Annotated in this window: 41 protein-coding genes and 1 tRNA gene (1 of these 42 cut by a window edge); 9 read left to right on the top strand and 33 right to left on the bottom strand. The window is 70.3% G+C overall.

The features are described 5' to 3' along the window. The first annotated feature begins 51 nt into the window (after positions 1–51). The 5 genes from nhaA to CGQ25_RS04860 all read left to right on the top strand — a co-directional run bounded on the left by nhaA (position 52) and on the right by CGQ25_RS04860 (position 10,946). Positions 52–1,389 carry a Na+/H+ antiporter NhaA gene (nhaA, locus tag CGQ25_RS04880; RefSeq protein ID WP_208712066.1) on the top strand — a complete coding sequence of 446 codons (1,338 nt, stop codon included), beginning with the start codon at positions 52–54 and terminating at the stop codon, positions 1,387–1,389. Between the two features lie 223 nt (positions 1,390–1,612). Beyond that, on the top strand, positions 1,613–4,276 hold the full coding sequence (locus CGQ25_RS04875; protein ID WP_208712065.1) for a WecB/TagA/CpsF family glycosyltransferase: 2,664 nt from the start codon (positions 1,613–1,615) through the stop codon (positions 4,274–4,276). Next, positions 4,273–4,701 carry a VanZ family protein gene (locus CGQ25_RS04870; protein WP_208712064.1) on the top strand — a complete coding sequence of 143 codons (429 nt, stop codon included), beginning with the start codon at positions 4,273–4,275 and terminating at the stop codon, positions 4,699–4,701. The genes CGQ25_RS04875 and CGQ25_RS04870 overlap by 4 nt, the downstream gene beginning before the upstream one ends. 12 nt (positions 4,702–4,713) lie before the next feature. Further along, positions 4,714–9,441 (top strand): DUF4082 domain-containing protein, encoded by a 4,728-nt coding sequence (locus CGQ25_RS04865; RefSeq protein WP_255405576.1) that lies wholly within the window; start codon positions 4,714–4,716, stop codon positions 9,439–9,441. Positions 9,442–9,695: 254 nt separating this feature from the next. Beyond that, entirely contained in the window at positions 9,696–10,946 is a 1,251-nt protein-coding gene (locus CGQ25_RS04860) for a glycosyl hydrolase (RefSeq protein WP_222703703.1), read from the top strand. A 15-nt stretch (positions 10,947–10,961) separates the two neighbouring features. On the opposite strand, the gene CGQ25_RS04855 is transcribed toward CGQ25_RS04860, so the two are convergent. The 23 genes from CGQ25_RS04855 to CGQ25_RS04745 all read right to left on the bottom strand — a co-directional run bounded on the left by CGQ25_RS04855 (position 10,962) and on the right by CGQ25_RS04745 (position 44,573). After that, positions 10,962–11,822: a glycosyltransferase gene (locus CGQ25_RS04855; RefSeq protein WP_208712062.1), complete on the bottom strand. Its 861-nt coding sequence runs from the start codon at positions 11,820–11,822 to the stop codon at positions 10,962–10,964. Continuing rightward, on the bottom strand, positions 11,819–13,171 hold the full coding sequence (locus tag CGQ25_RS04850) for an O-antigen ligase (protein ID WP_208712061.1): 1,353 nt from the start codon (positions 13,169–13,171) through the stop codon (positions 11,819–11,821). The genes CGQ25_RS04855 and CGQ25_RS04850 overlap by 4 nt, the downstream gene beginning before the upstream one ends. A gap of 666 nt (positions 13,172–13,837) precedes the next feature. Next, positions 13,838–14,653: a hypothetical protein gene (locus CGQ25_RS04845; protein WP_208712060.1), complete on the bottom strand. Its 816-nt coding sequence runs from the start codon at positions 14,651–14,653 to the stop codon at positions 13,838–13,840. Continuing rightward, a complete protein-coding gene (locus CGQ25_RS04840) occupies positions 14,650–15,549 on the bottom strand; it encodes a glycosyltransferase (protein ID WP_208712059.1) in 900 nt (299 codons plus the stop codon). The genes CGQ25_RS04845 and CGQ25_RS04840 overlap by 4 nt, the downstream gene beginning before the upstream one ends. Further along, a complete protein-coding gene (locus CGQ25_RS04835; RefSeq protein ID WP_208712058.1) occupies positions 15,542–16,504 on the bottom strand; it encodes a glycosyltransferase family 1 protein in 963 nt (320 codons plus the stop codon). Before CGQ25_RS04835 ends, CGQ25_RS04840 begins: the two co-directional genes overlap by 8 nt. Before the next feature lie 286 nt (positions 16,505–16,790). After that, positions 16,791–17,879, bottom strand: coding sequence for a glycosyltransferase family A protein (locus tag CGQ25_RS04830; RefSeq protein WP_208712057.1), 1,089 nt, complete (start codon positions 17,877–17,879; stop codon positions 16,791–16,793). Then, on the bottom strand, positions 17,879–19,342 hold the full coding sequence (locus CGQ25_RS04825) for an oligosaccharide flippase family protein (protein ID WP_208712056.1): 1,464 nt from the start codon (positions 19,340–19,342) through the stop codon (positions 17,879–17,881). The genes CGQ25_RS04830 and CGQ25_RS04825 overlap by 1 nt, the downstream gene beginning before the upstream one ends. Continuing rightward, positions 19,339–20,391, bottom strand: a complete 1,053-nt coding sequence (locus CGQ25_RS04820; RefSeq protein ID WP_208712055.1) for a glycosyltransferase — start codon at positions 20,389–20,391, stop codon at positions 19,339–19,341. Before CGQ25_RS04820 ends, CGQ25_RS04825 begins: the two co-directional genes overlap by 4 nt. After that, positions 20,385–21,533 carry a DegT/DnrJ/EryC1/StrS aminotransferase family protein gene (locus CGQ25_RS04815; protein ID WP_208712054.1) on the bottom strand — a complete coding sequence of 383 codons (1,149 nt, stop codon included), beginning with the start codon at positions 21,531–21,533 and terminating at the stop codon, positions 20,385–20,387. Before CGQ25_RS04815 ends, CGQ25_RS04820 begins: the two co-directional genes overlap by 7 nt. Then, positions 21,530–22,204: an acetyltransferase gene (locus tag CGQ25_RS04810; RefSeq protein WP_208712053.1), complete on the bottom strand. Its 675-nt coding sequence runs from the start codon at positions 22,202–22,204 to the stop codon at positions 21,530–21,532. Before CGQ25_RS04810 ends, CGQ25_RS04815 begins: the two co-directional genes overlap by 4 nt. Then, positions 22,201–23,397, bottom strand: coding sequence for a DegT/DnrJ/EryC1/StrS aminotransferase family protein (locus CGQ25_RS04805; RefSeq protein ID WP_208712891.1), 1,197 nt, complete (start codon positions 23,395–23,397; stop codon positions 22,201–22,203). Before CGQ25_RS04805 ends, CGQ25_RS04810 begins: the two co-directional genes overlap by 4 nt. Before the next feature lie 80 nt (positions 23,398–23,477). Then, positions 23,478–24,473 carry an NAD-dependent epimerase/dehydratase family protein gene (locus CGQ25_RS04800; protein WP_208712052.1) on the bottom strand — a complete coding sequence of 332 codons (996 nt, stop codon included), beginning with the start codon at positions 24,471–24,473 and terminating at the stop codon, positions 23,478–23,480. Then, the gene (locus CGQ25_RS04795) at positions 24,470–25,675 is read right to left on the bottom strand and encodes a Gfo/Idh/MocA family protein (protein ID WP_208712051.1); all 1,206 of its coding nucleotides are present in this window, start codon (positions 25,673–25,675) and stop codon (positions 24,470–24,472) included. Before CGQ25_RS04795 ends, CGQ25_RS04800 begins: the two co-directional genes overlap by 4 nt. A 65-nt stretch (positions 25,676–25,740) precedes the next feature. After that, complete coding sequence (locus CGQ25_RS04790; protein WP_255405575.1) at positions 25,741–27,288, bottom strand: sugar transferase; 1,548 nt, start codon at positions 27,286–27,288, stop codon at positions 25,741–25,743. A gap of 293 nt (positions 27,289–27,581) precedes the next feature. Continuing rightward, the gene (locus tag CGQ25_RS04785; protein ID WP_208712050.1) at positions 27,582–30,320 is read right to left on the bottom strand and encodes a LuxR family transcriptional regulator; all 2,739 of its coding nucleotides are present in this window, start codon (positions 30,318–30,320) and stop codon (positions 27,582–27,584) included. Positions 30,321–30,399: 79 nt separating this feature from the next. Then, complete coding sequence (locus CGQ25_RS04780; protein WP_208712049.1) at positions 30,400–33,156, bottom strand: LuxR C-terminal-related transcriptional regulator; 2,757 nt, start codon at positions 33,154–33,156, stop codon at positions 30,400–30,402. Positions 33,157–33,282: 126 nt separating this feature from the next. Beyond that, positions 33,283–33,726 carry a Fe-S cluster assembly sulfur transfer protein SufU gene (sufU, locus tag CGQ25_RS04775; RefSeq protein ID WP_208712048.1) on the bottom strand — a complete coding sequence of 148 codons (444 nt, stop codon included), beginning with the start codon at positions 33,724–33,726 and terminating at the stop codon, positions 33,283–33,285. Beyond that, complete coding sequence (locus tag CGQ25_RS04770; protein ID WP_208712047.1) at positions 33,723–35,069, bottom strand: cysteine desulfurase; 1,347 nt, start codon at positions 35,067–35,069, stop codon at positions 33,723–33,725. Before CGQ25_RS04770 ends, sufU begins: the two co-directional genes overlap by 4 nt. A 301-nt stretch (positions 35,070–35,370) precedes the next feature. Beyond that, positions 35,371–38,013: a LuxR C-terminal-related transcriptional regulator gene (locus CGQ25_RS18630; protein ID WP_208712046.1), complete on the bottom strand. Its 2,643-nt coding sequence runs from the start codon at positions 38,011–38,013 to the stop codon at positions 35,371–35,373. Between the two features lie 22 nt (positions 38,014–38,035). Further along, a complete protein-coding gene (locus CGQ25_RS04760) occupies positions 38,036–40,759 on the bottom strand; it encodes a LuxR C-terminal-related transcriptional regulator (RefSeq protein ID WP_208712045.1) in 2,724 nt (907 codons plus the stop codon). Between the two features lie 112 nt (positions 40,760–40,871). Further along, complete coding sequence (gene pth / locus CGQ25_RS04755) at positions 40,872–41,459, bottom strand: aminoacyl-tRNA hydrolase (RefSeq protein ID WP_208712044.1); 588 nt, start codon at positions 41,457–41,459, stop codon at positions 40,872–40,874. A 118-nt stretch (positions 41,460–41,577) separates the two neighbouring features. Further along, positions 41,578–42,192: a 50S ribosomal protein L25/general stress protein Ctc gene (locus tag CGQ25_RS04750; RefSeq protein WP_208712043.1), complete on the bottom strand. Its 615-nt coding sequence runs from the start codon at positions 42,190–42,192 to the stop codon at positions 41,578–41,580. 815 nt (positions 42,193–43,007) lie between these two features. Beyond that, the gene (locus tag CGQ25_RS04745; protein WP_222703701.1) at positions 43,008–44,573 is read right to left on the bottom strand and encodes a hypothetical protein; all 1,566 of its coding nucleotides are present in this window, start codon (positions 44,571–44,573) and stop codon (positions 43,008–43,010) included. Positions 44,574–45,017: 444 nt separating this feature from the next. Between CGQ25_RS04745 and CGQ25_RS18270 the strand changes: the two genes are divergently transcribed. Both CGQ25_RS18270 and CGQ25_RS18265 read left to right on the top strand, forming a co-directional pair. Continuing rightward, positions 45,018–45,524 (top strand): transposase, encoded by a 507-nt coding sequence (locus tag CGQ25_RS18270; RefSeq protein ID WP_222703700.1) that lies wholly within the window; start codon positions 45,018–45,020, stop codon positions 45,522–45,524. A gap of 178 nt (positions 45,525–45,702) precedes the next feature. Next, on the top strand, positions 45,703–45,888 hold the full coding sequence (locus CGQ25_RS18265; protein ID WP_222703699.1) for a transposase: 186 nt from the start codon (positions 45,703–45,705) through the stop codon (positions 45,886–45,888). 229 nt (positions 45,889–46,117) lie between these two features. Here CGQ25_RS18265 and CGQ25_RS04730 read toward each other — a convergent pair whose 3' ends face one another. The 10 genes from CGQ25_RS04730 to CGQ25_RS04685 all read right to left on the bottom strand — a co-directional run bounded on the left by CGQ25_RS04730 (position 46,118) and on the right by CGQ25_RS04685 (position 56,166). Then, positions 46,118–47,098 (bottom strand): ribose-phosphate diphosphokinase, encoded by a 981-nt coding sequence (locus CGQ25_RS04730; protein ID WP_208712041.1) that lies wholly within the window; start codon positions 47,096–47,098, stop codon positions 46,118–46,120. After that, positions 47,099–48,691: a bifunctional UDP-N-acetylglucosamine diphosphorylase/glucosamine-1-phosphate N-acetyltransferase GlmU gene (glmU, locus tag CGQ25_RS04725; protein ID WP_208712040.1), complete on the bottom strand. Its 1,593-nt coding sequence runs from the start codon at positions 48,689–48,691 to the stop codon at positions 47,099–47,101. 98 nt (positions 48,692–48,789) lie between these two features. Next, positions 48,790–48,861 (bottom strand) — tRNA-Gln (locus tag CGQ25_RS04720). Between the two features lie 98 nt (positions 48,862–48,959). Beyond that, positions 48,960–49,595 carry a DedA family protein gene (locus CGQ25_RS04715; protein WP_208712039.1) on the bottom strand — a complete coding sequence of 212 codons (636 nt, stop codon included), beginning with the start codon at positions 49,593–49,595 and terminating at the stop codon, positions 48,960–48,962. A gap of 77 nt (positions 49,596–49,672) precedes the next feature. Then, positions 49,673–49,876, bottom strand: a complete 204-nt coding sequence (locus CGQ25_RS04710; protein ID WP_208712038.1) for a hypothetical protein — start codon at positions 49,874–49,876, stop codon at positions 49,673–49,675. A gap of 132 nt (positions 49,877–50,008) precedes the next feature. Next, positions 50,009–51,853, bottom strand: a complete 1,845-nt coding sequence (locus tag CGQ25_RS04705; protein WP_208712037.1) for an ABC-F family ATP-binding cassette domain-containing protein — start codon at positions 51,851–51,853, stop codon at positions 50,009–50,011. Positions 51,854–51,904: 51 nt separating this feature from the next. Then, positions 51,905–52,855, bottom strand: a complete 951-nt coding sequence (locus tag CGQ25_RS04700) for a 4-(cytidine 5'-diphospho)-2-C-methyl-D-erythritol kinase (RefSeq protein ID WP_208712036.1) — start codon at positions 52,853–52,855, stop codon at positions 51,905–51,907. Positions 52,856–52,865: 10 nt separating this feature from the next. Then, entirely contained in the window at positions 52,866–53,807 is a 942-nt protein-coding gene (gene rsmA / locus CGQ25_RS04695) for a 16S rRNA (adenine(1518)-N(6)/adenine(1519)-N(6))-dimethyltransferase RsmA (RefSeq protein WP_208712035.1), read from the bottom strand. 42 nt (positions 53,808–53,849) lie between these two features. Beyond that, positions 53,850–55,028 (bottom strand): resuscitation-promoting factor, encoded by a 1,179-nt coding sequence (locus CGQ25_RS04690; protein ID WP_208712034.1) that lies wholly within the window; start codon positions 55,026–55,028, stop codon positions 53,850–53,852. A gap of 172 nt (positions 55,029–55,200) precedes the next feature. Further along, positions 55,201–56,166: a TatD family hydrolase gene (locus CGQ25_RS04685; RefSeq protein WP_208712033.1), complete on the bottom strand. Its 966-nt coding sequence runs from the start codon at positions 56,164–56,166 to the stop codon at positions 55,201–55,203. A 154-nt stretch (positions 56,167–56,320) separates the two neighbouring features. On the opposite strand from CGQ25_RS04685, the gene CGQ25_RS04680 reads away from it, so the two are divergent. Together CGQ25_RS04680 and CGQ25_RS04675 are read left to right on the top strand one after the other, a co-directional pair. After that, positions 56,321–57,424 carry a MoxR family ATPase gene (locus CGQ25_RS04680; RefSeq protein ID WP_255405572.1) on the top strand — a complete coding sequence of 368 codons (1,104 nt, stop codon included), beginning with the start codon at positions 56,321–56,323 and terminating at the stop codon, positions 57,422–57,424. 12 nt (positions 57,425–57,436) lie between these two features. Next, a protein-coding gene (locus CGQ25_RS04675; protein ID WP_208712032.1) for a DUF58 domain-containing protein crosses the window boundary here: on the top strand, positions 57,437–57,671 show its 5' portion. It continues 1,142 nt past the right edge of the window; only the first 235 of its 1,377 coding nucleotides appear in the window; it begins with the start codon at positions 57,437–57,439; the stop codon falls past the right edge of the window.

The following is a 57,671-nucleotide window of genomic DNA, read 5'->3' as shown; positions in this document are numbered from 1 at the left end:
CGTTGTCCTCGAGGACCCTTCAGGACCTCTTCTTCGACGTTAGGGATTCCCATGGACCGCCGCAGCCAAACACCCGCGGGCCCGCCCGGCCCGGGCGCCCACCGCTGGACCCTCGCCCGCGGCAGCTACCTCGAGTACCAGCGCATCGCCGGGATCCTGAGGAAGGAAACGGTCGGCGGGGCGCTCCTGCTCCTCGCCACGGTGGCCGCCCTCGTCTGGGCCAACTCCCCGGCCGGCGACGCCTACTTCGCCCTGCGCGACTTCCGCGTGGGCTACGAGCCGTGGCACCTGGAGCTCAGCATCGGCCATTGGGCCTCGGATGGTCTGCTGGCGATCTTCTTCTTCGTCGCGGGGCTCGAGCTCAAGCGCGAGTTCGTGGCCGGGGACCTGCGCCGGCCCTCGACCGCCGCCGTCCCGATCGTCGCAGCCTGCGGCGGGGTGCTGGTCCCCGCGCTCATCTACGCGGGCATCATCCTCGGGACCGGTTCGGACGGCCTGAAGGGCTGGGCCATCCCCACCGCGACCGACATCGCCTTCGCGCTCGCTGTCCTCGCCGTGATCAGCACGCACCTGCCCGCGGCCCTGCGCACCTTCCTCCTGACGCTCGCGGTGGTGGACGACCTCATCGCGATCGCCATCATCGCCTTCTTCTACGGCACGGGCGTGCAGCCCGGACTGCTCGGCCTCGCCCTCATCCCGCTCGGGCTCTTCGCGTTCCTCGTCCAGAAGCGCATCCATGCGTGGTACCTGCTCCTGCCCCTGGCCGTCGCCACGTGGGGGCTCGTGCACGCTTCGGGCATCCACGCGACCGTGGCCGGAGTCCTCCTCGGCTTCACCGTCCCCGTCCTGCGCAGCGCCAAGAACGGCGGGCCGGAGGCCGGCCCCGGCCTCGCCGAGATCCTCGAGCACAGGGTGCGCCCGCTCTCCGCGGGGATCGCGGTACCGGTGTTCGCCTTCTTCTCCGCAGGCGTCACCCTCGGCGGCTGGGAGGGGATGGCTGCAGCTGCGACCGACCCGATCGCGGTGGGCATCGCCGTCGCGCTCGTCGTCGGCAAGTCCGTGGGCGTCTTCGGGTCGACTTGGCTGGTGACCAAGACCCGCCATGCGAGCCTGGACCCGGACCTGAAGTGGGTCGACGTGTTCGGCATCGCGCTGCTGGCCGGTGTCGGTTTCACCGTCTCGCTGCTCATCGCAGAGCTCAGCTTCGGGTCGAGCCCCCACGGCGAGCATGCCAAGACGGCGATCCTCGCCGGCTCCCTCACCGCCGCGCTGCTCGCCGCCGTCGTGCTCCGCATCCGGAACCGCCACTACCGCCGCGTCGAGCAGGCGGAGCTCGTCGACGCGGACCGCGACGGCATCCCGGACGTGTTCCAGCGGGACCCCCAGTAGCCGGGGCGCCCGGGTACTCACTCCCCACCCGCCTTCGCCTCCGCACTACTTGGCCGACTCCGCGGCACGTACTCGTCCACCACGCAGAGCCCCCGCCTGACCACTCGTTTCCACGCCTGTCAGGACGCGTTTCGACCCATCGTCCTTGTCCCGCATCCTCCCCCACGGCGACCGTGAACCAGGGGCGCAGACCCCTGCAGTGGTACCCGGCATGGGAGGACGAATGGCCCGGATCCACCCGACAGGCGCGAGGAGCCTCGACGTCACGCTCGGAGGCACCAAGGTCACGCTGCTGGACAGCAGCGAGGCCGTCGAGTCCATACTCGGCGGGTGCCTCGAGCGCGAGCTGCCGCTCGGCGTCGTGTCGGCGAACCTCGACCACGTCTACCACTTCGGTTCCGGCGGGCGCTGGGAGCGCACGCTCGATGCGGTGGAGGGCCTCGAGTGGCTCACCCTGCTCGACGGCGCGCCCCTCGCCTCGGCGGCCGAGCGCATCACGGGCCAGCAGTGGCCCCGGCTCGCGGGAAGCGACCTCATCGGTCCGCTCCTCGACCGTGCCGAGGCGGATGGGCTGAGGGTCGGCTTCCTCGGAGGCCTCCCGGAGGCGCACCAGCTCCTGCGCGGCCGGCTCGCCGAACAGCGGCCGGCGCTGCGCATCGCAGGGTTCTGGGGTCCCAGCCGCGGCGAGCTCGAGGATCCCCGGATGTCCCGGGCTGTGGCAAGCCGGATCGCGGACGCCGGCACGGACCTCCTCGTCGTCGGGCTCGGCAAGCCGCGCCAGGAGCTCTGGATCGCGGAACACGGCGCCGAGACGGGCGCGCGTGTCCTGCTCGCGTTCGGAGCCGTCGTCGACTTCCTCGCCGAACGCATACGGAGGGCCCCCGTGTGGGTCTCAGACCACGGACTCGAGTGGGCGTGGAGGCTCGCCCTCGAGCCGGCGCGGCTCTCCGAGCGGTACCTGGTGCAGGGGCCGGAGGCCTACCTGCGCCTGCGGCGGAACAGCGCCCCGGGCACGGTCGCGCTGACGGCGGCGGCCCGAGCGGCGGCCGCCCGCGATGCGTCGCGGGCGGCCCATCCCGCGGGGCGGGGGCTGGAGCCCGGGAGCCCCCGCCCCCGGCCCAACGGCGGCTTCATTCCGGTGGACGAGCCGGCCGACGTTGCGGCGCTCATCGTCGCCTACAGCAGCGCCGACGCCCTCGGCCCCCTCATCGACTCCCTGCGCGGGGCCGCGCGGAGCGTCCGGCTGCGGGTCGTCGTCGCGGACAACTCGCCGGATCCTTCGACGCTCGAGGCGCTCGCCGCACATCCCGACGTCGTCGCGTTCGGAACGGGCGGCAATCTCGGGTACGCGGGAGGGATCAACGCGGCGATGGCCGCCGCGGGCCAGGCCGAGGGATACCTCGTGCTCAACCCGGACACCATGGTGCTGCCCGGCGCCGTCGACGCGATGCTCGCGCGATTGCGGGCGGGGGCGGGCGCCGTCGTGCCCCTCATGCTCACGGACGACGGCGAGCGGTACCCCTCGCTGCGCCGCGAACCCACGGCTGCACGGGCGTGGGGCGACGCGCTCTTCGGCGCCCGCTTCCCGGGGCGGCCACAGTGGTGCGCGGAGACCGACTTCCACGACGAGAGCTACGCCCACGCGCACACCGTCGACTGGGCCACCGGCGCGGCGATCTTGGTCTCCGCCGACGCCGCAGCCGCCGCCGGGCCCTGGGACGAGCGGTACTTCATGTACTCCGAGGAGACGGACTACTGCCGGACGCTGCGCCAGCTGGGGTACGAAGTCTGGTTCGAACCTGCCGCGCGCGTGCGCCACGCCGGCGCCGGGTCCGGCTCCTCCGGGGAGCTCGCGGCCCTCATGGCCGTCAACAAGGTCCGGTACCTGCGCAAGCACGCGACTCCGGCGCGGGCCGCGCTCGGGGCGGGCGGCGTCGTCGTGCGCGAGGTGCTGAGGGCGGGCGACGCCGGCCACCGCCGGACGCTCGCGACCCTCCTGGCACCGTGGACCTGGGGGACGCTGCCGCACGCCACGCGGCCCGCGGAGGGCGCGACCGGCGACGGCGCCGCGCATCCCGAGGGCTGCGTGATCATCCCGGCCCACAACGAGGAAGCCGTCATCGGGCGGACGCTCGGGGGCCTGCGGCCAGCGCTGGAGAGCGGCGCGGTGGAGGTGATCGTCGCGTGCAACGGGTGCACCGACCGCACCGCCGCGATCGCCGCCGACGTTCCCGGCGTGCGCGTCCTCGACCTGGTCGCGCCCGGCAAGACCAATGCCCTCAACGCGGCCGACGCCGTGGCCACGCGCTGGCCGCGGGTGTACCTGGACGCCGACATCGAGATTCCGCCTGCGGCCCTCAGGAGCGTGCTCGCCGAGCTGGGCCGTGGGCGGTACCTGGCCGGCCGGCCCGACTTCCGGTACGACACCTCCGGCTGCGGGGCGCTCGTCGGCGCCTACTACCGGGCACGCGTGCGGGTCCCCCCGACCCGCGAGGCCCTGTGGGGAGCCGGCTGCTATGCCATGACCGAAGCCGGGCACGATCGCCTCGGGGCCTTCCCCGACGGCGCACCCGACGACTTCTACGTGGACACCCTGTTCAGTGCCGAGCAGAAGGTCCTCCTCGACTGCGAGCCCGTCGTCGTACGTCCCCCCAGGACGGCGGGCTCGCTCCTCTCCACCCTTCACCGGGTGTACCGCGCACCGGCCGAATCGGGCCAGCGGGCGACGCCGGCACGCACCCTGGGTGGCCTCGTCGCCTCGGTGCGGGGACCACTCTCTCTGGTCGACGCGGCCGTCTACGCGTCCTTCGCACTGATGGGCCGGCGGCAGTCTGCATCCGCTCGCGGCGTGTCCCGCTGGGAGCGGGACGAGAGCAGCCGGCGATGAGGCGGGGAACGGCGCTGTGGGGGCTGGGGATCTACGGGGCGCTGCTCGCCGTGCTGGTGTTCAGCCCGGTTGGCCCGAGCCTGCGTGGCGTCCATCTGCCAGCAGGGGTCAGCGCAGGGGCGGTCGAGGCCGCGGCCAATGTGGCGGTCTTCATGCCCCTGGGGTTCTTCGTCGCGAGTCTCCTGCCGCTGGGGCGGCGATGGCTCGCCGTTGGCGCGTGCAGCGCGCTTTCAGTTGGCATCGAGACCGTCCAGTTCGCGTTTCTGTCCAGTCGTTCCGGCAACGTCCGGGACGCCATCACCAACACGGCCGGCGCCGTGTTAGGCGTCCTGCTGTGCTCGATCTGGCTGCGGGTGCTTGAACACCGCATCGCGGCTCGTGCGGTAGCCCGCCCTCAACTGTCGAATAGCTCCACCAGGTCCTAACGAGGAGTCACCGTGGGCAAGCCAGGCAACCGTCAGCCTCATCCTCACAACAGGCAGTTCAAGCATCTGGTGCACAGCGGCATCGCCGGGTGGCTCCCGATACTGCTTGTCGCGGCGGCGCTTGTCGGCCTGAATCCGGTGGTCTCAGTCGCCCCAGCTCAGGCGGCGACGAACCCGTGCGCAGCTCCCGTCACGAGCGCTGTCGCCTGCGAGAACACGCAAACGGGCACGCCCCAGAGCGACTGGATGGTCTCGGGCGCTGGCGATTCGACCATCCAGGGCTACGCAACGCAGATGAGCGTCAACGTGGGCGAGACCGTGACGTTCAAGGTGAACACGACGGCCAAGGCTTACCACTTCGACATCCTCCGGCTGGGTTACTACCAAGGGAACGGCGCCCGCAAGATTGCAGCGAATTTGTCACCAAGCGCGGCGCTTCCGCAGGCCCAGCCAAGTTGCCAGACCTTTTCCGACACTGGTCTCATTGACTGCGGGAACTGGGCGGCCTCTGCGGCCTGGGGAGTTCCGACTACTGCAGTCTCCGGGGTGTATATCGCGCATCTTGTGCGCAACGACACGGGCGGAAGCAGCTGGATTCCTTTCGTTGTTCGCAACGACGCGGCGTCGACGACCATGGTGATGCAGACCGACGACGAAACGTGGCAGGCGTACAACAGCTACGGCGGCAACAGCCTGTACCAGTGCAATGTCGCGTGTCCCCCCGGGAACCCCCAAGCCTACAAGGCAGCGTTCAAGGTCTCATACAACAGGCCCTTCCACAGCGCTCTCGATGACAGTGGGCGAAGCTGGCTGACGTATGCGGAGATTCCCATGATCCGCTTCATGGAAGCGAACGGCTACGACCTGAGCTACATGGCCGGGATTGACGTGGCCACGCGTGGCGGCCTTCTGACCAACCACAAGGTGTTCCTGACCGCGGGCCACGATGAGTACTGGTCCTATGATCAGCGGGCCAATGTCGAGGCTGCCCGAGACAAGGGTGTGAATGTCGCCATGTTCACCGGAAACGAGATCTTCTGGAGAACGCGATGGGAAAGCAGCCAAGCCGGGCCCACGACTACGGGTCGAACCTTGGTGGCCTATAAGGACACCCACTTCAACGCCCCGACGGACCCGGTCACTTGGACCGGGACATATGCTGACCCGCGTTACGGAACGGCAGGAGGGGCGGGAAACCCCCAGAACTCGCTCAGCGGCCAGTTCTTCAATGTGAACTCGGGCACAACCGACATCACAGTTCCCGCCCAATTCGCGAAGCTTCGTCCCTGGCGCAATACGCGAGTGGCCAATCTCACGGGGACCCAGTCAGCCACCCTCGGAGCCGGCCTCGGCACACTCGGGTACGAATGGGATCTCGACGCCGACAATGGGTTCAGGCCCGCCGGCCTCTTCGATCTCTCGCTCACTACCAACAGCAATGCTGAAATCTTCACCGACTACGGATCGACGACTCTCGGTGGCCAAACGGCGACCCACAGCCTGACGATGTACAGGGCCAAGAGCGGAGCTCTGGTCTTCGGGGCCGGAACCGTACAGTGGTCCTGGGGCCTGGACGGTTTCACCACCGGCAAGAGCCCGGACCCGGCCATGCAGCAGGCAACAGTCAATCTCTTCGCTGACATGGGCGTCCAGCCAGTCACGCTCATCTCCGGACTGGTGGCGGCAACCGCTTCCAGCGATTCCGCGGCGCCAACGTCGGTGGTGACCTCCCCCGCCAATGGAACCGCGTTCACAGACGGGACTGCCGTGACGATCAAGGGCACCGCCTCCGATTCGGGCGGTGTAGTGGCGGGCGTCGAGATTTCCACGGACGGCGGTACCACATGGCATCCCGCGACAGGCACGACTAGTTGGACGTATTCGTGGATCGCCCATGGCAGCCCATCGACGACTATCAAGACCCGAGCGGTCGACGACAGCGGCAACCTTGAACAGCCGGGGGGAGGCATTTCACTCTCCGTTTCATGCCCCTGCTCGCTGTTCGGAACCAACACGAAGCCCGCGGCCGCAGACTCCGGAGACTCCAATTCGGTCGAGGTCGGTGCCCAGTTCTACTCCGATGTTGCCGGCACGGTCACGGGTGTGCGCTTCTACAAGGCCAGCACCAATACCGGAACCCACGTCGGCAACTTGTGGACAGCCTCCGGCACGAAGCTGGCCAGCGTGACCTTCAGCAGCGAGACTTCATCGGGGTGGCAGACGGCGACCTTCTCCTCTCCGGTCTCGATCACGGCAGGAACCAAGTACGTGATCTCGTACTTCGCGCCGAAGGGCCACTACACGCAGACGTCCGGCTACTTCTACAACAATCCATCGCCGCCGCCTGCTGGGTCGGGCTCGGTCGATGCTCCCCCGCTGCACTTCACCCGCAGTCTCCCTGGCACTCCGAACGGTTTCTACTTCTACAGCGGAGCGTCCACCTTCCCGAACAACATTTACGACGCCGAGTACTACTGGGTGGACCCCGTGTTCTCGCCGGCCTCCAATCCCGTTCCCGCAGTCACGGGCACGTCTCCAGTGTCGGGTGCAACAGGAGTCGCACCGAGTGTGGCGCCCACAGCCACCTTCAACCAGTCCGTCACGGCTTCCTCGGTGTCCTTCACGCTCAAGGACAGCGCCGGCTCGAACGTTGCGGGGTCAACGAGCCTGAGCAGCGCGGGCAATGTGGCAACCTTCACGCCGTCGTCCGCGCTGACGTACAGCACCACCTACACGGCCACGGTGAGCGGGGCAACGAACGCGTCGGGCCAGACGATGGCGAGCCCCTATTCCTGGACCTTCACGACGTCCGCACCTCCCCCTGCCCCGGCGGTCACCGCGACGAGCCCCGCACCGAATGCGACGGGCGTCGCGGTGTCGATCGCCCCCAGCGCAACCTTCAGTCAGCCGGTCGTCGCGTCCTCGATAGCATTCACCTTGAAGGATCCGGGCGGTTCCTCCGTCCCAGGCACCACATCCTTGGACAGCAGCGGCACAGTGGCAACGTTCACGCCGTCGTCCGCACTCGCATACAATTCCACCTACACGGCAACTGTCAGCGGCGCGACCAACTCGACTGGCCAGACGATGGCAGCTCCGTATACGTGGAGCTTCACCACTTTGGCGGCTCCCCCCGCTCCCGCGGTTTCCTCGACCAGCCCGCCGTCTGGGGCAACTGGGGTGTCGCCGACCGCGTCCGTGTCCGCGACCTTCAGCCAGGACGTGGCGCCATCGTCGGTCCAGTTCGTGCTCAAGGACACCACGGGATCAGCGGTTGCAGGCTCCGTTTCCTATTCGAGTTTGACGACGACGGTAACCTTCACGCCGACGGCGGTCCTGACCAACAGCATGCAATACACAGCAACGGTCAGCGGCGCAACGAACGCAACGGGCCAGACGATGTCTCCCTACAGCTGGAGCTTCACGACCGCGACGGCCTATACCTGCCCGTGCTCGGTATTCCCAGCGAGCGCCACGCCGGCAGTGGCCAGCGCGAACGACACGAGCGGCGTCGAACTCGGGATGAAGTTCCAGACAGATGCCGATGGACAGGTCACTGGAGTGCGCTTCTACAAGGGCTCAGTCAACAGCGGTACCCACGTCGGCAGCCTCTGGTCCTCGGGCGGCACGAAGCTCGCGACGGTGACGTTCGTGGGCGAATCGGCCACCGGATGGCAGCAGGCGTACTTCTCCTCACCCGTCTCGGTCACAGCGAACACAGTTTACGTAGTCTCCTACTACGCGCCCAACGGCGGTTATGCCTACACGGGCAATGGTTTCGCCAGCCAACAGGGTTCCTCGCCGATATTCGGACTGGCGAACGGGCCATCAGGCGGCAATGGTGTGTTCGCGTACGGCGCGGCCTCGAGCTTCCCAATCAGCACCTATAACGCTACGAACTACTGGGTTGACGCCGTCTTCAATCCCGGCGCGCCAGCTGCACCCAAGGTGCTCACCAGCTCGCCGGCCCAGGGCTCGACCGGTGTTCCCGTGACCGCCACCGTCTCGGCGGCGTTCGATCAGGCCATCGACACTTCCGCGGCGTCATTCACGCTGACGCCTAGCGGCGGGACCGCGGTGACAGGCAGCACGGGCTCTGTGGCTTCCACGGGGACGTATACCTTCAGCCCGAGCGCTCCTCTTGCGGGCAACACGACCTACACCGCGGCAGTATCGGGTGTGAAGAGCGGAACCGGGCAGGTCATGCCGTCCACCTTCAGCTGGACCTTCACAACTGGAGCGGCCGGATATACGTGCCCCTGCAGCCTCTTCAGCTCCTCAGCAGTGCCCGCAGTCCCTACCGTGAACGACGCGAATGCCGTCGAACTCGGCATGCAGTTCACCTCCGACGTGGCGGGTTCGGTCACCGCGATCAAGTTCTACAAGGGTTCCCAGAACACCGGTACCCACGTGGGACATCTATGGACGGCGAACGGAACACTGCTGGCCACGGTGACCTTCAGCGGTGAGAGCGCCAGCGGCTGGCAGACGGCCACGCTGTCGAACCCAGTGTCGATTGCCGCGAATACCACCTATGTCGTCTCGTACTACGCGCCTAACGGTTTCTACTCCGCCAGCGGCAGCTATTTCGCCACGGCTGCCGATGCCCCGCCACTTCACGGCCTGGCGAACACTTCGGGCCACCCCAATGGCGTGTACAAGTACGGCACGTCGGGTTTCCCCTCGAGCAGCTACAACGCGACAAATTATTGGGTGGACGTCGTTATGTCGGTCCCATGAGTCACTACGTTCGAACGCTCATCCGGACCTTGGTCGCCGGCGCTGTCCTCGCCATCGGGGGGTGCTCTGATCCGAGCGGCCCGTCCAGCGGCCAAACGGGCACCCAAGGCCCGTCCTCGGCGCCGGACCGTCAGCTGGGCGCTGCGCCGCTGCTAGATCCGGACACGGTCCCACCGATGCTGCCCGCACCGTCCGCCGCGGGTCCGCTCACCACCGGTGCTCTCGTCATCGATCCAGGATCGCGTGGGCAGACCATGACTGGGATCGGGGTGGACGCCAATGTCCACAGCTGGCACAACGGTGCGCTTAAGCCAGCAATCGACCGCTACGTGCATCTCGGCCCGATGACGTGGCGGGTCATCATCGAGAAGGCGGACTGGGAACCGTCCCAGTATGGAAGTCCGGATGTCATCGACGAGGCTTACTACAACCGGATCTACTCAGCGGGCAAGATGGAGGACCTCTGGGACACAATCGACTACATCGAGTCCTTTCCGGGACAGGCGGTGTCTCTGAGCATTATGGGCGGGGTGGCAGACTGGATGGGAGGAAACCATATCGAAACGGACAAGGAGGAATATTGGGTCCGGATGCTCGCTTCCCTACTTGACTACGGAAGTAGGGAGCGGCATGCCCGTGTGGAGCTCGTGAGCCCGTTCAACGAGCCTGATTGGAACGGAATCGAGGGGCCGAAGGTTGACCCCGTACAGATGACGAGGCTTCTCGACAAGCTCGGTAAGCGGCTCGATGACCTCGGTCTCGGCGATGTCAGGTTCGTAGTGCCGGACACGGCGAACGCCGAGGCCGCGAGATCCCAGTACATGCCCGCGCTGCTGGCGAACCCCTCAGTCGTGGCCAAGATCGCGCGGATCGGTATCCACTCATACTCAGGCGACTCGGCTGGGGTTCCGCAGTCAGTCCATGTGGGCCCGCTCGCGAACGCCGGGGTCTGGGCAACCGAGTTCAATGCGTGGTGTGATGCCTGCGACTCTGGCGCACCTCCTCCCGGCGCCTGGGATCAGGCGAGTGCCATGGCCCACGATCTGCTCGCGATGATCGACCAAGGCGTGACTGGCGCCCAGCTCTACGATGCCTGGGATGGGTACTACGAGCATCACAGCTCAGTGGGCTACTGGGGGGCTCTCGCTTACGACGCAGGGAGTGGCGCCTACACCCCGCGACGGTCGTTCGACGTTCTCGCACTGGCCGTGAAGAACATCCCGCCCGGAGCCGTTCGCCTCTCCACGAGCGGTGCGGCCTCTGTCGACGCGGATGCTTTCCTCGTACCATCCAGCGGCGAGATCACCGTGGTCGGAATCAACAGGTCGTCTTCGGTGCAGCGTTTCCGCGTGGCGGTCCAGGGAACGCCGTCAAAGGCCCCCACCACCCTGTCTGTAGTCGATCCAGCCGTGGCGGGCGTTGGCTTATCGACCGTGAGCGCACAGGGTGATCCGTTTGTCGTGTCGGTGCCTGCTGGTGCAATGTTCGCCCTCGGCCTCCCCTGAGACAGCCCCGCCCGTTTACGGCTCCCGAATTGGCCGGGCCACAAGAGCGCGCCCAAGGTTGACCACACGCCGCGGCTTGAGTGCAAGCCGCAGAGCGATTCTGGCTGTTCCGCTCATCACCTCTCTGGCGAACTCAAGAGGCCGGTCTCTGGCGCCGAGATCGCAGGCGAACCAAGGTTCCACCGCTCTGGCGCGCGTCCGCATTCCGACCAGCTCGGTGAGGACGTTCCCCCCGTGGATAACCTGAAGCCAGAGTGGATGATCTGACCCGACGTTGGTCACGGGAGCATACGCCTGAACTTCATAGTGGCGGCGCACGAACACGGTGGCGAGCCCGTCGGCTGACCGCGGTTCGCTCAGAGTCACGAACGGGTTCTGAGTGTAGGGCCTGCGGTAGACCCGGCCATCGGCAAGCTGGGCACCCTTCACGAGATTGATGAAGTATGGTTGGTGCACGGGCCGCCACGCCCGTTGGATCGATTCTATGAAGTCCCGCGCCACAGCGTCGTCGTTGTCGACCCGCGTCGTGAGGATGAATGGAGTCCTGAGCCGGGAGGCCACGACGCCGGCCGCAGCTTGTGCGTTGAATGCACCCTTGATGTCTACGATCTCGAAGAGCTCCCTGCCGAGCACCCCTAGTTCGGCGCGGAACCACTGTGGCGATTCGGAGTCGACGAGAACAAGCCATCTGAAGTCCTTGACGGTTTGCGCTCCGAAGGAGGCGGCCGTGTACTTCTCGAAGAGCGCGAGGCGGCTTCGGAGCCAGATGTCGCCGGGGTTGCCCGCATAGTATCGATTTCGGACGTTGAAGCGGGTGAGGACGAAGTGCTCGAACGTGGCACCGGCGTTGCTGCCCGCGGGTTCACTCGTGATCATTTCAGCGCTCCTTTGAACCGTGCTGTGGACAATGGGTTGTCGACGGACTGATTGCGCACTACCCGGCAGTAGGCCCCTGCCAGGCCGAGCATGAGAAACATGAACCCTGCGGAAAGGGGGAAGGTCAATGCGTCGAAGAACGTGAACGAGAGTGAGCCCGAGCAGAGCCCAGCGGCGAGCGCCGCGGCCAGCTGGTCCATCAGCGGGTCCCCGCCCCGAAGGCGCCGATGCGTGCCCCAGACGAGGACGGCAGCCAGCCCGAAGAACGCGAGGAATGACCCGAGCCCTACGAGCCCGAGCTCGACGACGGTGCCGAGGTACTGATTGTCAAGATAGACGTAGGTGGGAAGCAACGTCCCCAACCCGCGCCCAAAGACGGGCAGCCGGGACACCATACCGAAGGCGACGTCATAGCCGTTGACCCGAGAGGCCACGCTCGAATCCTGTCCAGCACCAGTGAACATCCCGACTATGGTCCCCGCCATGCCCGGCACGGCCGCCCACACTGCGACGAATCCGACAAGTGCCACACCTCCCGCGATGATTTTTTGGCGCCTCGTCCACGCGAACGAGAGCACCGCGAGTGCAACAGCGACAGCCAGCAATGCAGAGCGTGACACAGACAGGACAGACGCAGCTGTGATGGTTACTGCCGGCCACCATCGTGCGAGCGGGCGTCGTTCACGGTCCTCCATGGCGAGCGTGAGGGCAAGTGGCAGCGTGACGCACAAGACCATGCCGTACTCGAGAGGGTGGGCGGAGGTACCGGCTGCGCGGACGAAGCCGCCCCGCTGGTCGATCGCCCCCAGCCCATCGCCGGACATTCCTGGGATGGATAGCCAGGACAACAGGGGATTCTTCGTGAGGAACTGGAGCAGGCCGAGCAGTGCCATCACCCCGGCCGCCGCGACGACGCGCCGGATCGTAATGTGCAGATTCTTCCATGTGCGCAGCCCGTCATGCGCCACGAGGAACAGACCGGCCCAGCTGGCTGCCCGCAGCAAGCCGGTATCTGCCGGGCTCACCTCGCTTGCCGGCATGCCCCTGAACATCGCCAGTGCGTAGCTCATCAGGACAGCGAGGAAGACAATCGCCATCATCCACCGAAGGGGCTGGGTCCCCGTCCGGACAGGGAACGGCCGCTGGAGCTGGTGCGCGAGCCACCACGCGAGCATGGCGAGGGACATCAGAATCGTCGGGCGGCCGAGCGCCCCAATGACCGTGATTGTCAAGTAGCTCGGGATGAAACAGAGAACGAGGTACCCCGTGAGCACGCTCTTGGCATCCAGATACTGTCGGACGACACGCATCGCCTCGCGGCGCGGCTGCCTCACCTGCCGGGAGCTCATGTCGCCCCGCCCCGAGGGGTCACGCGCCGGCCGTGCGGCCGCGTCCGTCGGCGCGCCTTGTCGAGTGCAATGGCGCACAGCGCGGTCGCCATCGCCCCGGCGGCGCCCAACACAACGCCTCCGCGCGCGCGTGTGGCGGGTGTCGAGGACTGGGTCGTGACTTCGATCGGGCCAGTCCACGAAGTCATGATCCGGTCGGCTGGCAGGACTTCCTGCCTGGCCTGGAGCGTGGACGCGGTCTCGTCTACCCTGGCCATCACTGACCGGACGTATGCGACCGCCTCTTGCTGAGTACTTCCGATGCCCACGACCACGAGACGAGGCTCATCATAGGAGCGAGCCCACTGCCCGCCGGAGTTCGGCAAGTCAACGGTGTAGCCCGATCGTACCCCTGCGCCAGCCAACGTCCCGCCGAACGATGCGCTTGCCAGCGCCTCGCCGTCGTCGATCGGAAGAGCGCGCCGCACAATGGCTGCAAAGTTCACCAGGGGGCCAAGGCCGCCGTCTTCCGTCCGTTGTAGTGGAATCGTCCCCGGCCATAGGAATACGACCGACACGCGAGCCGAGTAGACGGGGCGCGGCGACCACGAATTGCAAGTCCAGGCAGCGGTAAGGATGAGCCCTACTACAACGACATACCATCGCCGGGCCATAACTCGGAGCGCTTCAGCGGTGGTCACCGGTAGCCGCCCTCCGACGGCGGAGTGGCACGGGTTCATCGCTGCTCGCGGTGGCCGCGTCGGGATCCGCGCTGGGGGATTCTCCGTCCTGACTGATGCTGCCGGCCAGCACGTGGATACGTCCGGTGCCCTCAGCCACGACCGGCGGTGTCATCTGGGACTCGGCGTCGGTGGTATCGACCTTTGCGGCGCCACCACGCCGCGCCCGTCGCCGCAGCATGGCGCCGTCGAAGGTCGCCGTCATAAGGAGAACCAACAGCAGCCCCGCGGCCCCGGCACCGGCGACAGCTTGGAGTCGCGGCTTGCCGTCGACGACGGGTTCTGTCGGCTCAGCCACCTGCATCGACGAGATCCTGGAGCCATCTGGCACCTTGAGCTCGTCCTGCATCGCGGCAAGCTGCTTCGGCGCCTCAACGAGGATCGCGGTCAGGAGACGGGTGGATTCCGAGGCGGTGTGCGCCTTGACGGTCACAACCATAATGGAGCTGCCCGCCGTCACATCCGGCAGGGCCGTATAACTCGACTTCGGGTATGGGCCTGTGAGTCTGTCGGTGACGTCCGCAGCTGTGATTCTACGGGTGAGGACATCCATGGCCTGCCCCAGCCCACCGAGGAACAGGTAGGGGTTGCCGTCGATGCCCACGGCCTTCGCCGAAGGCAGGAGCACGAGACTCCCGGTGGTCTTGTAGTCGACCGGAATCATGCCATACATGAGATAACTCAAGCCGCCCACCGCAAGGATGCCGGCGATGAACACGTACCACCGACGTACTATAGCCGCGCCAAGCGTTCTGAGCTTCATGTGCGGTCGCCCTTCTCACGCGGGCCCGACAGCGCTTCCGCGCGGTGAGCAGTCCGTCGTACAGTGTCCAGACCATCGCGGCCCGCTGCGGCGACGATTGCGCGTTTCGCCGCCGCTCGACCAGCCTCGCGGACGAAGCGCACCGGCACGCCCACCATGCGGTCCTTTGCCAGATCCGTGGTTGTCGGTTCCGGCATATCGTCGAGCAGGTGGGGGAAGAGGCCGGCGTAGCGCGACGGCGAGGTGAGGGTGCCATGGACTCGATTACTCACATTGCGTCCGTGCACCACCTGGAGCCACGCAGGCTGGTCGTACTTGAGGACAACGGGCATGTGATCACCGAGCGCGTTGTGCCAGTCTGCCCAGCACGTTTCGGGTGCCGACCACGGGGCCGAGACGCTGCAGAATGCGTTGGCCCTGTCCGTCCGGCGATACAGCTTCTCACCGCGCGCGATCAGACCGTGCGCGAGGTAGACGGCGGTTGCTCCCCCCGTCAAGGAGAGCGCACGGTGCCGAGCGATGAAGTCCGAGGAGAGGGCGTCGTCGTTGTCCAGATTGGTCGTGAGGAGCCTCTCACGACCACTCCCAGACACGCAGCGCAGGTCATGCTGCAGATCAGCAGCGCTCACTGAAGCGCGGAAGATCGGGGTCAGGTTCCCGCGGCCCTGCCACTTCTCAATAAGTTCACGAAGCCATGTCGGACTTTCGGGATCGAAGTAGACGATCCACGCGAAGTCGCGGTCGCTTTGGCCGGACACTGACGTCAAGCAGTATCTCTCGAAGAGCCCGATTCGGGACTCGAGCCACCCTTCGCGGGACCTGACTGAGGACTCGAATCCACGCGAGGGCAGGTTGAAGCGCGTCAGCAGAACATGGTCATGGACCGGCTCAGACATGAGTAGCCCTCTCCCGAATCCGCGGGACTTCGCACAGACGCTCTACAGCTCCCACGAACGCCCTCCCAGTGACCGCCCAATCCACATGGATGACGTCGGAGGCGACTGCGAACGCCCCGACCTGCCTCTGGAGGTCGAACCCCTCAACGAGCGCCTCGGCAAGTCCCGAAGGGGTCGGTGTCCCCCACACGGCATGCGCAGCATCGATCACGGCATGTGCCGGCTTCCAGTCGTTCATGACCGGCACAACACCTGCCGCGAGGAGCTCAAACGGCACAAGTGACACGTTCGTGTAGGAGAGGGCAAGACCTGCGGCGCAGCGCTGGTACAGGGAATTGAGCTCGGCGGGGCTCAGCGTCGGATGTACCACAGCCGGAAACCTTGGATTCCCGGGCAGCGAACCAACGACGTGGATGGTCGCCTCTGGCCTCAGCTCGTGAAAGGCCTCGAGCGCCGGAACGGCGACTTCAAAGCCGCGACGGGCCACGCCGGGTCGGGAATAGAAGACAACGCTGTCCCGTGGAGCGCCGTCAGCCTCGACCCAGTACACGCTGTGGTCGCACCCGAAGGGGACGGCGACGGACTCAATCCCGTGACGGTTGGCTAACTCGTCCGCAAGCGCTCGCCCGATGGCGATCGTCTCGAACCCGAACCGGTACGTCTGGTCAGCGAGCTCGGAAGCCGCTCCACGCGGGTAGAACCACGGTTCATAATCCTGGACGAAGTAGAGACGCGCTCCCCGGGTCCGCATGTTCGCAACGACATGCGCCGTCTGCCAAGCCGTCGCGATGAAAGCGTCCGTGTCCATGCTGTTCGGGTCGAGGCCAACAAGCGGAGCCTCAATGTCGGGCCACCATGACCGGATGGTCTCAGTGTGGCGGGTCGCCGGACGACCTTCAACGTCGTATACGGCGAGACGACACCGATGCCCTGCCTCTTCGAGGGCTCTCACCATACGAAAGATCGTTGTGTGGCCACCTGAGCCTGGGCCCGGCGGGGTGATGACCCAGGTAACGGTGAGTGGCTCCCCCTCGTACCTCTGGCGCAGGCTCCACTCGGGAGACCGGGACGCGAGGTCGCTCGGCAGAATCCCGAGATGCTCACCATCGGGGCCGAGCCGGCGCTTGAGCCACCTGCGGCCACTCGCGAGGAGTCCGCTCGATCCTCCTGCGCGCCATGCGGAGACGGCGCGCGCACGAACCGACGCAAGATCTTGAAACATACGAGACACCACCAGATCCTCAGTAGATTCCGTCACGACGCCAACGGAGGCCGCGCAGTTCGGTCGATATCCGGCGCGTCAGTCGGCGCCCCATCGAATGCATGCCGCGGCCAGACCGTGACGCACCACACTGAATCCTCCGCTGGAGCCCGTTCCAGCCCGGAACATTGGCAGGGTCGTCGACGAAGTGGGCTGCAAGGCCAGCAAGGGCATGGGCGGCCGATGAGTCCCCGCGGCCGCAGTCGTACTCCCGCGAAGCACGCATCAGCGCTTCGCGGGCGAGCGCTTGGAGTGCGGCCGCCTTCATCTGCTCGGCTCCGGGCACACGTCCAACCGCGCCGGTGAAAAGTTCGATGAACGTCTCGTACCGGTCCACGAGATCAGTTGCGTCATCGACCTCAATGGCGGACATGCTTGCCGCGTGCTCGCGGTGCCAGGCCTGGTCGACGCCGTGGATGTAGGCAATATCACCGTACGCTGCTAGCCGGAACCACATTTCCATATCCGGGGTGTGGTTGAGCGCCTTCTGCGGGCCTGCCGCACGCACGGCGGACATCCGCATGACAACCTCCGGCGAGGTAATGACGTTCACCCCCGAGCGGCACCGATCAGCGAGCCACTCCAGCCCTGGCCACACTGTCCACGCCCTCGCTTCAGTCCGGGCCGGGGGAATCACTAATCCCTCAAAGTGGAGCGGTCGGCCGTAGACCAGGCTGACGGAGGGAAAAGCTCGAAACACTGCGAGCGCGCGCTCCAACGACCCCGGAGTCAGCAGATCATCCGCATCCAGGCGGACGAGGAACTCTCCCGATGCGATGCTCAGTCCGTTGTTGAAGGTTTCGACCATGCCGGAGTTGCGCTCGTTCGCGAGGACGACAACGCGCGGGTCTCGGGCAGAAAGCGCGGTAGCGACTGAGAGACTCTCGTCAGTGGACTTATCGTCCACGACGATGACCTCGACCTGAGCGCCTGTCTGACTCAATACACTTGCGACGCAGTCTTCCACGTAGCGCGCGTAGTTGTAGCACGGAATCACAACGCTGACGGATCCCGGCGTTGCCGACTCTGATACTGGCCGGACCCGAACTCGACTCTTCAGTCCACTCATCATTCCCCTTCTGCCACATTGGGTCTGGGTGTTGCGCGGAGCGTCGTCCCGTGCATTTGGCTCGCCCGGATCCGCGGCAAAGCCCAAGGCGACAACCCTGCGATTAGAACGAGGCCTCCCGCGACTCCGCCCGCTGCGAGCCGGACGATGGGTGCTGGGGCGGTGGCTGTTGAGAGGACAGCCACGACACCGATGGAAACTGCACCGGCACCGGCCGCGACGACGGTCGGGTAGACGCTCGCTCGGACCATCCTCCGAACACCCGCTCCGCGGAGGACGGCGCCGAACACGCCGAGGACGACAACCCCGACGACGACGTGGGCCCATCCTGCTCCGGTTGCCCCATCGAGTTGGATCCCGATGATAAGCGCGGGGACCAAGACCACGCACCACGTCATCTGCACCATCAGGACGGCCCTCGACCGGCCCCGCGCCATCAGATAACCACTTACGACGTCAAACACAGTGCGCATTGCCCCGAAGACTGCGAGCGCGGCAAGGATTGGGCCTGATCGCGCCCACGCGTCGCCATACAGCACGGCGATGACCGGCCCGGCCAATGCTGCGATGAGCGCTCCCGCTCCTGCGGCCGCGGCCCAGGTGAGTGTCACCGCACTCTGGAACGCCCGGGACGCGTCCTCGCTCTGGGCAAATCCAGGCAGGGCGACAGCCCGCACAGCTTGGCCGAGCGCGTTCATGGGCCAGCTGGCGATATTGAATGCCAGCACGTAGAGCCCCAGCGCCGTCGGGCCTGCCATGCGGGCGATCACTACGTTGTCCGCGCTGATGACAACCCACGAGACGAGGTTTGCGCAGGCAAGGGGCGCGCCAAAGGCGAGCACCGGCGCAGCTTGGGCTCTGTCCCACCCCAGCACCGGTCGCTGGCGCGCGAGGACAAACTGGAGTGCCGTCGTCACCGCCTGTCCGAGCACACGACCCACGGCCAGCGCCATCGGGCCGACCCCCGCGAGCACAAGTGTGATGGTTGCGATCGTGCTAACGGTGAAGTCGGCGGCTGAAATAGCGAAGACCTTCTTTTGCGCGAAGTCGCGCTGAAGTCGAGCAAGCGGTACGACGCCAATCCCCGCCAGCGCGAGCGTCAACGACAGCACCCCGATGACCGGGGAAGCAGCGGGGGTTTCCATCGCATCGGCGATCAGCGGCGAAGTGGCAGCCATGACTGAAGCAAGCCCTACTCCGCAGAAGAGGCCGAGGGTCGCGGTCGTCGGAGCCAGCCGTCCGAAGTCCGGAGTGCGAATCAGCACTGCGGTGAGTCCGGGGTCCGCAATAGCCATCAGAATTGACTGCGCGGTCAGCGCGACTGCGTACACGCCGAACACCTCGGGAGCGAGAAGCCGGGCCAGAATGATTCCGATGGCAAGGCTTCCGATGCGGAGGACTATGTTCGACGCCATGCTCCACGCGAACCCAGAGCGCACTCGCCCCGGGAGAGTCGCGGTCATATCCCTCGCCTCCGCCATCGACGCCAGGCGAGCGACCACAGCGCGCGGTCGAGAAGTGTCTCCACTCCAGCAACGGGTCCCTGACGGTATGCGCCGCCTAGAGCCTGATAGAGGTCCCATCGCAGGGTGCCCTCAATGCCTGGGTGACACTCCCGCGCGAGTGACTCGAGAGCGACGGCGTTCTGCCTGCCCTGCCCGGTGCCTCGCCCGGCACTCAGCCGCGCATTGCGAAGGCACTCCGCAGAAATAGATCGCAGCGCGCGCCGATGAAGACTCCGAGTCAACTCACCGCCTCGTAGCATCGAGTCGAAGACGCGTCGGCGGTGGGAGGCATCGGTATACAACCCCTCGAATGTACTCAAGTGCATGTTGCCGCCGTGGAGCCGGTAGTAGGCCTGGTCGGGACCGTTGACGCGCCCGACGGCTCCGCGAGCGGCGGCGCTGAGCCAGAAGTGCATGTCCGCGGCGTGTGGTTGAGCCTCGTCGTAACCGCCAACGGCATCGAGGACGGTTCGGCGCACCATCGCCTCGGGATTGACAATCGTGTTCGTGCCGCGTTCACACACTCGAGTTGTCCACTCCCGGCCGCTCCATACGCTCCACGTCAGCTGGCCGTGCCGACGAGGTACAGCATTCGCGCGGCCTTCGAATGACGGCGCGAACCCGTAAACCAGTCCTACCTCTGGACAAGCCTCGAAGAGGGCGGCCGATCTGGCCAGCGAGCCGGGCGCGAGCAAGTCGTCCGCGGAGAGCAGGACGACATAGTCGCCGTTCACCCGCCCGAGCCCGTCGTTGTAGGTCGCGATGTGCCCTTGGTTCCGCTCGTGCTGGACGAGCGTGACACGGCTGTCCGAAGCCGCAAGCTGTTCCGCGACGGCCTGGCTCCCATCGGTGGACGCATCGTCGACGATGATCACCTCGACCTCGACACCGGGCTGGTCGAGCACGCTGCCCAAGGCGTCGGGGAGGAAACGACCGTAGTTGTAGCACGGCACCACCACCGATACGAGCGGTCGTCCACTTAGCGGCCGCGCCTTGATCCTCAGCATCCCACCACCGCCGCCCGGACCGCCCCCGCCACCCGCTCCACCTGCTCCGCCGTCAGATGCGGGTGCATCGGCAGCGAGAGGATCTGCGAGGCGGCGGCCTCGGCTACGGGGAATGTGCCGGCCCCGTAGCCGAGGAACCTGAAAGCCGGAGTGAGGTGCACCGGCGTGGGGTAGTGGACGCCGGTCGCGATGCCCGCAGCACCAAGCGCGGCCTGGACGCTCTCGCGGCGCCCTTCCCCCAGCACCCGCACCACGTACAGGTGCCACACGTCCTCATTGCCGGCCATGCTCCGCGGCACCACCAGACCGGGTACCCCAGCGAGCAGCTGCCCGTAGAGCTCCGCCGCCGCGCGCCGCCGTGCGTTCCATGCCTCGAGGCGCCGCAGCTTGGCGCGGAGGACCACAGCCTGGAGCGCATCCAGACGCGAGTTCACGCCGACGCGCTCGTGCACGTACTTGGCGCGGCTGCCGTGCGCGGCCAGAAGCCGCACCTCGTCGGCGAGGATGCCGTCGTTGGTCGTAACCGCGCCAGCATCACCCCCAGCACCGAGGTTCTTGCCGGGGTAGAAGCTCGTCGCCGCCGCGTCCCCCAGCGTCCCGGCGGCGCGGCCGAACCGGCGCGCCCCCTGCGCCTGGGCTGCATCCTCGACGATGGCCACGCCGCGCTCCAGGGCAACGGGCGTCAGCCGCTCCACCGCGGCGGTCTGCCCGAACAGGTGCACCGGGACGATGGCCTGCGTCCGCGGCCCCACGGCCCGCTCCACAGCCTCCGGATCGATGAGCAGGTGCACCGGATCGACATCGACGAGCACCGGCCGGGCACCGGCCCTCATCACGGCCTCCGCGGTCGCCACGAACGTGTTCGCAGGGAGGATCACCTCTCCCCCTGCCTGCACGCCGACGGCGCGCAGCGCCAGCTCGAGCGCATCCGTCCCGTTCGCCACGCCCACGCAGTGCCGCACCCCAAGAAAGGCTGAGTACTCGGCCTCGAACCCCGCGACGGCCGGGCCGCCGATGAAGGCGCCCTCCTCGAGGACCCGCTGCACCTCGCCGAGGACCTCGTCGGCGATCTCCCGGTGCTGCGCCGCCAAGTCCACGAACGGCACAGAGGCATGGGCGGCACGCGCCGCGCTGATGGTCATGACGCCTCCCTCCCGAGCGAGCCGTTGCTCCCGGCGCCGCTCACGGAGAGCTGCCGCGCCGGCACACCGGCCCAGACCTCGCCGCGCGGAACGTCGTCGAGCACGGCGGCTCCCATCCCGACCACGGCGTTGTCGCCCACCACGACCTGCTGCCGCACCGACGAGTTCATGCCGAGGTAGGCGCATCGGCCCACGCGGACGCCGCCGCCGAGCGAGGCGCCGGCGGCGAGGGTCACGAAGTCGTCCACGTCGTCCTCATGTGTGAGCGTCACGTGGGGCATGACGACGACGTGCCGGCCCAGGCGGACAGCGGCGGTCAGCGTCACGTGGGCGAGGAGGATGCTGCCCGCGCCCACGTGGCACCCCTCCGGGACGCGGGCGGACGAGTCGATGATGGTCGCGTAGCGGTCGTGGCCGAGGCCCAGGCCCGCGAGGCGCCTGGCAAGCCGCTCCCGGCCCGTCCCGGCCCCGACACACAGGACCACCCGCGCGAGGGGGAACCGCGTGACGGCCTCGAGGGAGCCCAGGACGTGGGCTCCGTCGATCTCGGCGGCCTCCTTCGCGGGATCGTCGTCGAGCAGTCCGAGGATGTCGAAGTCGCTCCCGGACCTCACCGACGCCATGACCTCACGCGCGAGCCCGCTCGCCCCGACCATCAGCAGCTCGCTCACACGGTCCTCCCGTTACGGGAAGGGCCGGGGTTCAGGGACGAGCCGGGACGACCCCGCGAAGATGCGGCCGCCCGGCGGATCGAGTCGACGACCCGCTCGAGCTCGTCGCGGCGCAGCTCGTGGTAGAGCGGCAGGATGAGCGTCGAATCGGTGAGACGCTCGGTGTTGGGCAGCGGCAGCGTCGGGCCGCCGTCCGGCCCGGCAGCGATCCCGGCGAACGCCGGCTGCCTGTGCGCCGCCATGATGCCCCGCCGGGCGGAGATGCCGTCCTCGGCGAGCGCGGCCAGGAGGCCGTCCCGGTCCAGGGGGAACTCCGGCAGGACCTCGAGCCAGAGGGACTGGAAGTTGCTCTGCCCGTGCTGGGGATCGGCCGAGAGCCGCAGCCCGGGAAGGCCGGACAGGGCCTCGCGGTACACCCCTGCGAGCTGGCGGCGCCGCGCCACCATCTCGGCCAGGCGCCCCAGCTGCACGAGCCCGACGGCGGCTTGGAGGTCCGTCATGCGGTAGTTGAACCCGAGCTCGCCGTACTCCTCCTCGGGGGCGAGGACGCTCGCGTGCCGCACGTCTGCGGGCACCGAGGCACCGTGCTGGCGCAGCCGACGCGCACGCTCAGCCCAGGCGGAGATCGGCGTCGTGAGCATGCCGCCCTCCCCCGTCGTGAGGACCTTGCGGGGGTGGAAGGACCATGCCGCGGCATCCGCCGCCCGCCCCACCGGCTCCCCCCGGTAGCGCGAGCCTGCCGCACATGCGGCGTCCTCGACCACGGCGATCCCGAGCGGGCGGCACAGCGCGGCGATGGGGCCGACGTCGGCGGGCATCCCGCCCTGGTCGACGACGACGACCGCCGCCGTCCGCCCGCTGATCGCCTCGGAGATGCTCGCCTCGGTGAGGTTGCCGGTGAGGGGGTCGACGTCGGCGAACACGGGGCGCGCTCCGAGGTACCGGGCGGCGTTGGCGGTGGCGATGAACGAGAAGGACGGCACCACGACCTCGTCGCCCGGCCTGACACCGGCGACAGCGAGCGCGAGGTGCAGGGCCGCCGTGCAGCTCGACACCGCGACGCCCTCCGCGACGCCGACCGCGTCCGCGAAGGCCCGCTCGAACTCCGCAACACGCGGTCCCTGGGCCACCCAGCCGGAGGCGATGACCTCCGCGACGGCCTCCGCCTCCTCGCGGCCCATCCACGGCTTCATGACGTTGATGCGCTCGCCGCCGGAGCTCCGGGGCTGGGGGACGTCCACGGGCTCGACCGCGTCCACGGGCTGGGCGGCGTTCACTGGGCAGCCAGCACTCTCGCGGCCGCGATCTCCTCGCGCAGCGGCCGCCACCATTCCACGAGCCTCCGGAGCCCCTCGTCGAGCGGTACCTGCGCCACGAAGCCGAGGTCCCGTCGGGCACCGGCGGTGTCGGCGAGCCTGCGCTGGACACCGTTCACGGCCCGCTCGGGCCCGAACTCGACCGTGAGATCGGACTTCATGGCTCCGAGCAGGGCCACCGAGAGCGCGAGGAGGCTTGTCTCCACGCCGCTGGCCACGTTGTACTCCCCGTGGCGGACGCCGCTCACGGCGGCGAGGATGTTCGCACGGGCCACGTCCTCCGTGAAGACGAAGTCCATCGTCTGGCTCCCGTCGCCGAAGATGAGGGGAGGCCGGCCGTCGTCGATCCTCTCCATCCAGCGCACGAGGACCTCCGTGTACAGGCCGTGGACGTCCATCCGCGGCCCGTACACGTTGAAGTAGCGCAGGGCGACGGAGTCGAGGCCGTACATGCTGTGGAAGCTCCGTGCCAGGCCCTCGGAGAAGCTCTTGGCCGCCCCGTACAGCGTGTCGTTGGAGTGGTGGTGGTGCCGCTCGGTGGTGGGGAACTCGTCCGCCATCCCGTAGACGGAAGCGCTCGACGCCGTCACCACTTTGTCGACGTCGTGCTGGGCCGCGGCCTCGAACACCGTGTAGGTGGCGTCCACGAGTACCTCGAGCGCGAGCCGCGGCTCCTCGGCGCACTGCGTGATGCGCAGCGCGGCCTCATGGAACACGAGGTCCTTGCCCACGGTGAGGTCGTGGACGAGGTCGCGGTCCCGGATGTCCCCCTCGATGAGGCGGACCCTCCCGGATGCGAGGGCACGGGACAGGTTCTGGGTGCGCCCGCGCACGAGGTTGTCGAGGACGTCCACCCGCCCTGCGCCCGCGTCGAGGAGCTGGTCCACGATCGTCGAGCCGATGGTCCCCGCCCCGCCCGTGACCAGGACGTCCGCTCCGGCAAGCACGCTCATCTGAGCACCTCCTGCGCCGGAAGCGTCCGCGCCGCCGCGGCGAACGCGGCCGGCGATGCGAGCGGCGGGGAACCCGGGGCGCCCACTGCCGCCGTCTGCGCGGAGGACGCCCCCGGCGGTGCGAACGCGCCGTCGTCCACGGAGACCACGCCGCCGCCGTCCACCACGCTGCGGCTCACCGCATCGAGCACGGCGAGGACGCGCAGCCCCGAGGCGCCACTCGTGGCGGCGGGACGGTTCTGGCGGATGGATGTGGCGAACTCGGAGACCATGAGCGAGAGCGCCTCGTGCTCCGGCAGGGCCGGCGACCACGTATCTCCGAGCCGGTAGGAGATCGCGGCCGCACGGCGGTCCTGACGGCTCGCCCCGCGAGTGGGCATCTGCACGCCCCGGTCGTACACGCTCAGGCGCTGCTGGGGGTTCAGGTCGTCCCAGACGAGGGTCCGCTCGGTGCCCCCGAGGACCATCTGGCGGATCTTGGTCGGGCTGAGCCAGTTGACGTGGATGTGCGCCATGGCCTCGTCCGGCAGGGCGAAGGTGACGTGCCCCACGCAGTCGTGGCCCGTCCCGAGGGGATCCGCGCCGTGGGCGGACACCTCCGCGGGGTGCAGTCCGCCCGGAAGCACGTAGTCGAGGATGGCGAGGTCATGGGGAGCCAGGTCCCAGAAGACGTCGACGTCCGGCTGGACGAGGCCCAGATTGATGCGGACGGAGTCCACGTAGAGGATCTCGCCGAGCTCGCCCGCCCGGACCAGGTCGCGGATCTTCTGGACTGCCGGGGTGTAGCAGTACGTGTGGTCGGCCATGAGCACGAGGCCCCGGGCGGCAGCCTCGGCGACCATGTCCCTCCCGCGCGGGAGGCTGTCCGCGAGGGGCTTCTCGACCAGCACGTGCTTGTCCGCCCGCAGGGCCGTGAGTGCCACCCCGTGGTGGGTGCGTGCCGGCGTCGCGATCGCGACGGCGTCGACCTCGACCGTGTCGAGCAGCTCGTCCAGAGACCCGACGACGCGGGCGCCGCCGATGGAGGCGGCGAGCGCCGAAGCGCGCCTGGTGTCGAGGTCGCAGATCGCCGCGAGCTCCCAGTCGGGGCTCGCCCGGAAGTTCCGGGCGAGGTTGGGCCCCCAGTAGCCGGCCCCGATCACGGCCACCCGCAGTCGCTCCTCGAGCTCCTGCAGATGGAGGACAGGGTGCGAAGTCTCCATGCTGCCTCCCATGCTGTGGGCCACCCGGTCCGATGGCACCTTGCCTGCCCGCCCGAAGCGCATCCTCAGTACGCTCCGACCGGGGTGATGACGGCCTTGAGCGTCCGCCACAGGATCATGAGGTCCCCGGTGAGGGACCAGTTCTCGACGTAGTAGAGGTCGAGCCGCACGGCGTCGTCCCATTCCAGGTCCGAGCGGCCGTTGATCTGCCACAGCCCCGTGATCCCGGGCTTGATGAGCATCCGGCGGAACGTGTACGACTCGTAGGCTCCGAACTCGCGGGGCAGGGGCGGGCGCGGCCCCACGAGGCTCATGTCCCCCATGAGGACGTTCACGAACTGGGGCAGCTCGTCGAGCGAGTACTTGCGCATCCACCGGCCGCACCTGGTCACCCGCGGATCGGTGCGCATCTTGAACAGGACGCCGCTTCCCTCGTTCTGCTCCGCCAGCGCGGTGCGGCGGGCCTCGGCATCGTGCACCATCGAACGGAACTTGAGCATGGTGAACGGGGTTCCACCCCGGCCCACACGCTCCTGGCGGAAGATGACGGGCCCGGGCGAATCGAGCCTGACGATGAGCGCGAGCACCCCGAGGACCGGGGCGAGCACGGCGAGGGCCGCCGCGGAGAGGACGATGTCCATGCCGCGCTTCACGAGATGCTTGCCGCCGGAGTACTGCGGGAGGTCCACTTCCATGAGCGGCAGCCCCTGCACGGGGCGCCAGTGGATGCGCGGACCTGCGACGTTGGTCAGGGACGAGGCGAGGACGAGCTCGGCGTCGTGCTCCTCGAGCCGCCACCCGAGCTCCCGCACGTACTGGTTCCCGCCCGGGACGGGCCCGGCGATGATGACCGCCGCGGCCTTCTTCAGCGCGACGGTGCGCACGACGTCGTCGATCGAGCTCAGGACGGGCACGCGCTCGGCGTCGACCGCGAGGGTCTGCCCGCGCCGGCCGCCCGGGAGCGCCGCGCCGAGGACGTTGTAGGGGGCACCGGCTGCCGCCGCGATGCGGCGGATCACGTACCGGACGTCCTCGGGCTCCCCCACGACGACGGCCGGCGTGAGGCACAGCCCGTTGGCCCGCTCGTGGGTCAGCCAGCGGCGGGACGCCCACCGTCCGGCGAGGAGTCCCACGACGCCGAGGGGCAGCATCGTCGCGACGAGGGCCGGCGGCGTCGCCACCCCGGAGAGCACGACGACGAGGGCCAGCAGCGCGACGATGTGGACCGACGCCGTGGCGACCCGGCGGTACTCCTCGGCCCCCGCGCCGAAGACCGCGGGCTCGCGGCTGCGGTAGGCGCCGAGGGCCACGGGCCAGATGACCGCGAGCGCTGCCAGAAGGGCCAGCGCACTGGGGCTGTCAGCCACGGAGGCGGCGGCGACGGAGAGCGTTGCGAGGACGACGGCGGTGTCGACCACGCGCAGTGCCAGGCCGTAGCGGCGAGGCCAGGCCGAGGCCGCGGCCGAGCGGGCGATGCGCGCATGGTCCGGATGGAGTGGGAGGGCCCGCCTGAGCGGGCCGGAGGCGCCGAGGCCAGTGGCGTGGTCCCGGGTGAAGGGAAGGCCGGTGGGCATGAGAGTCGAGTGGCGTGCACCGGCCGGGGCTGACGACATGGCGGTCCCCTCTGGCTGCGAGTGGTTCCTTCACGCGGGTGCGCGTCTTGCTCGCCCCCGCGAGAACTTGGCGGGAACCGCCGGCGTCGTCGCCTCGGCCGGCGGATTCCCACAACCAGTAGACTCGCCGGGCTGTACGCAGCGCATCCGTAGCGGGTACCCGACATTACCCGGGTGTGTCCCGTGGGGACCCCGGAACGGTACTCGGATGCCCCCTCGGTGGGGTACGCGGACCACTGGGCGTCAGCCACTCATGGGCGTGGCGACTACGCAGAGGCGCGGTGGGGGGACTCTCAGTCCTCGACAGCGGCCGCGAGTTCGGCGCGGCTGGCGACGCCGAGCTTGGCATAGCTGCGGTGGAGGTGCCCTTCGACGGTACGCACGGACAGGTGGAGCTTCTCGGCGATCTGCCGGTCGCTGAGTCCGTCGAGCGCGAGCCCCACGATGTCCTGTTCCCGCGGGGTGAGCTGGAATGAGGCGAGCACCGCCTCGCCCGCGTCGTCGGCGGGGGCCGGGCTGCCGGGGGCCTCGCAGCGGCGCGCTGCCTGGCCGGCGAGGCGCGCGTTCGCGCGGTCGCCTGCGTCGTCGAAGGCGGCCGCTGCGCGGGCGAAGGCCCTCCGCGCGCGTCCCAGGAGGCCCAGCTCCCGCAGGAGCTCGCCGGCCTGCATGAGGTCCTCGGCCTTGCCGCTGACGATCGCTCGCGCCCAGGCGCCCATCGCGGCCGTCCAGCGGCCCTCGCACGCGGGCGCCAGCTCGGCGGCCTCGAGCGGATCGGGGCCGTGGCCGGCCTCGAGGTCCAGTTCCAGGGCCACCGCGCGCGCCGCCATCTCGATCCCGACGTGCCCGTCCTGGCGCAGCGTCTCGATGAACTCGACGAGGCGGCCCGCGGCGTCGGGCACCCCCAGCCGGACCTCGGCGGCGATCCGGTGCAGCCGGGCGAGCCAGCCGGTCAGCGCGCGCCCCACGTTGGCCGCGGCTTCCGCCTCCTCGAGCCACGTCTGGGCCTCCTCGGTCCGCCCGGCGGCCGCCGCAGCATAGGCGGCGAGGGCGAGGGTGAGGCCGAGGAGCTTGTACGGGTCCCCCACGCGGAGGCACTCGATGATCTCGGGCAGTACCTGGAGGGCCTCGTCGACGCGTTCCTGGCGGACCAGCGCGTAGGCCTGGGCGGTGTACAGGGCCGGCCCGCAGACCACGACCGGCCACGTGCGCCCGGTCCCGTAGGCCTCGACCGCGGAGTCGACGGCCTCCCAGGAGCCCACGTGGATCGCCGCGACCAGATAGCGCATGAGCGCGTGCCCCTCGAGGGGATAGTGTTCGTCATCCTCCACGGGCCGGGCCAGGACCGCGCCGGCGGAGCGCATCGCGCCCTCGAACCTGCCGCCCACGATGTCCGCCTCCGCCCGCATGAGGGACCAGATGGCGCGTTCGACGGCGGGCTCCCCTCCGCCGTCGAACGCTCGCCCGTGGGCGGGGTCGGCGGCGAGCGCCCGATGGAAGTCTCCCCCGTAGGCGAGCGCCATGGATTTCAGCAGGCGTGCCCTCCGCTCGATGGCATAGCGCGGGCCGTCTGCCCGGTCCGGCGGGAAGTCCGGCGGCAGCTCCCGGGCGATCGCCGCGAGCTGGTCGGCGTCGCCCGGGTTGGCGTGGGCCTGGCCGAGGACGGAGCGCACGTGCGAGAGGAGGAGGGTTCCGACGAGCAGGTCGTGGGCGTCCGTCTTGCGCCGCGGCCCCGAGAGGAGGGACGTGAGGCATGCCGAGTAGTCGCTCCTGTTGAAGAGCGCGCGGGCACGGGCCCCGCGCAGCCGCGAGCGGATGCCCTCGTCGCCGATGAGCCTGATGCAGTGCAGGGCGAGGGCGTTCTCGGACTGGCGCACGGCGAGCTCGGCACCCGCGGCCAGCTGGGCGTCGCCCACCTCGGCGCCCACGTCCAGCGCGAGCGCGATGCGCCCGAGCGCATTGGGCCGGTCGGGACCCCACGGCTCGCCCAGGGATTCGAGCTTCTGGTGGATCTGGAGCTTGCGCGGGATCGAGGTGAGCATCCGGATGGCGTCGGCGACGAGCGCCGAACGGATCCGCACGAACCCGTCCTCCCGGTCGGCGAGCCAGCCGCGCTCGCCGAGCTCGATCAGGACGTGTTCCGGAATGAGGGCCCGGGCGGACTGTTCCTGCAGGGGCTGCGCATGCGCGATGAGCGCGAGGCCCGAGCGCTGCGCCGGGCTGAGCGTGTCCAGGTCGGCGCGGACGTGCTGTTCGAGGGCCGCCCCGCTGCTGACGAAGTCGGCGGCGAGGACCCAGATGCCCCGCCGGGCGACGAGGGCTCCCTTGCCCAGCGCCTCGCCGATCACCAGCGGGAGCCGCTCGGGGCTGCCTCCGCTCACATGGTGCAGGACGGCCGCGGCCGCTCTGCAGACGGCACCCCCGAGCTGGGCCTCGGACATGGCGTGGCTTCCAGCCAGGTCCATGGGCCCGAGCTCCAGCCGCTCGCCCAGGCCGTCGTGCCAGAGCTCGAGGAGGCCGGGCGGCATGCCCGGCCGGAGGCGGGCGGTGGCCACGAGCTTGACCCATCGCGAGGAGACGGCCTCGGCGAGGACGGATGCGGTTCCCTCGTCCGCGTAGTGCATGTCTTCAGCGACGATGAGCACGGGGCGCCCGGCGTCGCGCGCCTTCGTGTCGACCATGGCCCACAGCGACCGCAGTACGGCCACATGCCCCGCCATGCCCCGGTCCGGGGCCGCGGCGCGGGCACGCCCGTTGGCGGTGCTCCCGTTGGCGGTGCTCCCGTTGGCTGTTCCGGCCGCACCGTGGGGTGCCAGGAAGTCGGCGGGCTCCAGCGAGTCGAGGATCGACAGGAGCGCACCGTGCCGCACCCCCTTGAGGGCGTGGCTCGCCAGCAGCCGGACGACGGCGAACTCCCCCTCGAGCGCCCCGGCGATCGACTCGGCGACGTCTGCCTTCCCGGCGCCAGCCTCCGCGACGACAAGGACCGCGCCGAGATCCCCGGACCTCAGCGACGCCACGGCGGCGTCGACCACGGCCGCCGAGCCGAGCGCTCTGGGCCCCTCGGTCCCCTCTGATCCGCGCGGGGGCCACGCCGGACCCCCCTGATGTGGCTCATACCAAGCCGGCAAGACCGCCACGAGACGTCACCCCCAATTTGGTGAACACCTGGTACAGGTGTCCTTCGACTGTCCGCACGGACAGTCCTACCGCGGCCGCGATCTCCCTGTTGCTGGCCCCGTTGGCCGCGAGCCGGGCCACCTCGTGCTCGCGCTCGGTCAACATGGGCGCAGGAACCTGTGGGGTGATCGGCAGGGCGGGCAAGGTGCGCGTGAGCCGGTCCAGACGCACCTGGGCCTCGCCCGCGCGGGTCTGGTCGCCGGCCATGCGCGCGAAGTCGACGGCGAGCGCAGCGCAGCGGGCCTCCACCGCGTCGAGCAGCAGGCCGTGGGCGAGCTCCGCGGCATTGAGCAGGAGGCCTGCATCCCTGAGCCGGCTGCCCTGGGCCACGAGGCCGCTGACCATCGCGAGGGGGCCCTGGCGCTGGGCGGCAAGGCGTTCGATCGCGCGGAACTCCTCCTCGGTCCCGGGGACGCTGGCGCCGAAGAGGGCGATGCCGGCCGCGGAGACGCGCCCCGCGGCCTCGTCCTTCTCGGCGAGGCGGTGCAGCGCCGCGGAGGCTTCCGGATCGCCGAGCCAGCGGCGCGCCATGGACGCGCAGAAGTCGGCGGTCCATTCGAGGCGCCAGGAGGTCGGGCGGCGGCTCTGGGCGGCGAGCGCGAGGTACCGTTCGGCCTCGGCGCGCTCTCCCGTCTGGGCGAACGCGAAGGCGGCGGCTGCCTGGGCCGTGGCCAAGGCGTTCCCGGCCTGGGTGCGCTCGAGCTGCGCGCACGCTGCCATGAGCGGATCGGCTGCGAGGTCCCCGCGTCCGGCCGTCACGTACGCGAGCCCGAGGGCCATCTCGGCTATGCCGCCGCGGAACGCGAGCCGCTGGGCGTTGTGCTCGAGGTAGTGGGCCGTCAGCGCGACGCACCGCTGCCACCGGCCGGTCCACAGCCAGACGGTGAAGGCGCTCCCGGCCAACGCGTCGGCGTCCTGGCCGGTTGCCCAGTCCTGCGGGTCGCCGAGGCTGTCCAGCAGCCGCTCGGCGTCGTCCTCCCGCCCGCACGCGCTCCACGCGTCGGCGAGCATGACCGTGCAGGCGCGGCGGAAGCGCTCGCTCACCCCCGGCCTCGCCATGGCATCCTCGAGTCCCGGCATAGCGGCGGCGAAGTCCCCGGCGAAGCACAGTTCCGCGTAGCGGGCGGACTCGAGGACCTCTGCGGCCTCGGCCAGGCTGTCGGGCCCGTCACGGACCGTGCCGCCGGGCCGCACACCGCCCTCGCTCCCCTCTCGCAGGGCAAGGGCCCTCTGGGCGTCCGCGAGGACCTCGAGGGGCCTCCCGTGTCCCGGCATCGTCCGCAGGAGTGCGGCGAGCGCGACCGCGTGCCGCGCAGCGTCGACGGCGCTGACCCTCTCGAGCGCGTCCTCGCGGACGCCGCGGAGCACCTCGAGCGCCTCTCCGGTCCGCTCGAGCAGCGACAGCGCGGCGGCCCGGTGGCGGGCGGCGACGGCGCGCAGGGCGTGCTGCTCCGGGACGAGGCCGGTGAACCGCAGCGCCTTCTCGGGTTCGAACAGTGCGACGGCGGCGTGGGCGGCCGCGACGGCCACCTCGGGGGAGATCGTGTCCCCGGAGCGCAGGGCCCATTCCGCATCGGCGACGAGCTCCGAGCGGCTGAGCGCCTCGGGCGGCCGGCCGGCGTCCCGACCCGTGAGCAGGCTGATCAGCTCCCGCGAGCGCTCGGCGCTGAGCCGGGCGCGCACGAGCTCGGCCATGCGCGGCTCGCGCAGCATGACGCAGCGTCGGTCGCCGGCCTCGGTGAGGATGAGCCCGCCGTCGTCCATGTCCACGAGCACGTCGCTGCCGAAGAGGTCCGCGAGGTCCGTGAGCGGCACCCGCCTGGCCACGGACAGCAGCTCGATCACCTCGCGCACGTCCTGCGCCTCGCGGGCCCAGCGCGCCCTGAGCAGGTCGTCGTACCCTGTCCCGTGGCGCGGCACGATCGGCCCCCTGAGGGTCCACACGCCGGAGTGGAGGTGGAGGTTCCCGCTCTCGCGTTCCTCGGTGATGATCGACTGGAGCTCGGCGGGATTGCCGTGGCACGCCTCGTGCAGCGCGCCGAGCGCGCCGGCGGTGACTCTTCCGTGGAGCAGGCCGACGACGAGCCTCTTCAGGTCCTGGACACCGATTCCCGCGAGCGGCACCTCGGTGAGCCGTCCGCGGCGCAGCAGCCTGAGCAGGTCTGGCGGGAGGAAGGCCGCGCGCTGGGCGACGACGATGGCGCGGGCCGTGTGGGAGAGCAGCAGGTGCAGCACGACGCCGGCGCTCGCCTCGTCCAGGGGCGCGGCGAGTTCGATGAGGAGGACGACCGGCCTGCCCTGGGCGTCGCGCCGCAGGATGTCCGCGGCAGCCAGGAGGAGCCCCGGGCGGGAGTCGGTCGCCCCGGCCGGCAGCCGGGCCAGGAGGAAGCCCAGGCTCCCGTAGTCTGCGCGCGACGCGGCCTCGGTGCTCCTGATGTGGACTGTGTGCGCCCCCCGGCCGAACGTGCCCGCGATGCCGCTGGCGAGGAAGGACTTCCCCACTCCCGGCGGCCCCGTGATGACGATCCCGAGCGAGCCGGACGCGGTCAGCGCGGCGCGCGCAGCCTCGGTCTCGGCCGGCCGTGCCAGAACGGACCAGCGGACGCGCTCCGTCTGGCGGCCCTTCGCCTCTGTGCCGTGCCCCTCGGCCACGCCACTGTCAGCGACGGACTCATAGGCCATTGTCCCCATGCTTAGCCTCCTGCGCCGGCCACCATGGCTCAATGGTCCGGCGCACCCTTAGGGTAGCCGTGCGCTTGACGGTACAACAGGCCTCACGAAAATCCACCGAGTGGCGGATCTGCACGGGGCAATGGGTCAGCTCTGCGCCTTGCGCACCGCGTCCTCGGCTGCAACCCACGCGATCATGGCGCACTTGACGCGTGCCGCGTAGCGGGAGACGCCCTCGAACGCCGCCGCGTCACCCAGGACCTCTGGGTCCGCGGCCACCGTCCCGCGGGAGCGCACCATCTCCCGGAAGGCATCCACGAGCGCAGCGAACTCGTCGGTGCGTGTCCCCTCCGCCATGTCGTGGAGGACCGAGGCTGAGGCCATCGAGATCGAGCAGCCCGCCCCCTCCCAGCGCAGCGAGCGTACGACGCCGTCCGCGACCTGGGCGCGGACCGTCACCTCGTCGCCGCACACGGGGTTGAGCTGGTGCGACTGCCCCTCGTGCGGGCCCGGCTCGCCCGCGAGGCCACTGCCGTGGCGCTGCTTCGCGTGCTCGAGGATGAGCTGCTGGTACAGCGAGTCGAGGCTCATCGCGTCGCCCCGAAGTAGCCGCGGACCTCGGCGAGAGCGCCGAGGAAGGCCTCGACGTCCCCGCTCGTGGTGTACAGGTAGGCGCTCGCCCGGGTGGAGGCGGTGAGGCCGAGCCGCCGGTGCAGGGGTTGGGCGCAGTGGTGGCCGACGCGGACGGCGATCCCGGCGCTGTCGAGGAACTGCCCGACGTCGTGCGCATGGACGCCCTCGACGTCGAACGCCGCAAGGCCGATGCGGCCGCTGCCGTGCCACTCCTCCCCCGGCGCCGGGCCCAGGAGCCGGACCCCCGGGATGGAGGCGACGCCCTCGGCGAGCCGCGCGCCCAGCTGGGACTCCCACGCGTGGATGCGCTCCATGCCGGTGTGCGAGAGGTAGTCCACTGCGGCCGCGAAGGCGACGGCCTGCGAGATGCGCTGGGTCCCTGCCTCGAACCGCTGCGGCGCCGGCATGTACTCGGCCCTCTCCATGGTCACGGTCGTGATCATGGACCCGCCCACGAGGAACGGCGGGAGGGCGTCGAGGAGCTCGCGCCGCCCGTAGAGGGCGCCGATGCCGGTCGGGGCGAGCATCTTATGGCCCGAGAAGGCCGCGAAGTCCACGTCGAGCGCCGCCAGGTCGAGCGGGAGGTGCGGGGCGGACTGGCACGCGTCGAGGACCACGAAGGCGCCGACCCGCCGGGCCAGCGCGACAAGCTCCTGGACCGGGGCGACCGAGCCGAGGACGTTGGAGGCGTGCGCGAAGGCGAGGACGCGGGTGCGGGGTCCGATCACGCGTTCGGCCTCGTCCATCCGGAGCCGGCCCGAGTCGTCCACGGGGATCCACCTCAGCGTGGCTCCCGTGCGGAACGCGAGCTCCTGCCACGGGATGAGGTTCGCGTGGTGCTCGAGCTCGGTGACGACGATCTCGTCGCCCGCCCCGATCGCAAGGCGGCGCGTGTCCGCGCCGCCGCGGCCGCGCTCGGCCCAGAGCGAGGCGGTCGCGAGCGACTGGGCGACCAGGTTGATGGCCTCGGTCGCGTTCGAGGTCCACACGATCTCATCGGGATCGGCCCCCACGAACCGCGCCACGGTGGCCCGAGCGTCCTCATAGGCGTCCGTGGCGCGGACGGCGAGCTCGTGCGCGCCGCGGTGCACGGCGGCATTGCGCTGCTCGTAGAACTCCTGCTCGGCCTCGAGCACGCTGCGTGGCTTCTGGCTCGTGGCGCCCGAGTCGAGGTAGACGAGGGGGTGGCCGTGGACCTCTTGGGCCAGCGCGGGGAAGTCATTGCGGATGCGCTCGGCCTCGGCGTCGTCCACGCCGGACGGGGCGTGCTGGAGGGTCATGGGGGTCTTGACCAGGGCCACGGGCTGGGCTCCTTCGGGCGGGACAAAGCTGCTCGGCGGCAGCACTATCAATTACGGCATACGGATATGGCGCAATCCATTGTCCCACGACTGGTCACGAACCCCTGCAGACACCAAAGGAGGGCCGGCGACGGCTGGGGGGAGGAACCTTGGTCTCGGGGAGGTTCCGACGTCGCCGACCCTGTCCTTCGGGTCTGTAGACTGAGCCTCGCGGCTCCGGCTACACATCCACTGTGACACCGTGGCGGCGGGAGCACATGGGTACTTGGTACTTGTTTTTCTTACGCCGTTGCCGCGAGGACTACTTGGCCCCGCCGGCGGTGTACTCGGTTCTCTGGCGGCTGCGGCCCAGTGACGAGGCGAGCTGCTCCCGGCTGGTCACGCCGAGCTTCGCGTAGGCGCGGTAGAGGTGGCCCTCGACCGTGCGGACCGAGACCGTCAGCCTGTCGGCGATCTCCCGGTCGCTCAGCCCCGCCACGGCGAACGAGGCGATCTCGCGCTCGCGCTTGGTCAGCGAACGCGGGTCGGTGGCGGCGATGGGACCGCCCTCGTCGCCGAGCAGCGTGTCGCACGCCGTCTTCCGCGCCCACACTGCCCTCGCGTCGCTTCTGCGCAGCCCCCGGTCAAGCGCCTTCGACGCCTCGGTGAAGCATTCCCGGGCGTACCGCTCGTATCCCGCAGCGAAGAGCTGCTCGCCGGCGGCGAGGAGGTCCTCCGCCTCCCCCTCCACGAGGGCGTCGGCCAGGGTGGCGGCCGCCAGGGCCCAGGGGCCCTCGACGCCTCCGGCGAGCCGTCCCAGCCGGCCGAGCCGATCGCGCCCTCCCGCCTCGAACCAGAGGAGCTCTGCCTGCAGCGCGACGTCCTGCCTCGTCCCCGCTTCGGCCGAGGCCACGAGCTTGGCCAGTGCGCGCCGCCTGCGGGCGTCAGGGACCAGGGAGTGCGCTGCAGCCGCGAGGAAGAGGTCGGCGAGCGGCTCCGCGAAGCCCGCGCCCTGCCCGTCCCCCGCCGCCGCCTCGCGCATGAGGTCCTCGGCCTCGGCCTGCCGCCCGGCGCCGGCCCCGGCGTAGGCGGCCAGGGCCTCCGCGAGCCGCAGGACGCGCTGCGGGTCGCGCTCGCGCAGGCCGTCGACGGCGACGGCGAGGAGGGGCCACGCCTCCCGGAACCGCCCGCGCCGCACGAGCGCGAGTCCGCGGGCGCATTCCGCCGCGGCCCCCGCGCAGATGAGGCCGGCATTCGATGCGGTCAGGTACCGCGTCAGCGCGTCCTCTGCCGCCGCCCAGTCACCCGCGGCCTGCGCCGCAGCCACCATGCTCGCGGCGCCGAGGCCCACGACGAAGGGATCGGCCGAGCTGTCCCCCGCGAGGCGCTCGACGGCCTTCCGCACCGTGGCCAGGGCGTGCACGGGGCGGCCCTGCGCGACGGCCACCTGCGCCTCGAGGACAGCGAGCACGACGCCGGCCTCGTCGTCGTACTCCGGCTCCTCGGCCAGCAGCGTCACGAGCCCAGTCCTGACGCTGTCGACGTCGCCCTTGAGGAAGTCCGCGGCCAGGGCAAGGAGGCGCCCGGTGCCGGGGTCCCCCGCGCCCAGGGCCTCGGCGTCCCTCCGCACTGCCGTCAGGTCGTGGCGGAGCAGGGCGCGGCTCATGAGCCAGATGAGGCAGCCGCCGAGCCCGGGGCGGACCCTGCCGTCCCGCCCCACGGTCGGGGCGAGCACGGCCTGTGCCTCCGCGTACTCGCCGCGGTTGAACGCGATCTGTCCGAGGATCTCCTTGGCGCGCGCTCGCGCCTGGGGCTCCTGGACCGCCTTCGCGGCGCGCTCGGCGAGCGCGTTCTCGAAGAGCCGCACGGACAGGGAGGCCGCGCGCAGGAGCGTGGCGTCATCGGTCTCGAAGCCGCTGTCGAGGGCCCAGGAGACGGCTCGGAGGAGCCCTTCAGCGGTCGAGGTCTGCTCATGCACGTACGCCGCCGCGGACTGGTGCAGCTGGATCGCCCGGGTGCGGGGGATGAGCTGGACGAGGGCATCGCCGTAGACCGGGTGCCTGAGGCGGAGGACCCCGTGGGCCCCCTCCGGCTGGCGCACGAGGCGCTTGGCGACCAGCTCCCGTACCGATTCCGGGCTGCACTCGCGCTCCACGAGCTCGAGCGGCGCCGGTTCCGCGACGACGATGAGGCTCAGGCAGTCCCGTTCCTCGGCGGAGAGCCGCGCGATCTGCGCACGGGCCAGCCCCAGCAGCCCGTCGGCCCGCCGTGGGAGCTCGCCGGCCAGGATCCAGGTTCCCCCGCGCTGGATCAGGGAGCCCTCGCGGCGCGCTTCGTCCACGAGGCTGCCGAGGACGAGCGGGTTGCCATTGGACTCCTGCCACAGCACCCGGACCACCGACGGGAGGAACCGGCCCAGGAGCGTGGACTCGAGGTAGTCCCTCGCCTCCTCGAGGCGCAGCGGGACGAGGTCGAGGCGCTCCACCCCGCCGTCCAGCCAGAGCTCGCGGAGCGGCCTCGGGAGCGCGGCGCCGCTCGGAGCGGCCACGATGGCCTTGGCCCACCGCGCCGACACGACCTCGGCCACGACCTCACTCGAGGAGTCGTCGAGCTCGTGGGCATCGTCGATCACGAGCAGCAGGCCGCGCTCGCGGACCCGGGTGAGGTCCTCGACCTGGCGCCAGAACGCCCGGAGGACCTCGACCCGGGAACCTGCCTCCTCAGCGGGCAGGCCCCCGAGGAAGGGCGCGAGCACCCCGAACGGGACCTTGGCCAGCGCGGGACTGCCGTGGATGCGCAGGGGCTCGAGCTCGCCGTCGAACGCCCGGGCGGTCGCGTCGAGCAGGATGGACTTCCCGTAGCCGGATTCCCCCATGACGAGGACCGCGGCGGTCCCGGGGCGCCGCAGCAGCGCGGTGGTGCGCTCGACGTCGCGGACACGCCCCACCACCCGCTCGGTCTTCACCTCCGGCTCCCGGGGCCGGCCCTCACAGGATGCCTGCCAGCTCGCTCCGGGTCGAGACCGACAGCTTGGCGAACACCTGGTACAGGTGGCCTTCGACCGTGCGCACCGAGAGCCCGAGGTCTTCGGCGATCTTCCGGTTCGAGGTCCCCTTCGCCGCGAGCACGGCGACCTCCCGCTCACGCATGGTGAGCACCGGCAGGGCCCTGCTCGGCGCCACGGGGAGGAGCGGCAGCCGTCCGGCGAGGGCGTCGAGGCGGGCCTGCATGAGGCGCAGGGTGACGGTGTCGCCCTGCTCGCTGGCCTTCTCGAGGGCGACGGCGGCGCAGCGGGACTCGAGCGCGTCGAGTTCGAGGCTGGAGGCGAGGTCGGCCGCACGGGTGAGCTCCGCGAGGTCACCGGTGCGGGAGCCGCGGGCGAGGAACAGCCCGACCTCCGCGAGGGGTCCCTGCCGGCGCGCGCACACCGCCTCGAGCAGCCTGAGCTCCTCCGGGCCGCCCTCGACGGTGGCACCCACGAGCTTGATCCCCGCCCGGTTCCAGCGACCGCGCAGGATGTCCTCCTGTGCTGAGGCCACGAGCCGGCGCGATGCGCCCGGATCGCCGATCCAGCGCCTCGCCATCTCTGCGCAGAACTCGGTGACGGTCTGGGCTGCGGAGCTGCTCGGAAGGGCCAGCCCATCGAGTCGGGAAAGCCACAGCCGGGCGCCGACGGCGTCCCCCAGCTGGGCGTACGCGAACGCCGTCGCGGCGTAGGCGGAGCCCAGCGAGTTCAGGACCGGCTGCTGTTCGAGGAGGGCTGTCGCGGAGAGCAGGTAGGAGAGGGCGTCCCTCCCCCGCCCCGCGTACACGTAGGCGAGGCCCATCGCGAGCTCCACCGACGCCCCGGCAGTGCGCAGGCGGGCGAGCGGCCACTGCGGCATCCCCTTCAGGAGGGCGAGGCACTGGCGCCAGTGCCCGTTGTACAGCAGGACGATGAACGCTCGCGAGCCGTACTCGTGCCGCAGGCGCGCGGACGTGGGGTGGCGGTCGAGCTGGCTCGCGATCTCGTGCATGAGCGCGAGCGCCTCCTGCTCGCGGCCGAGCACGGTGCGTGCCTCCATGAGGATGCAGGCGGCGATGAGCCGCAGCTCGTCGTCGGGCGCGCCCCTGCCTGCGGCCATGGCCTCGAGGCGGTCGACGACGCCGGCGTAGTCCCCGGTGAACGCCGCGTGCTCGAACTCGGCCAGGTCCAGGAGCGCCATGGCATGGCGCGCCTCGGCGTCGTCCGCCCCTCCCATGCCGATGCGCAGGAGCACCTCGCCCCGGGCGTCCGCGAGCAGTCCTGCGACCTCCCCGCCCCGCCCCGGGACCCATCGCGTCGCCTCCGCGCGGGAGACGGCAAACTTGGCCGCGGCAGTGGGAGTGAGCTCGTCGAGCTCCTCTTCGGTCACGTCTTCGAGGTAATGCAGGGCCTGGCGCGGGAGCTGGAGGGCGAGGGAGGCGCGCGCCCTGAGCCGCTGGACGGTGGGCCAGGTCGAGGGCTCGCGTTCGACGCTGTCGAGGCACTCGAGGGCGAACCCGGGGTCGTAGAGGCGCAGCGACGCGGCGGCGGCGGCGACCGCGTGGGCGACGGGGAGCGGCGTGTGGCACTCCCTGGTCCAGGCGGCGAGGCCGAGGAGCTCGACCGTCGTGATCACCTCGAGGGGAGGCTCTCCGTCTGCGAGGAGGAGCCTGCGCAGCTCGCGCCTCCGTGGCACCGAGAGCCAACCGCGCACGACGTCCCCGACGAGGGGGTCGGTGAGCGCCGTCGAATGGCGCCCGCCCTCGTCCACGGCGATGAGCCCGGCGTCCTCCATGCGCGCGATCACCTCGCCGCCGAACGCCAGGACGAGCCGCTCGAGGGAGATGCGGCGCGCACACGCGAGCGCCTCGATGACGGTCTGGACGTCGGCCGGCTCCCGCTCGATCCTCGCACGGACCAGGTCGTCGAGCTGGCGGATCGACCCCGTGTCCGCGTCGGGCGAGAGCCTCCACACGCCGTCGGCCTCGGCGAGGAGTCCCTTCTGCAGGAGTTCGGAGACGGTCAGCAGGGCGACCTGCGGGTTGCCGCGGGACATCGCGTGGAGCTGGAGGCCCACCGTGCGCGGCACCAGCCCGCCGAGCAGCTCGGAGAGCGCAGAGAGGGTCTGCTCCGGCGCGAGCGGGGCGAGCGGGACCTCGCGGAGCCGCTCCTCGGCGATCATCCAGTGGAAGTCGACGGGGAGGTCGCTGGCCCGGTCGGCGACGATGATGAGCTTCGACGTGCCCGTCACCATGACGTTGACGAGCGTCGCCGTGCTCAGCTCGTCGAGGTTGTTGGCCGTCTCGAGCGCGACGACCGACATGCGGCCTCCCGCATCCGCCGCGAGCAGCTTGAGGATGCCGCGCATGATCGACCCGGGGTCGCCCTGGTCGACCTCGGGGAGGCGGGCGAGCAGGAGGGCGAGAGCGCCGTAGGGCGTCTCCCGACCGACGATCGTGCTGCGCAGGCGGACGGTGTGCGCGGTGGCATCGAGCTCCGAGACGAGGGCGGAGGCGACGGCAGACTTGCCGAGGCTCGCGTCACCGGTGAGCACGACGCCGTAGGACCTCGGATCCCGGAGCACGGCGATGGCCTCCGCGATCTCCTTGCCGCGGACTGTCCGCGCCCAGCGGAGCCTGTCGGCCGACCTCTCCCTGGCCTCGCGGACGAGGTGCCCTGACCCGGGCACGTCGAGCTTGATCCCCATAGAACCTCCGCCCCAGCGCGTCGGCACGTCCCCCATAGAACGTCGCAGGGAAAACGATACAGCCACGCTCCGCGGGACCGCAGGGTCTAACGTCACATATTGGCGGGCGGGATCACGCCTTGGCCGGATGGAATCGCTGCTGGGCGTCGAGCAGGCCGTCGCGGACGAGCGCCTCGACGGCGTCGGCGGCCTCGTCGAGGAGGAACGGGAGCTCCTTCCTCTCCGCTGTGCCGAAGTCGCGCAGCACGAAGTCGGCCGCGTCCATCCGGCCCGGAGGCCTGCCCACCCCCACGCGCACCCGCAGGTAGTCCTTCGTGGCGAGCGCCTTGGAGATGTCCCTCAGGCCGTTGTGGCCTCCTTCCCCACCGCCCAGCTTGAGCTTGATGGAGTTGAAGGGGATGTCGATCTCGTCGTGCACGGCGATGACATGGTCGGGGTCGATCCCGTAGTACTTCGCGAGCGAGGACGTCGGGCCGCCCGAGACGTTCATGTACGTCAGGGGCTTGGCCAGCACCACGCGCGAGCCGCCGATCCCCAGCCGCCCCTCGAGCACGACGGCGCGCGCTCCCTTGTGGGAGGTGAACTTCCCGCCGATCCGGCCCGCGAGCTCGTCGAGGACCATCTGCCCCACGTTGTGCCTGTTGCCGCTGTACTCGGGGCCCGGGTTGCCGAGGCCCACGATGAGCCAGGTGTCGGTCATGGATGCGCTCCTGAAGAGGGGACGTGGACAGGTCCGGTGGGACGTGGACAAGGGACTGGACAAGGGAAAGGCGGCCCGCCCCGGGTGGGACGGGCCGCCTCGAGTCCCGGGTGCGAGACTACTCGGCCGCGGCCTCTTCGGCCGGAGCCTCGGCGGCCTCGGCCTCGGCGCCCTCGGCGGGAGCTTCCTCCTGCTCGGCGGCGACAGCCTCGGAGACGTTCACCACGAGGGTCTCGGGGTCGGCCAGGAGCGTGACGTTCGCGGGGAGCGCGATGTCCGAGGCGTGGATGTGCTGGCCGGCCTCGCGGCCCTCGACGCTGACCTCGAGGGCGGTGGGCAGGTGGGTCGCCTCAGCCTCGACCGAGACGGTCACGGCTTCCTGGGTGGCGACGAACCCGGGTGCGACCTCGCCGGCCACGTGCACGGGGACGTCGACCGTGACCTTCTCGCCACGGCGGACCGTGAGGAGGTCCATGTGCTCGATCGTCTGGCGGATCGCGTTGCGCTGGATGTCCTTGACGATCGCGAGGTGCTCCTCGCCCTCGATGTCGAGCGTGAGGAGGGCATTCGGGACGCGGACGGCGATCATCGTCTCGTGGCCCGGGAGGGCGACGTGGATCGGCTCGGCACCGTGGCCGTAGATGACGGCAGGGATCTTGTGGGCGGCGCGGATGCGGCGGGCGTAGCCCTTGCCGAATTCGGTGCGCTTCTCGGCTGCGAGCTTCTCGCTCATAGTGGCTCCTTCGAGGTTCGGGGCGAGGCCGACAGGACGAGTCTTCACGGCCTCCAGCACGCCGCCGAAGGAGATCTGACCCAGTCGATCACGGAGCGGCGCCTGCACTGCTGCAGGAAGGACGCTCCCTCGCCAAGGTTCGCCGTCCATCCTACCAGCCCGCCGACGGTGGAAAGCGCGCGGCGGGCGCACGACGCCGGGTACCCATCTGAGGTGGGAGACCATCAACCTTTCGGTTTGCGCCGTGAGGCGCTGTTATTTCGAGTGGAGGTGGGAGACCTTCGCTGCCGGAAGACGCGCGGCCGAACGGTGGTGCCCGCGACCATGCCCCTCAGTGGGCAGGGTCGCCGGTATCGGAGATGCACGCCAAGCTCCACCGTTGGGCGGAAGCCGGCCCGGACCCGTTCGATGACTCTTCGTAGCCCAGGTGGGCGCGGTCAGCTCGCCCTCGAGGGCGGACTCGACCACGAGCTTGGTTAGCTGCGCCAGCAGCCTCCCCATCGATCGCGAGCCCCCTGTCGCTGCGCGTCGCCTACGAGCCGCGCGATCAGCGCTCGGTCCCACGACCGCCACGGCAGGCCGCTCGGCATCCCGCGGGCGGCAACGTTCAGTTCCTCCGCGACCGACTCAGCAGGCGGCTCAGCATCAACTCCCTTGGGTACCTCCTGCGTCAGAGTTAGACACCGTCAAAAGTGCAGTCCCGGCCGGGAACGGACTGGATCAGTCCGACGTAGGTTTTCAGGCACAGATGCCCGCCCAGGAGCGGCAACAGACCTGCGCACCTCAGTTCCTCCGATGGCGCTCGACTGCGGCCCTCATCGGCACGGGCGTTGTGCGTACACGTACACCTGCGCTCGCCCGGACACGCCCCAGCGCCGGTACTCGAGGCCGGCAACTTGTGGAAGCTGGAGAGTTGGGTCTCCGCTGATCACATAGCACTCGGTGGATTCTGGAAACATGTTAAGGATGCGGGGAAGCGCCGAATTGGGGTGGGTTTCAAGTCCTCGCCGGTCAGCTGGTAGTTCGGCATGGGTGCCAATCCACTCAAGTCCTGCGTTGATCGCTGTGGGCGGCACTCCTTGTGCCACCAGTTGCTCGGCGGCCTGCCAGCGCGCCGCGTCATAGGACAGTGCATCGCTGGTGAGTAGTAGGCCCAGTCCCACGTTGATCGTAACCGCCGCGTAGGCGATGCGGGGAATAGTCCTCCAGAATGGCATCAGAAGGGCCGCCGCCAGGGGGACAACGGGCAGAAAGTATCGACTGAAGATCTCTTGTCCCATGGCGGCCTGGATCAATGTCCCTATGAGAAGCATGGACAGCATTAGGGTCGGCAGGGGATCTCGCAGAACCTTGTTGCTCTGGCGGCGCCGGTTCTGCCACAGGTGAGACAGTGCTCGCAGGAGAATCGCACACACCATTCCCGCCGAGAGCACAGCGAGCGCCATCGTGGCAGCCCACACGCCATCGGGCAAGACCTTCCGCGTCCCAACCGAGGCCGCGGCATATGCTCCCCCGACCCCCATGTAGTTGCCCATCAGCGTGTTGGGCCAGCGAACCACGACCCATATCGCCGAGACTGCTACGCTCGCGGGAACGAATACCCACGTAGCCCAGTGGCGCCAGTTCAAACTGACCCGGGTCCCTAGGATCAGAGGGCTCGCGATCAGCCCCAATGTAAAGGCACCCGCCACAGAGACAGCGATTAGGTGCCCCACACTCGGCTGGAAACTCGGTGGATCGCCGAACGGAAGAGAACGCCGCCACAGCTCGAACACGATGAATGCGACGCCGAACGCGATCGACTGGACCAGAGCGAGCACGCGAGACCGGCCACGCATGATCCAGACCGCTGCGAGGCCGATGGCGACCGGGGCGATGAGCGCTTGCTCACGGATCGTGACTCCCCATAGCCCCACGGCCAGCGCGACGGACAGCACCCACTGTCTACTGGAAGCGAGGGCGGTGTCGGCGACCGTTGCGGCCAGGATCACGGCAACGAAGGCTGGCATGTCCGCCATATAGGAGGTGCCAAGCAGGCCAAACTCCGGGACGGCGGCTACGGCCAGTGCCGCGAAGGCTCCGGCATCGTCGCCTCCCCGTGCCGTGACAAACCGTTGGGTCGCTATAAGCCCAACCGCGGCCATGATCGCGACCCAGACCTGCTCAGCCACCACGGACCCGGCGAGTGGACCCAGCGCGACGATCTGACCGACCAAGGACGACCGGTTCCAACCCACCAGTACGATCTGCCCCGTCTCGGCAAAGGTGCGCCCGATTATTGCATGAGACCACGCGTCATTGTGGGGAATCGCGATACTGCGGGTCAGAACAGCCAACCCCAGCGGGACGACCACCCCGACGACGAGTGCTACGCCTAACACCACGCGAGGGCGGACTCCAGAGGGCCACCAACCGGCACAGAGAGGCCGGAAGCCAATTGCGTCCCTCAATGTCTCCCCTCATTCGCAGCGGCCAGACAAGTGGACAGTTTACGGAACGTTCAGGCCGGTCCAGCCGATCAACTTCAGACCCTGACCCGGCTCGCGGATCGGACTATTCTAGGCGCCGGGACTGCACTTTCAAAGGTGGCAACTCCGACGCAGGAGGTGCGGTCCAAGACGGCCTGACGAAGCCCGGACCGCTTCAGATCGACCTGGCCCGGGACCGGGCGGGCACGTTTGAGCCGGTGGCCATGGCCAAGCGGCTGCGGGGGCTGGCTCGATCGAGGACATCGTCCTCTCGCTCAGCGCGCGGGGGGTGACGCACCGGGGCATCTCGGTCCACTTGGCCGATGTCCACATCCACTGGACCCGGTCTGCCCGGGGGTGTTCATCGACCGCATCCGCGCCAACGTCCGCGACGGGCAGGCAGCTGACCGGCCGATCTATATCGCCCTCGCCGTCACCACCGAGGGGAACTGGGACATCCTGGGCGGGTGGGCCGGGGACGGTGGCAAAGGCGCGAAGTACTGGCAGCAGGTCCTCGCCGAGATCCGCAACCGCCTCGAGAACGTCCTGAGGCTCGTCTGCGACGACCTCAAGGGGCTCCCCGACGCGGTGGGCAATGTGTGCCCGGCCACGATCGTGCAGACCTGCATCGTGCACCTGATGCTCAACAGCTTCCGCTACGCGTCCCGGCAGGACTGGGGGGCGATCTCCCGGGGCCTCAAGTCCGTCTACGACGCTCGCACAGGAGGCCGCGCGGGATCTGGTGCGGGCGCAGGAGGACTGCCGCGAAGACCTGGGGCGGGCCCGGCACCGGCTATCGAAGCTGCTGCTGCGCCACGGGATCGTCTATCACAGGGGCGGAGAGGCCTGGACCGGGACCCATGACGCATGGCTTCGCCGCGAGGTGGCCCCGGCGCTGGGCTCGAGGGCGACCCGGATGGCCTTCGACTCCACTGCGAGGCTGTGCTGACGGTCAGGGCCCGCAGCGACCGGCTCGACCATGCGATCGGGGAGCCGGCAGCGAGGTCGCCCCGGACGAGCACCGTCTGGGCTGCCTGCGGGGGTGAGCACGCTGACCGGGTTCGCCCTCGCGGTGGAGATCGGGGACTGGCACCGGTTCACCGGGACCACGTCGGCTCCTTCGTCGGCCTGCCCCTCCGAGCGTTCCTCGGGCGCCTCCCGCGCGCAAGGGCCGATCACCAAGACCGGCAACGCCCACGTCCGCCGGCTCCCGGTCGAGGCCGCCTGACACCACCGGGCCCGCTACACGGTCGGGAAGACGATGCGCGACCGCGGCACGGTTCTGCGGCGATGAGGGCAACAGGCGCCTGCACGCCCGGTGGGTGGGCTTATCAGCCTGACCGCGCGTCGCCCAACGACACGCTCGCCGACCACCCCTCCAGCGGAGCAAAGAGGCGCCGCCAGGACTCCTCCCGGCAGCGCCTCGCCATGCCCACTTGACAGCGGACTACTCCATATCAGCTGCGGCCGTCGAAGAGGCTCGTGACGGAGCCGTCGTCGAAGACCTCGTGGATCGCGCGGGCGATGAGCGGCGCGATCGAGAGCACCGTGAGCTGCTCGAAGCGCTTCTCCGGCGGGATCGGGAGGGTGTTCGTGACGACGACCTCGCGCGCGCCCGACTCGGCGAGCCGCTGCGCCGCGGGATCGGAGAACACGGCGTGGGTCGCGGCGATGATCACCGAGCGGGCCCCGGCGTTCTTCAGGACCGTCACGGCGCCCGAGATCGTGCCGCCGGTGTCGATCATGTCGTCGATGAGGACGCAGTCGCGGCCCTCAATCTGGCCGACCACGGTCTTGGACACCGCCGAGTTGGGGACGTTGACGTCGCGCGACTTGTGGACGAAGGCGAGCGGGGCGCCGCCGAGGCGCTCGGCCCACTGCTCCGCGACGCGGACTCGGCCGGTGTCCGGGGAGACGACCGTGACCTTGTTCAGGTCCACGCGGGTGCGCACGTAGTCGGCCAGCAGCGGGATCGCCATGAGGTGGTCGACCGGGCCGTCGAAGAAGCCCTGGATCTGCGCCGTGTGCAGGTCCACGCTCATGAGCCTGTCCGCGCCGGCCGTCTTGTACAGGTCCGACATGAGGCGGGCCGAGATGGGCTCGCGGCCGCGGTGCTTCTTGTCCTGCCGGGCGTACGGGTAGAACGGGGAGACGACCGTGATCCGCTTGGCGCTCGCGCGCTTGAGCGAATCGATCATGATGAGCTGCTCCATGATCCAGTTGTTGATCGGCGCCGGATGGGCCTGGATCACGAAGGCGTCCGTGCCGCGCACGCTCTCCTCGAACCGGACGTACGTCTCGCCGTTGGCGAAGTCATACGCCGACGTCGGCAGCAGCTCGGTGCCGAGCTCCTTGGCGATCTCCTGCGCGAGCTCCGGGTGGGCTCGCCCGGAGGCGAGGACCAGGCGCTTCTCGCCGTGTGCCGTGATGTCGGTCATCTACTTGCCTTCTTCTTTCGTCGGGGATGCGGCGGACTGGGAAGTCTCAGCGGCCTCGCGGGCCTGCGCGGCAGCGGTGCGGGCCTGGGCAGCCGCCGCGGCGGACGGCGAGCCGGCGCGGTTCGCCTCCGTCCACCCCTCCGCGTTGCGCTGCGGCGCGACGGACAGGGCCAGGGCTCCGGCCGGCACGTCCTTGCGCACGATGGCGCCCGCGCCCGTGTAGGCGCCGTCGCCCACGGTCACGGGGGCCACGAAGACGGTGTTCGACGCGGTGCGGACGTGCGCCCCGATCACGGTGCGGTGCTTGTTGACCCCGTCGTAGTTGGCCGTGATGTTGCCGCAGCCGATGTTGGTCCCCTCGCCCACCTCGGCGTCGCCGACGTAGCCGAGGTGCGAGAGCTTCGCGCCGCGCCCGATCACGGCGTTCTTCGTCTCGTAGAACGCGCCGATCTTGCCCTCCGGGCCCAGCCTGGTGCCGGGGCGGAGGTAGGTGAACGGGCCCACCGTCGCACCGGCGCCGATCTCGGCCTTCGTGCCGTCGGTCCGCTTCACGGTGGCACCCTCCCCCACCAGCACGTCGGTGAGCGTGGTGTCCGGGCCGATCACCGCGTCGCGCTCAATCACCGTGCCCCCGTGGAGCTGGGTGTTGGGCTTGACGGTGACGTCCTCGGCCAGGCGGACGGTCGCATCGATCCACGTCGTCGCAGGATCGACCACGGTGACGCCGGCGCGCATCCACGCCTCGACGGTGCGGCGGTTGTGCTCGGCGGCGAGCGCCTGGAGCTGGATGCGGTCGTTGGCGCCCTCGACCTGCCAGCGGTCCGTCGTGGCCAGCGCCGCGACCCGGCCGCCGGCCTCGCGGGCGATCGCGAGCACGTCGGTGAGGTACTTCTCGCCCTGGGCATTCTCGGTGGTGACCTGCTTGAGCGCGTCGCGGAGGACTGCCGCGTCGAAGGCGTAGATCCCGGAGTTCACCTCGCGGATCGCGCGCTCGTCCTCGGTGGCGTCCTTGTGCTCGCGGATGCCGGTCACCGTGCCGTCGCCGCCCCGCAGGATCCTGCCGTAGCCGGTCGCGTCGTCGAGGACGGCCGTGAGAACCGTGACGGCGTTGCCGCCCGCCTCGTGCTCGCGGACGAGCTCGGCGAGCAGCTCGGTGGTGAGCAGGGGCACGTCGCCGTAGGTGACCACGACCGTGCCGGCGAGGGAGCCGCCCTCGGCGGCCACGGCGGCGTCGAGCGCCTCGATCGCGGCCTCGACCGCCCGGCCCGTGCCGGGCACCTCATCCTGGTCCACGATGACGGCGTCCGGGTCCACGGACGCGATGTGCTCGGCAACGCGGTCCCTCTCGTGCCGCACGACAGCGGCGAGGCGCTCGGGCGCGAGGCCCCGGGCTGCCGCGAGCGCGTGGGCGACCATGGACTTCCCGCCGAGCTCGTGGAGGATCTTGGGAGTGCGGGACTTCATGCGCGTCCCGGCGCCGGCCGCGAGGACGACGACGGCTGCGACCCGGGCTGCCGACGCCTGGCCGGGTTCGGAGCGCTCTGGGGTCTGTGCGGACTCCGCACCGGGTGCGTTGACGCTGTTGCCGGGCATGTCCGCATTCACTGTCGCTGGCTCTCCTGATCGATCGGCTGAGGCGCGTGTGGCTCCGCCATTCTATCCGCGCCGTCCGCGGGGGCGGGGCGGCCACGTTCCGCCCCTAGGATTCGAACCTAGACTGCACGGCTCCAAAGGCCGGCGTGCTGCCATTACACCAGGGCGGAGTGCTGTGCAGCAGCCCGGCCCCGGAAGGACGGGGACGGCCCGCGGCGCGCGGCACAGAGACCAATTCTGCCACGGATGGCCCGGTGCCCCGCCCGGCCTACTGGCCTCCCCCGCTGCGCCGCTGGACGCGGCGCTTCCGGCGGGACCTGCGGACGCGCCACACGATCACCACGACGAGCGCGACGGCGACCACGACGGCGGCGACGTCCCGCCCCACGGTCTTCGCCACCGCCTCGTACGAGGCGCCGGCGAGGTACCCCAGCAGGGTGAAGCCGATCCCCCACACGAGGCCGCCGAGGGCGTTGTAGGCGAGGAATGTCCGGTAGCGCATGTGGGAGGCGCCGGCGAGCGCGGGGGTCACGGCCCGGAAGAAGGCGACGAAGCGGCCGAGGAACACCGCCCATCCCCCGCGCCTCGCCAGGAACTCCTGCGCGTCGCCGAGGCGTTCGCGGTGGCGGCGCAGGGCGCGGGATCCCAGGAGCTTCGGGCCCAGGTGCTTGCCGACCTCGTAGCCGGCGGTGTCCCCGGCGACCGCCGCGACCACGACGAGGGGGACCATCACCCAGATGTCGGCCTTGCCCTGGTTCGCGATGACGCCCCCGACCACGGCGGCCGTCTCCCCGGGGACCACGAAGCCGACGAAGGCCGCGTCCTCGGCGAAGACGAGGGCGAAGACGAGCAGGTAGGCCGCGAGCGGCGGGATGGAGAGGACCGCGGCAACGATGTCACCCACCGGTCGATCCTAGGGCGAGCCCACCCCGCGTGCCAGCCGCAGGAGCAGACGCGTGATGGCTCAGGGATCGTGATGGCTCAGGGATCGTGGCGGACGACCGTCGCCTGGTCCGTGCAGTGGACCATGTGGCGTCCCTGGCCGCCGTCCTCGATGACCCACAGGACCGATCCGTCCGGAGCCACGGCGTCGACCGTTCCGGACACCGCGAGGCGTCCGCGCGCCGTGACGGTGACCGGGTCACCCGGCAGCACCAGTGCGAAGTCGTCGCCGCGCGCGCCCATGGCCTTCCCCCCCTTGCCGCTGCCGTTCGGCAGCCGGTCCCGAGCCTACGCAGCGGGTGTGCCGAAAGGATGACGCCGAGGTGAACATCCGGGGCGGTCGTCCGGAGGAACCACCGGCTACTCGAGGACCGGCTACTCGAGGACCTCGGAGGCCTCGAGCCAGGCGAGCTCGAGCTCCTCCTTCTGCCCGAGCAGCCCCTGGAGCTCGGCGTTGAGCTCGCCGAGGCGGCCGTAGTCGTCTACGGACGCGGCCATCTGGGCGTGGAGCTTCTCCTCCTGGGCCGCGATCTTGCCCAGCTGGCGCTCGATCCGCGCCAGCTCCTTCCGCGCGTCGCGCTTCTCGGCCTCGCTGTGGGCCGACGCCGCTGACGCGCCCCCGCCCGAGGCGGCGCCCGCCGTCGTGCGCGCCTCGCCGGCCGCGGCTCCGGCAGAGGAGGCGGCGTCCGACGCGGCGAGTGCCTCCTCGCGCAGCCGAAGGTACTGCTCGACGCCGCCGGGCAGGTCGCGGACCTTCCCGTCCCCGAGCAGCGCGAGCTGGTGGTCGGTGACGCGCTCGAGGAGGTAGCGGTCGTGGCTCACGACCACGAGCGTGCCGGGCCAGCCGTCGAGCACGTCCTCGACCGCGGCGAGGGTGTCCGTGTCGAGGTCGTTGGTCGGCTCGTCGAGCATGAGGACGTTGGGCTCGCCGACGAGGAGGCGCAGGAGCTGGAGGCGGCGCCGCTCGCCGCCCGAGAGCTCGGACACGCGAGTCCACTGCTTCTGGTTCGTGAAGCCCAGCTGCTCGACGAGCTGCCCCGCCGTGAGCTCCTTGCCGCCCACCGAGAACGTCTGCTTCTCGCGCTGGATGACCTCCACGACGCGCAGGTCCGACACCTCGTCGAGCTCGCGGACCTCCTGGCTGAGCACGGCGGGCACCACGGTCTTGCCTCGCCGGACCCGGCCCGAGGTGGGCTCGATCTCGCCGGCGAGCAGGCGGAGCAGGGTGGACTTGCCCGCGCCGTTGACGCCCACGACGCCGACCCTCTCCCCGGGGGCGAGCCGCAGCGTGATCCGGTCGAAGAGGGCTGCCGCCCCGGCGGACGGTTCGTCGTAGGCGAGGCTGACGTCCTCGAGGTCGATGACGTCCTTCCCGAGCCGGGCCGTGGCCATCTTCGACAGCGCCACCGAGTCGCGCGGCTCGGGGACGTCGGCGATGAGCGCGTTCGCGGCCTCGATCCGGAACTTGGGCTTGGACGTCCGCGCGGGGGCGCCCCGGCGGAGCCACGCGAGCTCCTTCTTCATGAGGTTCTGCCGCTTGCCCTCGACCACGGCCGCCATGCGGTCGCGCTCGGCGCGTGCGAGCACGTAGGCGGCGTAGCCGCCGTCGAACGGGTCGACAATCCCGTCGTGGACCTCCCACGTGTCGGTGCAGACCTCGTCGAGGAACCAGCGGTCGTGGGTGACCACGAGGAAGGCGCCCTCTGTGGGCCGCCAGCGGGTCTTGAGGTGCCGCGCGAGCCACGCGACCCCCTCGACGTCGAGGTGGTTGGTGGGCTCGTCGAGCATGATGACGTCGTGCGGCTCGATGAGGAGCTTGGCGAGGGCGACGCGCCGCTTCTGACCGCCGGAGAGCGAGCGCACCTGGGCGTGCCAGTCGACGTCGGCCACGAGACCGCCCATGATGTCGCGGATCTTGGGGTTGGCGGCCCACTCGTGGTCTGCGCGGTCCCCCACGATCGCGGCGCCGACCGTCAGGTCGCCGTCGAGGACGTCGCTCTGGTCGAGGTAGCCGACGTTGACGTCGCGGCGCTTGGTGACCCGGCCGGCGTCGGGCGTCGCCTTCTGGGCGAGCAGGCGCATGAGCGTGGACTTCCCGTCGCCGTTGCGGCCCACGACCCCGATGCGGTCCCCCTCCTCGAGGCCGACCGTCACCCCGTCGAGCACCGTCCGGGTGCCGAAGGAGATGCTCAGGTTCTCGCCGCCGAGAAGGTGTGCCACGGGATGGGGGTCCTCACTGTGCTGGGGAAAGCGACGACAGAAGCCTAGCCGTCACAGCACGGTGTCGCTCACAATCCTGGCGCCGGCGACCGGCCCGTGCACGGCGAGCGCCTCGACGCCCTGGCGCGCGAACGAGTCGACGAGGTCCTGGGCGGCGGCGGCGTCCACGGCGAGCAGCGCGACCGTCGGGCCGGAGCCGGAGACGATCGAGGCCAGCGCGCCGTGGGAGTCGGCCCAGCCGAGGGTGTCGCGCAGCTGCGGCGCGAGCTCGACGGCGGCCCGCTGCAGGTCGTTCACGAGCAGGTGGCGGAGCCCGCCGGCGTCGCCGCTGCGCAGCGCGGTGAGGATCCCGGGCTCGACGTCGGTGGGCTCGGGAGCGTCGAACCCCTCGGCCGCGCGCAGCCGGTCGAGCTCGGCGAAGACCCGCGGGGTGCTGAGGCCGTACTCCGCGGGGACGAGGACCCAGTCGAGCCGTGTCGTGGCGAGCGCCGGCGAGAGCTGGTCGCCGACCCCGAGCCCGACGGCGGCGCCGCCCAGGAGCGCGAAGGGGACGTCGGCGCCGAGCTCGGCCGCGAGGTGGGCGAGCTCCTCCTTCGACAGGCCGGAGTCCCACAGGGCGTCGCAGGCGAGGAGGGCAGCAGCGGCGTCCGCAGAACCCCCGCCCATCCCGCCGGCGACCGGGACGCGCTTGGTGATCTCGAGGTGGACCCCCGTGGGCCGTTCGGTGACCTCGGCCATGAGCCGGGCCGCCCTGACCGCGAGGTTGCGTTCGTCGAGGGGGATGTCGAGCTCGTCGAGGTCGAGCGTGCTGTCCGGGCTGAGGCTGACGGTGACCCCCGGCTCGGGCGTGCTCGTCGCCGTGACCTCCTCGAAGAGGGACACGGCGAGGTACACACTGGCCACGGAGTGGTAGCCGTCCGGGCGGGCCGGGCCGACCCGCAGGGAGACGTTGACCTTTCCGGGGGCCTTGACCTTCACGGAGCGGGGACGGGGGGTGCTCATGGTCCCCACGCTAGCCGAGGGCCTCCGCGGCGGCGGATGCGGAGCCTGCGGCGCGCTTCTCCTCGGCGATGCGCGCGAACTCCGCGACGCCGAGGACCTCGCCGCGCGCGCTCGGGTCCACGCCGGCGGCGCGGAGGATCGCCTCGGCCTCGGCCCCGGACCCGGCCCAGCCGGAGAGGGCCGCACGGAGCGTCTTGCGCCGCTGGGCGAACGCGGCGTCGATCACGGCGAAGACCTCCTCGCGGGGCGCCGTCGTGGGCGGCGGTGCGGTGCGCGTGAAGGCGACCAGGCCCGAGTGGATCTTGGGGGCGGGCCAGAAGACGTTCATGCCGATGACGCCGGCCTTCCGCATGGTCCCGTACCACGCGGCCTTGACGCTCGGAACGCCGTAGGTCTTCGATCCGGGTCCGGCCGCGAGTCGGTCGGCGACCTCCTCCTGGACCATGACCAGGCCGTGCTGCAGGCTCGGGAAGTGCTCGAGCAGGTGGAGCACCACGGGGACGGCGACGTTGTACGGCAGGTTCGCCACGAGGGCGCCCGGGCCCTCGGGCGTCCCCGGCAGGTCGGTCACCTTGAGCGCGTCCGAGAGCACGAGGTCGAAGCGCCCGACGGCGCCTGGGCGCCACCGCGCGATGGTCTCCGGCAGGCGCCGGGCGAGGACCGGGTCGATCTCGATCGCGACGACCCGCGCCGCGGCGTCGAGGAGGCCGAGCGTGAGGGACCCCAGCCCGGGGCCGACCTCGAGCACCGTCTCCTCGGGATGGATGCCGGCGGCTGCGACGATCCGGCGGATGGTGTTGCCGTCGATCACGAAGTTCTGGCCGAGGGTCTTGGTCGGCCGGATTCCGAGTTCGCCCGCGAGGGCGCGGATGTCCGCGGCGCCGAGGAGCGGCTGCGGCCCGGGAGAGGGCTGGGATCCGGGCGAGGGCTGGGATCCGGGGGCTTCAGTCACCCGAGAATCCTACGGGACGCCCGGTCCGCGGCACGGCGGGCGTCAGCCGCCGACCGCGGTGCGGCAGCCCCAGGGCGCGAGCCCGGCCTTGGCGTAGTACGTGTTCGCGACCGCGATCTGCTGCTCCTTGGTGGCAAGGGAGGCGTTGGGGGCGTACTGCCCGCCGCCGTTGGCGATCCAGGACGGGATGTCGAACTGGAGGCCGCCGTAGTAGCCGTTGCCGGTGTTCGCCGCCCAGTTGCCGCTCGACTCGCACTGCGCGATGGCCTCCCACATGGCGAGGTTCGCCACCGGAGGCGCCGCCTGGGACGTCGCCGCGCTCTGCGGTGCGGGCTGCGCCTTGGGCTTGGTGCCGACGAGCACCTTCTCGGCGACGGGCTGGCGGGTCACGGTCTCAGAGACGAGAGAGCGGGCGGCCTCGCGGCCGTCGACGAGGAGCAGGCTGTACTTCTTCTCCACGGTGCCCGCGACGCCGGCCTGCACGACCTTCGTCTCGCCCTGGGTGAGGTCGGCGCTCTCGGTCTTCTCGGTCGTGAACGGGACGGACTCGCTCAGGGTTGCCCCCTGGGTTGCGTCGAGGCGGGTGACCTTCACGGACATGCCGGCCACGATCGGCGCGTAGGTCGGGGCCGAGAGCCTGTCCGAGGGGCCCACGGTGACCCCGAGCTCGGCGAGGAGGTCGCCGACGGTCGCGGCCGTCGTCGTGCGCGTCACAGGCTGGCCGTCCACGACGACGGTGACATCCTTCGGCGTCGTGATCTCGACGACGGTGCCCTCCGGCGCGAGGCGCGTGTCGCCTCCGAGGGAGACGACTGCGGTGGAGGCCACGCCGAGTTCGGTGACGAGGTTCTGGACGTCGGGCGCAGTGGTGCTCACGGTCTTCTCCGCACCGTCGAGCTGCACCGTGACCTGCTTCGCGCGGCTGACGGTGATGACGGCGCCGTTCGCGACGGACGCGTCGAGCGAGGGCGAGACCTGGTCGGCCCCGCGGACCTCCACGTCGGCGCCGTTGACGACCTGCCCGACGGTCCCGGCGAAGGTCGTCACGGTGCTCGCCTGACCGTCGACGTCAAGGGTCACGGTCTTGCTGTTGGCGACGAAGGCGGTGGTCCCGAGGGCCAGCGCCGCCACGACGGCGGCCTGGCCCGCGATGCGGACCGGGGAGCGTCGGGTGCCGGGAGGGGTGGTCGTCGAGGCGCTGCGCGCGGAGTATCTGCTCAAGGGGTCACCGATCGTGGATCCACCCGGGCACGGCAGACGTCGGACTGGAACGGCAGGGGGGCGCCGAGCGTCCGGCGGCCTTCCCCGACCCCGGCTGTCGGACACCACTGTAATCGAAACGTTATCAGGGGCCAATTTCCGTAACGCTGCGGCTACGAATGAGAGACCTCTGTCACTCCCAGCCGCCGTACGCCGCCTCGGTGTTGGCCGAGAGTGCGGCGCACAGGGCTGCCAGGTCCGCGTCGAGGACCTCCGCCATCGAACGGACGGTGTAGGGGACCATGTAGCTCGCGTTGGGGCGGCCGCGGTAGGGGTGCGGGGTCAGGAACGGGGAGTCGGTCTCGACGAGGACCCGGGACGGCTCGGCGATGGCCAGGGCGCGGCGGAGGTTCTCCGCGTTCTTGAACGTGAACGTCCCGGCGAACGACATGTACCAGCCGTGCTCGTTGCAGGTCCGGGCGAGGTCCTCGTCCCCGGAGAAGCAGTGGAAGACCACCGTCTCGGGAGCGCCCTCCTCGGCGAGGATGCGCACGACGTCGTCGTGGGCGTCCCGGTCGTGGATCTGCAGGGTCTTGCCGAGCCGCTTCGCCAGGTCGATGTGCCACCGGAAGGATTCGTGCTGGACTGCGAGCGCGTCGCCCTTGGAGCGGAAGTAGTCGAGCCCGGTCTCGCCGATCGCCCTCACCCGGGGGTGGGCTGCGAGGCGCTCGATCTCCTCATACGCGGCCTCGAGCTCGCGCCGGGCCGCGTACCGCGGCGCGTCATTGGGGTGGAGGGCGACCGCGCCGAGCAGCCGCGGCTCGTGCTCGAGGGCCTCGACAGTGAAGCGGGACGAGGGCAGGTCGCATCCGACCTGGACGGCGCGGTCGACGCCGACGGCGGCAGCGGCGTCGAGCGCGTCCCTCACCCCCACCTCGACCAGCCCGTCGCGGAAGTTGAGGTGGGTGTGGTTGTCCACCACCGGAACCGGGAGAGGCTCGGGAGCGGGCGGGTACTCGAGGCGCCGCTTCCGGCCGGACTCGTCGTGCGCGGCGCGCCGCTCCCGCGCGTCCCGCGGAGCGTCCGCTCCCCCGACGGCCTGCTCGTCTGCGTCGTCCTCGGTCCAGCGGTAGGCGGCGGGCGGGTGGGATGCACACATGGCACCAACTGTAGTGGCGGGCTGAGCTGGCGGGCGGTGTCGGCCCTCCAAGAGGCCCCGGTGCCGTAAGGCGTCCGGGCGGGTAACGTGGTCCTAGAGTGTGGCGAACGGCACACGGGCCCGGCGGTCGCCGGCCCGCCCGGAAGGGGGATGCATGGACGGCCATCACGTCGGACAGAACCTCGGAGAGGGCCTCGAACGTGCCGCCGGCCTGGATGCGGCCGGCCAGCAGGCCGGCAGCCAGAACGGAAGCCGGGGTGCCGCCCCACTCGACGACGCGGCCGCGGTCCCGATGGGAGCCGAGGCGTTCAAGGCGACGTGCGAGAGGATCCTGGCCTCCATCGGCCAGGTCATCGACGGGCAGTCCGACGCCGCGCGCCTCGCCCTCACGGTCCTGCTCGCCCAAGGGCACCTGCTCGTCGAGGACGTCCCCGGAGTCGGCAAGACCATGCTCGCCAAGACCCTCGCCCGCACCATCGACTGCTCCGTCAGCCGCATCCAGTTCACCCCGGACCTCCTCCCGAGCGACGTCACGGGAGTGTCGATCTACAACCAGGCGACCCGGCAGTTCGAGTTCCGCCCGGGAGCGGTGTTCGCGAACATCGTGATCGGGGACGAGATCAACCGGGCCTCGGCGAAGACCCAGTCGGCGCTCCTCGAGTGCATGGAGGAGCACCAGGTCACCGTCGACGGCACCTCCTACGCCCTCGGGTCCCCGTTCATGGTGGTCGCGACCCAGAACCCGATCGAGATGGAGGGCACCTACCCCCTGCCGGAGGCCCAGCGCGACCGCTTCATGGCGCGCATCTCGATGGGCTACCCGGACGCGGCAGCCGAGGCAGAGATGCTGGAGACCCACCAGTCGGACTCGCCCCTGCTCAAGGTCCACCCCGTGGTCGACGCGGCCGAGGTGCGCTCGATGACCGCCACCGTCAAGGCGGTCTACGTCTCCGGCCCCGTGAAGGAGTACACGGTCGCCCTGGGCCGGGCGACCCGGGAGAGCCCGCAGCTCAGGCTGGGCGCGAGCCCCCGCGCGGTCCTCCAGCTGCTGCGCGCAGCGAAGGCGCGGGCCGCCCTCTCGGGCCGCGACTTCGTGCTCCCGGACGACGTCGCCGCGATGGCGCCCGCGGTCCTCGCCCATCGGCTCGTGCTCGACCGGAGGGCAGCCGGCAGCGGGTTCAGCGCTGCAGCGGTCCTCGGCTCGATCATCGAGTCGGTCCCCATCCCGGCCGCCGGCCAGCAGCGCCGCCGGGCCTGAGGCGGGCACGCAGTGGGCCGGTCGGAGAGTCGGCGCGCGGGGCAGCGGGCCGGCGGCGCCCACCACTACGGGGGCGCCGTGCGCACGGACTGGAGGGGCGCCCTCACGCTCCGCGGCTGGGGCTTCGTGGGCGCCGCCATCGCCGTGCTCCTGGGCGCCGAGCTCCTGGGCCGGCGCGACCTCCTCCACCTCGCCGTCTTCCTCGGCCTCATACCGGCGGCGGCCCTGGCCTCGAACCTGCTGTTCC

This window comes from Sinomonas sp. R1AF57 (assembly GCF_002224485.1).
GTDB lineage: Bacteria > Actinomycetota > Actinomycetes > Actinomycetales > Micrococcaceae > Sinomonas > Sinomonas flava.
This window is presented reverse-complemented; position numbering and strand designations above follow the sequence as displayed.

Bases quoted from the DNA above. Each gene is read 5' to 3' on its own strand.
- nhaA (WP_208712066.1), top strand. From the start codon at position 52: ATGGACCGCCGCAGCCAAACACCCGCGGGCCCGCCCGGCCCGGGCGCC.
- CGQ25_RS04875 (WP_208712065.1), top strand. From the start codon at position 1,613: ATGGCCCGGATCCACCCGACAGGCGCGAGGAGCCTCGACGTCACGCTC.
- CGQ25_RS04870 (WP_208712064.1), top strand. From the start codon at position 4,273: ATGAGGCGGGGAACGGCGCTGTGGGGGCTGGGGATCTACGGGGCGCTG.
- CGQ25_RS04860 (WP_222703703.1), top strand. From the start codon at position 9,696: ATGACTGGGATCGGGGTGGACGCCAATGTCCACAGCTGGCACAACGGT.
- CGQ25_RS04855 (WP_208712062.1), bottom strand. From the start codon at position 11,822: ATGATCACGAGTGAACCCGCGGGCAGCAACGCCGGTGCCACGTTCGAG.
- CGQ25_RS04850 (WP_208712061.1), bottom strand. From the start codon at position 13,171: ATGAGCTCCCGGCAGGTGAGGCAGCCGCGCCGCGAGGCGATGCGTGTC.
- CGQ25_RS04845 (WP_208712060.1), bottom strand. From the start codon at position 14,653: ATGAAGCTCAGAACGCTTGGCGCGGCTATAGTACGTCGGTGGTACGTG.
- CGQ25_RS04840 (WP_208712059.1), bottom strand. From the start codon at position 15,549: ATGTCTGAGCCGGTCCATGACCATGTTCTGCTGACGCGCTTCAACCTG.
- CGQ25_RS04835 (WP_208712058.1), bottom strand. From the start codon at position 16,504: ATGGTGAGAGCCCTCGAAGAGGCAGGGCATCGGTGTCGTCTCGCCGTA.
- CGQ25_RS04830 (WP_208712057.1), bottom strand. From the start codon at position 17,879: ATGAGTGGACTGAAGAGTCGAGTTCGGGTCCGGCCAGTATCAGAGTCG.
- CGQ25_RS04825 (WP_208712056.1), bottom strand. From the start codon at position 19,342: ATGACCGCGACTCTCCCGGGGCGAGTGCGCTCTGGGTTCGCGTGGAGC.
- CGQ25_RS04820 (WP_208712055.1), bottom strand. From the start codon at position 20,391: ATGCTGAGGATCAAGGCGCGGCCGCTAAGTGGACGACCGCTCGTATCG.
- CGQ25_RS04815 (WP_208712054.1), bottom strand. From the start codon at position 21,533: ATGACCATCAGCGCGGCGCGTGCCGCCCATGCCTCTGTGCCGTTCGTG.
- CGQ25_RS04805 (WP_208712891.1), bottom strand. From the start codon at position 23,397: ATGAAGCCGTGGATGGGCCGCGAGGAGGCGGAGGCCGTCGCGGAGGTC.
- CGQ25_RS04800 (WP_208712052.1), bottom strand. From the start codon at position 24,473: ATGAGCGTGCTTGCCGGAGCGGACGTCCTGGTCACGGGCGGGGCGGGG.
- CGQ25_RS04795 (WP_208712051.1), bottom strand. From the start codon at position 25,675: ATGGAGACTTCGCACCCTGTCCTCCATCTGCAGGAGCTCGAGGAGCGA.
- CGQ25_RS04790 (WP_255405575.1), bottom strand. From the start codon at position 27,288: ATGTCGTCAGCCCCGGCCGGTGCACGCCACTCGACTCTCATGCCCACC.
- CGQ25_RS04780 (WP_208712049.1), bottom strand. From the start codon at position 33,156: ATGGGGACAATGGCCTATGAGTCCGTCGCTGACAGTGGCGTGGCCGAG.
- sufU (WP_208712048.1), bottom strand. From the start codon at position 33,726: ATGAGCCTCGACTCGCTGTACCAGCAGCTCATCCTCGAGCACGCGAAG.
- CGQ25_RS04760 (WP_208712045.1), bottom strand. From the start codon at position 40,759: ATGGGGATCAAGCTCGACGTGCCCGGGTCAGGGCACCTCGTCCGCGAG.
- pth (WP_208712044.1), bottom strand. From the start codon at position 41,459: ATGACCGACACCTGGCTCATCGTGGGCCTCGGCAACCCGGGCCCCGAG.
- CGQ25_RS04750 (WP_208712043.1), bottom strand. From the start codon at position 42,192: ATGAGCGAGAAGCTCGCAGCCGAGAAGCGCACCGAATTCGGCAAGGGC.
- CGQ25_RS04730 (WP_208712041.1), bottom strand. From the start codon at position 47,098: ATGACCGACATCACGGCACACGGCGAGAAGCGCCTGGTCCTCGCCTCC.
- glmU (WP_208712040.1), bottom strand. From the start codon at position 48,691: ATGCCCGGCAACAGCGTCAACGCACCCGGTGCGGAGTCCGCACAGACC.
- CGQ25_RS04710 (WP_208712038.1), bottom strand. From the start codon at position 49,876: ATGGGCGCGCGCGGCGACGACTTCGCACTGGTGCTGCCGGGTGACCCG.
- CGQ25_RS04700 (WP_208712036.1), bottom strand. From the start codon at position 52,855: ATGAGCACCCCCCGTCCCCGCTCCGTGAAGGTCAAGGCCCCCGGAAAG.
- CGQ25_RS04685 (WP_208712033.1), bottom strand. From the start codon at position 56,166: ATGTGTGCATCCCACCCGCCCGCCGCCTACCGCTGGACCGAGGACGAC.
- CGQ25_RS04680 (WP_255405572.1), top strand. From the start codon at position 56,321: ATGGACGGCCATCACGTCGGACAGAACCTCGGAGAGGGCCTCGAACGT.